Origin of the sequence: Synechococcus sp. 8F6, from assembly GCF_002252665.1 — a bacterium.
Lineage (GTDB): Bacteria > Cyanobacteriota > Cyanobacteriia > PCC-6307 > Cyanobiaceae > Cyanobium_A.
In genome coordinates, this window is the sequence record NZ_NQKZ01000009.1 from 54,635 (window position 1) to 112,305 (window position 57,671).

The following is a 57,671-nucleotide window of genomic DNA, read 5'->3' on the forward strand; positions in this document are numbered from 1 at the left end:
GGTGAAATCCACGATCAAAGAGCGCGGTACCCACAAGGTGATCGACAAGCTCACCGTGGAGCTCAACGAGAAGGGCGGCTTCTACGAGGTGGAGTTCACAAACCTCGGGCTCAAGAAAGTCCCAATCGACGTTGACTTCATCAAGCGCTACCCCAAGTTGCTGGTGGGGGGGATCTGGGCGATCACCGATGTGGAGTACGAACTCCCCACCGATCCCAAGGCCAGCCCCTGGCAAATCTCCAGCGTCAAACCGATCCAGGTGGCCGGTGTTGACCACGACGAGTTCCTCAAAGCCAGGGCGCAGTTCACCACCGATGAGTGGATGGACGTGCTCATGCAGAGCGTGGGCTTCAACCCTGAGCCCTTCACCCGCCGGGGCAAGCTGCTCACCCTGATCCGGCTGATTCCCTTCTGCGAGCGCAACTACAACCTGCTGGAGCTTGGCCCCAAGGGAACCGGCAAGTCGCACGTCTATGCCGAGTTCTCGCCCCACGGCATGTTGATCTCAGGCTCGGAGGTCACGGCTCCCAAGCTGTTTGTGAGCAACGCCAACGGCAAGATCGGCCTGGTGGGCTACTGGGATTGCATCTGCTTCGACGAGTTTGCCGGCAAGGACAAGAAAGTCGACAAGACGCTGGTCGACATCATGAAGAACTACATGGCCAACCGCACCTTCTCGCGGGGTATCGAGCAGCTCACAGCGGAAGCCTCGATGGTGTTCATGGGCAACACCCAGAAGTCGGTTGCCTACATGCTCAAGCACTCCCACTTCTACGAGCCCCTGCCCGATAAGTACATCGATTCGGCTTTCCTCGATCGCATCCACGCCTTCAATCCCGGCTGGGAAGTGCAGCCGGTGCGCCATGAGCTGTTCTGCACCGGATATGGCTTTGTGGTGGATTACATCGCGGAGGTGCTCAAGCATCTGCGCACTGAGGACTACACCGGCCTCTATAAAGCCCATTTCGAGATCAGCTCGGAAGTATCAACCCGAGACCAGACGGGCTTTGAGAAGACCTTCTCCGGCCTGATGAAGATCATTCACCCCAACGGCAAGGCCGCGCCTGAGGAGATCGCCGAGCTGCTGGAGTTCGCCATGGAATGCCGCCGTCGGGTGCGGGAGCAGATTCTGCGCATCGACGACACCTTCAAGGCCAACGACTTCGCCTATCGGCCTCTAGCCGGTGGGGATGCAGTCACGGTGCTGACGCCGGAAGAGCAGCAGTATCCGGCCTTTGCTGGGCTCAGGCCCCTTCACCCGGAAGCTGCTCCGGCAGCAGTCGATGGCGCTGCTGCCGGGCCCGCTGCCTCACCAGCACAAGCCACAGCGGCCGGCGCTGAGGCCAAACCAGCTGCATCCTCCGAACCAGCGGGACCTGCCACCGCAGAAAACAGGGATGCATCGCCTACCACCAGAGTTCTGCTGAAGGAACAGCATCTGGTGGTGCCGGAAAATGCCAAGGGCTGGAGCTACCGCCGCCTGTTTGCCGATTACCTGCAGGGCTGCAGCGGCATCATCATCCGCGACCCCTACATCCGCGCCTTCCACCAGGTCCGCAACCTGGTGGAGTTCCTGCGCATGGTCAACGAGATCACCCCCGTGGGCGATGAGGTCACCGTTCACCTGATCACAGGCTCTGATCAAGAGACAATGGAAAAGCAGGTAGAAAACCTAGGCCAGGTGCAGGATTCCTTTGCTGGTACCTGCACACCCTTTAGCTGGGAGATCGATGCAAGCCCCAACTTCCATGCCCGCAGTATCACCGCAGACAATGGCTGGAAAATAAGCCTCGACCGTGGACTTGACATCTTCCAGTGGTTCGAGTTTTCAGCCTTTAAGGCAGAAGCTGCCGTCCAGGAAGCACGGATGGTGAAGGGATGCGAGCTGAGTTTTATTCGGCAGTCGGGGACTGAGTAGCAAGATGAAGCGCTTTTTAAATAGGATTGCACGTTCTATCATTACTGCCGCAGATGCAATTGCAAGACTAACCGACGATCAGTCTTCTGATGCGCCTTCGCCAAGAGTTGGCAGCGTTGACGGGATTAGAGATGAACAGAGCTGTAAAGATAAGGAATCTCTTCCCACGGAAGCCGCAACTCAATCACAGCAAAACTTTGTCCGTTCGGAGCCACCTATATCCACATCTTTTCCAGATCCCCTCCGTGACGAGGGCTTTGCAGATCAGTCAAAACCGATTACTCTGCCTGATGACACTGCCGCTGAGCCTGAAGTATCACCTGAGGAGAATTTGATCTCCTTTGCAGATACAACTGATTTATATGAGTCGGATATTGACCTAGATACAAAGTGCACTACAGTCCTTTGCCTTAATGAAATCGATACTAAGGAGAGCCCTAATCAATCCACTGACGGATTGATTGTTGCCAACTCCTTACCAAATCCTGACCTACAGCTTCCAGCTCACGCCCCGGCCGCTTCACTCGTTGGAGAGAACCCCCAGGTTGCATCTGCGGGTGAAACAAGAGCAGGGAGTCAGTATTCGGGCTTTGACATATCTTTATCCGATCTGGAGGAGAAATTTGAGTCCACCTGGCAAGAGGATTCGCAACCTCCTTATGTCTCAACTGTTCAACCGGAATCTGAGCCTCCAGCTCCGGCGCTTTACGAGGAGGCTGTTGAGGGGATTGAGCGTGGTCAGGCATCGCATGAATTTGATTTAACACTCACTGACCTAGAAGTACGTCAGCAATCCACCTGGTACGACTCTCCAACCGATGCACCCGCAGAAAAGTCGACCACTTCGCCCACCAATGTCGAATCTGGTGTCAACGAAGATCACAAATCTAGACTTGATTCCCAGGTAACTTCGTTTTCTCAGCAGGCATCAACTCAAAGTCCGGGGATCCAGGGTGCGGCGAATCTTCACGAGGCCATTGATAATTACTGGGTATCTCGCAGGATTAAGCTCCGCCCTGACGGCTCAGAAGAACTTCAACTGAGGCAGTCAGGAGCTCTCGCCTGGGATCTTCGTTGGGACCCAGAAGATTACATTTGGGCGCTCGATGGTGTGGGCTACTTTGACAATATCTGGAATTTCGAAGGCTTCTTTGAGTCAATGGTCGGCGAAGCTGAAGATCGTTGCTATGAAGCTCTTCATTGGTCTGAATATCAGGATGAATAAGTCACGGCTTAGTCCAGCTCAAGATCGAATATGTATGCGTCACCAGCGCTTGGAGCCTGCATATAGTTCTCCTCTAGGCGAGTTGGAAGATTGTCTTGCATAGACTCACCATCTTCGCTGCAGGTGATTGCATCATTGCCAGCTGTCCGCCTGATCTCGCATGCTGTATTTCCAATGTTAGTCCATTCAATCTCACATATGTCGACTTTCTTCTTGTCGTCGTCAGAGAGAGCTGTGAACTCTTGTCTAAAGATTCTGAATAATTCTGAGATCTTACCTTCTAGGTTTTCCTGCTCTTCGGCTTTTAGCGCATCTGCCCATGATTTTGCGCATGATGGCCCCAGCTGAAACTTGACAAATCTTGCTGACAATCTGGCGACAAAAAATGCGGGAGACCGATCCGACACTCGGTCTAGCCTTCCCTCATACAGCGCTTTTGCATCTGGTAGGAACTTGAGGAGCTGGCCATAGTTCGCTTTCTGAAGAGACTGAGATGCGTGATCACCGGTAAATGATATAAATAGATCATCGATGGGTCGCGTAAGTGCGACGTAGATGATCCGTCTTTCTTCCTCTGACAGGCTGTCTGCATCATTCTCCATACCTAATGTACCTTGTTGGCTGGCTGTTGCGTTCAGGTTTGGAATGATTACTCTCGGAAATTCAAGACCCTTTGCCTTAAAGACAGTTAGAATCTTGACCCGAGATCTCGTATCGGTTGCTTCTTCTGCAGCGTCAAGTTCTCTTCGGGCAGCAATTGTCCTGAGGAACTGCTGCAGCTTGTCATTTCGTACGTAGTCGAGAAGGCCGTCGACAATGGCTGCTTTTGCTTCGCCAGCTTGCTCGTTGACAGAAGAGTCGATGAACCATCTCTTGATCGCGATCTGATCTGAGAGTGTTTCGATGGCTTGTTTAGCGCTTATGTCCTCTCCGTGTTCTAAGCACTTTTCAAAATAATTGGCTAAAGCCAACAAGCCCTTGCTGCTTCTTCCGTTGTCCTGAAGCATGTCCCCATGTATCTCCCTGAGATGGGTCTGTATCGGCTTCACTTCGCCCAGCGCTGTTTGCAGTTGACGCAGAAGATGAATCGCGGTTGCCTTCCGCAGGAAGGTAGTTGGTCGTATGTAGACCCGTAAAAAGTGATTGCTAAATGCTTCGCTCTCAGCCTTGGTAAGGCCGTGGCCGTTGGATCGCTTGATTTCTAGTTCGGCAAGACGTAAGTACGATTCGATTAGGCAGAACTCCGGTCGATAGTAGAAAGGCTTGCTCCCTGGAATGGTGTACGGGATCCCTTTTGAAATTAATTCCTCTTCGAGGATTGGTGTTTCAGCATATTGACGGATAAGTACCACTGCATTGTCATAATGGCGTTCTTCCGGTCTCGACGAAGATGAATGATATGACTCCTCTATAAGGTCTACAATCCATTGCGCTTGCTTGCCAATCGATTCAAACCTCTCAACACAAAGCTGACCTGTGAAGCCCTTCGCTGGCATCATTTTCTTTGCAGCTCGGTTCGTGTTTTGTTCGATAACCTCACGTGCCAGAAGGATTGACCCCGGGGAGCAACGAAAGTTTCTATCTAGAAAGAATGTCTGCCACTGTTTGTCCTCAAGCTTGTCTCGGATGAATGTCGGCCTTGCGCCTCTCCATTCGTATATTGTCTGGTCGTCGTCTCCGATCGCCATCATATTGTTTGACCGATCATCGAGCTTCATGAGCATGGTGTTCTGAGCTCTATTCACGTCTTGGTATTCGTCGACAAAAACGTAGTCGTAGCAGTTGGCAAAGTGCTGATAGGCAAACACTTCCGAAGTAAGGACAATGGTGGACAACTGCATGATGTCCGAGTAGCCGAAGAACTTGCGATTTATCCGCTCGTCGTCATAGGTATCAATCAGGACTTCAAGCCAAGGTGCATCCTTGAACTGCTTTATGTCAAATATCTGGTGGCATGATGGATCAAGTTGGTCGTACGACCATTTTGTCAGGAGCATGTCATTCTTGAGTTCGTCGATATATTTGCCAAAATCGTCCCAGCCCAAGTCTCGAGCCTTTGTGAAATCAATATATTCGGTGGGATATCCATTGTGGTTGACCATTTCGCCCTTCAGCATGCGTCTCCGGGCTTCTGAAAAGCATTTTTCGAGCATGCCGCTGTCGGCTTCAATGCGCGCTGGAAGGCGTTTTCTTTCGTCGCAAAAGCGTACAATTCTTGACGCCAATTGGCTTAGTGTTAGAGCATGGACTTCTTTGCAGTTTGGTTGCAAAGCGAGCTTGTCCTTCAGTTGACGCTTTGCTTCTCTTCCAAATGTTGTCGCAAGAATTCGGTCGGGACGATGACCATCCTTGTTGACCAGTTCTCCAATGCGTCTGACGATCGTCGAGGTCTTTCCAGAGCCAGCCACCGCAAAGACAACTGCTCTGCCTGCTCGGTGGTTGATAATCTCTCGCTGTTGGTCGGTGAGTTTCAGCATCTGTATTTTTCCTTTATGTGAGCTTGTTCAAATGACTGTTGAGTTTGGTTGTCTCTGATTCAGAATTCTCAAGCCAATCTGTCGACCAGATCCTATAGATCTGCCAGCCCAGCCCTTCAAGAACAGCTTGCCTGTACTTGTCACGATCTCTTGCTGAACGCGCTGAGTGGTAGGTGGCTCCATCGCACTCGATTCCTATTAGGTAGGTTTCAGGCTTGTCTGGATGACGGATTGCCAGATCTATGAAGTAGTTGGCAACGCCAACCTGACAATCGACCTGGTAGCCATGGCGTGTAAGTGCCTCAGCAACAACGATTTCAAATTCACTATCGGGTTCTCTGCCGCTTTGTCGCCCCGTTTCCAAACTTTGTGATTCCACAAACTTGAGGTATCCCTTCAGGGCATGAACCCCTTGGCTAGAGGATGCAGTGGGCTGGATCTGATGCGATTCCATCGAGGTGACCAGCTCGATGCCGTATTTCGCCCGGGTGAAAAGCACATTCAGGCGCCTATGGCCACCATTTTGGTTGATCGGTCCAAAGCGCATTGCCACGCCACCACCTGGTTCAGCTGGTCCATAGGTAGTTGAGATCACGATCGTGTCGCGCTCATCGCCCTGGACCTTCTCCAGCGATTTCACAAACAGCCCCTCGCTGCTATCGGTAAGTTCCAGACGCCGGCGCAGCTCATCGTGGTGGATAGAAAGCATTTCTAGTTGTTCAGCAATTTCCTCTGACTGTGCCTCGTTCGTCGCCACCACCCCAATGCTGCGTTCTGGATGCTCCTCAAGCTGCTGCAGCACCACATCACACACCTGCTTCACCTCAGGCAGATTCACACCTTTGGTGTAACGGGGTGCTTCTACAAGATGGCGGCTGATAGCAAAGTCCCGATCGCAAGATGGGAAAACCACCAGCTCATTATTGTAGAAATGCTTGTTTGAAAAGGCGATTAAACTGCCGTGCCTTGAGCGGTAGTGCCACTTCAGCCGTCTTACCGGATGGAAGCTCTTGGTACACAGATCCAGGATTGACTCCTCATCAAGCGCTTCTGTATCAACTTCTTCGTTCTGCTCAGTGTCTTCAGTAGAAGTGGTTCTCTGGAAGAAGGCCGTAGGAGGTAGCTGCTTTGGGTCACCCACAACAACACACTGTTTGGCGCGGCTGATTACTCCAAAGGCGCGTTCCGGAGCCATCTGCGACGCCTCATCCACGATCACAAGGTCGAACTGCTCGATCGCCTCCCTTGGGACCAGCGATGCCACTGTCGATGGGGACATCATCCAGCAGGGCTTCAGGCCCCGCAGGGCATTACCCGCGTCTTGAAAAAGGTGCCTGAGGGGTCTATGGCGCTTCTGCTTGACGGCCTCATTGCAGATCAGCCCCATCTCTGTGAATTCGCTGCGTGGCCCGCGGTTGATGCCGTCAGGAAGCTCTTCAGGAGTGCGATGGATGCGGGCAATCACCTCGGCCCTGTCTAGTTCTCTGACGTGATCCTCCACTCGGTGGAACCGCTCCCGTCGGGCCACCTGGTCTGAGGCCCTTAGCCCCTGGATCTCCGGCACGTCTTCTGAAATACGGCTCAACTGGCTGCGCACCAGGTTCCAGCGGTAAACCGGTACCCAGAGCTCAACAACTAAGACACTGCGCATCAACTGATCGACCAGCTGCTGCTCGGCCAGTGATGGCAGCCCTTCCTTGAGCTGATGGATCCGAACCCAGTCGGGAAACGACTCCCGCATGGCGACCAACTGCTGTAGCCAACCACCTAGTTGCAGATGGCCAAGGGCCTCTACAGCTGGCGCTGGGGCGGCTGGATGCAGTTCTGGGTTGAACTGTGCTGACCCCAAGAAACGATCTGCCGCTTCCTCTTCGGCGCTCAGCAGCCTGGTCAACTGCTCACCAATGGCTCGTTGCTGAGTGATGTAGTCGGTTGAGCCAGCAGAGAGGCACTGCTCTTCCATCGCCATGGGCAACAGCAGCTCCTTGAGGCTTGTGATCCAAGCCAGAACGCCGCGCAGCGCCTCTGGCGATGCGTCAGCAAGGTCTGGTCCTGCTTGCTGCCGGAATTCGGACAATGCCCGCAGCATCTCCTCCTGACGGCGGCGATAAAGCTCCAGTTCGATCGGTGCTTCCTGTAGCTGGGCAGTGCCCAAATCACGTTGCAGGCCAAAGGCTGAGAACTGGGCGATTAGTTGCCGGAACTGCTCAATCCCACTGTCCAGTGTCTCCAGCAGCGATCGCAGAGGTAGCCGCTCACTACCTGTTGCGACAAGCTCACTCTCGCCCAAAACACTCTCCATGGCAGGCAGAAGCTGCTGGCTGAGCAGAACGTGCCGCTGCTCCAGCTCCCCTTTGAGAAGGCTGGTGAGGCAAGCACTGTGGGCTTCTAGGCCCCCGGCATTGGTGAGCTCTTCATTGCGCGCTGCTGCTTCCAAAACCACCAGCGCCTTTAGGGGCTCACTGCTCAGCAACCCAAGCGCAGCCTCAAATTCTTCTGTGGGGAATTGGGCTTCTCGTTGCCGATAACCGATGACCTTTTGAAGCCATTGAGACATCCCCTCTGGCTGCTCCACTCCAGCATCTCTGGCCCATACGGCGTAGGGATTGACCCGCTCCAGTTGCTGCAAGTTGGCCTGGTTCACTGTCAACTCGCGACGGAGGTCGCTTGCGGTTCTGCTGGCAATCGCCAGACCTGACCAAAGCGGCAAGCAAACCAACTCATCGAGATCTGCTGACAGGCCACCCTCAAAAAGTCCGATCTGACTTGTTAGCTCATCCGCTGTCAGCGTTCTGGCTTGCTCCAAGAATCCCGCTGTGGTGGAGCTGCTGCCGACAAACCCCTTCAGCTCGGCAAACTCCTTGACCAGAGCAGTGGCCTGGACAAGATTCACGCCGTTACTGCACCAGCTCCTTACCAGTGCAGCCGGAAAGCTCGCCTGCATCTCCAGCACCTCAGCCACACGGCGGAGCGCCTCCGGCTTGCTCGCGGGCTCTACTGCACCCAGTTCAGCGGCCAGCTTGCTGGCTCTCGCGTAAGAGCGACTGACTAATTTGCGTAGGGGAGACATCGTCTCCAGCTTTGTAGCTGCAGCACGCAGCTCATCGGCTTCGAGATTTTCGCTGACACGTAAGCCCTCACGAGCAAGGGCCTGTTGCTTTGTCTGCAGTTGCTGTTCCTGCTCCAGTGCAGCCTTGATCACATCTGGGGGAGTTGTCCAGAGATCCGTTACACGCAACCGCAAGGCGTCCGGGCTGAGTGCCATCAATCGCCTGAGAACATCGGGCAAGCCTTGAAGTTGCTCGAGCCTCAGCCCCTGGAACTCCAGCGGCAGGGATGGGGAGGATAGAGCACCCTCCACTCTCAGCAGCAGTGCCTCAGCTCCCTCGAGCTTGGTCTCCCACTCCTTCGTGGCATCGAGTTGGCCGAGCAGCGACTGCATCCCGCCTTCACAGCAATGACGCAGCAGATCAACTGCTTCTTGCAGCTCTGCTAATCCGTTGGCTTGCGCTTCCTGGCCGCGATCCAAGCCCAGGTGCTGGCGTTCAGCTTTCAGCTGGAGATGGTTTTGGATCAATGTTCTGATGCGCACGCCGCGATTGCCCTGCCACAAAGGCAGCTGGCGCTGCTCAAGAACCCACGCCGGCAGAGCGCTCAGGTGGCCAAGCAAAGCATCAAGGGCCACAAGTTCTGCACGGTTTAGGCCCAGAAAGTCGAGGTCACCTGATCCGGTAGATGCAATGACCTGGATTCGCTCCAGCCGCTCCGATAACTCACCAAACCTGTCGTTGAGCTGGTCTCGCTCCGCTGCGGAGGCAGGCATCCTCACCTCGCCTAAAGACCATTGGTTCCACTGCCCTGAAAAGACTGTGAATGCATGCCCATCCGGCAGGGGATCTGGAATGCGGGTGAAAATCTCAGAGAGCTTGGCGGTGCTCCCCTGCTCTGCTTTCAAGGCAGTGAGCAACCCCTGTGCAACCCCAGCTCCTTCCTGAGAAGCCAACACGGGCAACAGGCCTTCTTGATCACTGGAAAGTGGCTCTGGTAGCAGGGCTGCGCTGGCAGAAATCTCAAGAGCCCATTGCCTCAGTTCCTGCAGCGTCAGTGCTGCAACCGCCTCGGCAATGCTCGGGTGTTGGCTCATGGCCACCAGCGCACTGTGCCAATGCTGCGCCTGATCCATTAACTGGTCCCGACTTAATGCATCAGATGGCTTGGCACCTAGGGGCACAAAGGTCGAGAGGAAGAGTTGCAAATCCGCACGGCTACATAGCCTGGCCAACTGCTCGATGGACTGGGTGATCTGATCAACCTGTTGCCTGGTGTATTGGGTTGCCTCGTTCAGGACGCAGCGCAGATCTCCCAAAGGCACGTTCGTACCTTGCAGTTGCTGTCGCAGCAGAAGCTCTCGCCAGAAAAGTTCTTGGGGACTCTCCTCTTCTGGACCATGTCCCGTATTCAGTAACTCACTAAAGGAGTTCAGTTGGCTACGCAGCTGCTGAAAGTCTTCCACCACTGCATCACGACGCGGTGACTGGGGTTTTGACAAGAGAAGACGCTGAGCAAGCTCGTCATAGACCTCGCGCTTATTGGTCTTGTCAGAAGCGATTCGCAAGCAATAGGGTCTTAAGCCTGCATCTGCCAGGCGGGTAAACACCACGTCCAATGCGACTTTCTTTTCAGCAACAAAAAGAACACGCTGGCCCGCGCATAGTGCGTTTGCAATGATATTGGTAATCGTCTGGCTTTTACCAGTTCCTGGCGGTCCTTCGATCACCATGGAGCGGCCGCTCATCACATCGGCAATCCCGGAAAATTGACTGGCATCAGCCTGGGTGATCAGAACAGGGACGCGCTCAGCAATGGCTGGGTGATCAACATGCTGATCCTCCGCTACCACATTTGCCTCAGCGGGCAGCTCCTCTTTTGAAATCTCAGCGGCCAAGAGCTGTCTAACCAGCACAGATTGCTTAACGACTTCTGGGTCAAGATCTTCATAGAGGCCTAAGCCGCTAAAGTTGAATAGAGCAAGGTTGAGAAAGTTGCTGACCGCCCAGCCCTCTCTTTCGGATATGGCATCAGCAACCTGAGAGATGTAGGCCTGCAAAGCAAAACCATTTTCATCGAGTACTGGCAATGGCAGATTGACAAGAAAATCGCGACGCAAGCGCTCCTTCAGAGTGACGTTGCTGATAGGCACGTCATCTGCAGCGCGGAGATAAAATGTATTTGCTCCTCCTCGCGTTGCCGCCTTGGACAGCTCAACGGGAAGCAGAATCAGCGGAGCAAAATACTTGCGATCTTTCTCGCTCCATTCCAGGCATCCAAAAGCCAAATAGAGAATATTGTTGCCCGTTTCTTCGATCGAACTACGAGCCTGCTTGCGAATCCCTTCTGCCAGGCGTTCGAGACTCGCCTCTAACTGCAGAACACGCATCCCATTTTTGACACTCCTTGCGCCGCCTTCTCCAATGGTCAGCTCGTAGGTAGAGGGAATTCCTTGAGCCTCAGCCCATTGAGCCAGGTTCTTTGAGCTTTTACCACTCTTGGACTTTGGCCCAAATTCCTCTCGAAGCATCGACCGGAGACGATCCTCTGCCTGGACCAGTGCTGGGCTCAATCCCTGATCATTTGCGCTATCAGCTAGGACCTGCTGGTAAAGAGGATCTTGCTTCCTCGCAATTACAAGTGCCTTTTCAAACTCTTCACCCGCTTCATCTTTCTCGTCATCATCGGGTGGATCAGACAAGGGAATGATCTGGATTGTCGTGCCATCGCAAAGTGCCGCAAGTACAGCTTGAGGATCGCAGTCGATGAAGCGCAGCAGCCTGGCCGTGCGTTTGCTGCTGAGGGAGAGATTTAGGAGGTTGTTGCGCGTCGTCAGATCGAGCAACTTATTGCGAAAACCCTCAAGCGTTGGGGCGAGGTATTGGTTGAGATCTTTAGAGCTGCTCATGTCAGTAAATGGTACCTTTGAATACAAATTTGGCGATCACGACTTCCTGTTAACAGATCTGGTGTGTGCATATCTGCAGTCGCGTGCTAGGCGGCAACTCTCGACCGGTGGTGCGGCCAACTCCAGCGATCGGATCATGATCAGCGGCAATATCCACTCAGTCTGCGTCCTCTTGCACCGAGTGCGCAGCCAAGTTGCAGCCACTGCAACCCCTTTCAGTACTTGTTTTCATGCGGATCCTGCATAGCTTTTGCCTTGCTGATCTGAACCAGCAGCTGCCGAAGGCACTGCCTGGCCGCCCTGGAGTTCACCGCCCCCTGCGGCAGCAGTAGCCACAGCTGTTCGATCAGCGGTGGCTGGTCGGCCAGGGGCACCAGGTCATGGACCTTGACCCACCCCGTCCCCAGTAGATCGACGCACACCGGCATAGCTAGCTTCCTGTCTCGTGCCCGCTTGATCCAGGCCGCTGGTTCCTGGCAGGCCATCGGTTGCTTTTCCACCGCAAAGCCATGCCGCTCCACCGCATGGCGCAGCAGTGGTATGGCTCCCTTGCTCGGCAGCAACACCCGCTTCGTGGTGGGTGTGGTGGCCACCAGCTGCAAGCCCAGCTGACCCAAGGGCAGTGCTGCGAGGCCATCCCATTGCGGGGATTGGCCCGAGAGCAGCAGTTTCTCCAAACAGAAGGAGCTCACGATGGCTCCATCGAGCAGGCCATGCTGCACCAGCTCCGCCCAGTGCTCGCCGCAACGAAACCGGGGCGGCACCAGCTGCACACCAGAGATACCCAGCAGCAGGCTCTGGTGGAGCACATCTGTGCCGATGCGCAGCAGCCCCTCCATCAACCTGTGCTCCCGGTATGCGAGCCGCAGGTAGTGCAAGCAGGTGTTGTAGCCGTGCCGGCACACCGGTGAACCGTGCCAGGGCTCCAACTTGAACTGCTGCTGCATCAACTGCAGGCTGCGGCAAACGGTTGTCTGATGCATGGCCAGGGCGGTGCCCGCCTTGGACTGGGAACCGGCCAGCTCGAGGAAGTCGAGGATGTGCAGGTCTTCCAGTGGTGTGGGTGGGGCATAGGTGCCGGAGGCCCGCTTGGGGGAGGAGCGGGCTTGGCTGCTGCAGGAGTGGGCCACGGGCTGCCTGGATGTTGCTGAATGCAGCGTCAGTGCACAGGACCCTGGCAAGAGTGTTTTTCGTGCGAAAGAGTGGAGGGTTCCCCTTGTTGTCGCGATGGCCCCGCTGCGCTGCCACCTGCTGATTGGCCAGCCCGCCAGCGGCAAAACCACCCTCGCCAAAGCCCTGGCGCCCCTGCTCACCGGCCCGGGTGAGCAGCCGGCCCAGGTGCTCTCCACCGATGTGATCCGCGCCGAGGTGTTTGGCGATGCGGCGGTGCAGGGGCCGTGGATGGACATCCAGCAGCGCTTGCACCAGCGCATCCAAGAAGCCGTGGCTGATGGCATCCCGGTGATCGTGGATGCCACCCATGCACGCCGCCCCTGGCGGTTGGCACTCACCCAGGCGCTGCCGCTACCCGCACCAGTGGAGTGGATCGGCTGGTGGCTGTACACACCCCTGCCCACCTCGCTGGAGTGGAACGGCCGCCGCGAGCGGGCCGTGCCGGTGCCGGTGATCCTGGAGATGGCGGCCGCTCTGGCGGATCCGCACTTCGGGCCAGTGCGGGCGGAGGGCTTTGCGGCGATCTGCGCTGTGGTGCCAACTCATCACGACGATCTGACGCCGGTGTTGCAGGCCGAGCTGGCCGGGCTGGAGCGGCGCATCCGCTCCGCCACCAACCGCGAACGCAACCTGCAGCGCCATGGTTATTCGCGCCTGCTGGACCTGGAGCGCCTGCTCTACCTGATCAAGCTGCTGAGCAGCTGGCCCGATCTGGCCGGCACCGATCCCGCCAGTGCAGAAGAGCTGGAGGCGATCCTCTCGCCCCTGCCAGAAGGAGACCTGGCGGATCGCGCTGCTGCCTTTCTGGGGCGTCTGCACGGGGAGTGTTTTGCTGATGCCGATGCCATCCGGGGGGATCTGGCCTGGCTAGAGACCAATGGCTTCTGCAGTGCGGTGCCCAGTGCGGCGCCGATTCAGCTGGCGCCGAGCCCTGCCGCTCAGAACGCGGGGGGCGCCATTCATGGCGGTCTGCCGCCAATGGGTGATGGGCCGGTGTTCCTGCGGGTGATGACGCTGCTGCGTCACCTGCTGCAGGTGCCGTTTGATCGGCCCGCGGAGCGCGGCGCCAACCTGCACCAGCACCTGATCGCTGCCACCGAATCCATCCCTGGCGCCTACCTGCCCGGTGAAACGGCAACGCTGCGCAAGGACCTGGAAAAGATCCTCACCCCCTACGGCTTCCGCAACCGCAACGACAACGTGCGCCACGGCTACTGCCTCGGCACCGCCGTGCTGTCGCCACCGCGCCTGCGGGAGCTGCACAACGTTGTCCGCCAGACCGCCGGCCGCCTGGCGGATCCCTCGGCCCAGGATCTGCTGGCCGAGCTGGATGAGCGGCTGGGCTGGGCCGGCATCAGTGCCGACGGCCTGCCGCCGGTGCGCAGCTACGCCCGCCATGCCGTGGTGGATACGGCCCTGGTGCGGCGCGAGTCCTTGGCTGCGCCCCGGCGCGCAGAAGCGATCGAGGCGGCGATCGTGGAACACTGCCGTGTACTGCTGCAGCGCTACCCCGGCGTGGGCAGCTTTGCCGATAGCCCCGAGGGTGAACTGCGGGTGTGGCCGCTGCAGCTGATCTTCCACAACGTGGGCTGGTATCTCCTCTTTGAAGAGGACCAGGTGGGCCGTGAGCAGGGGCTGATCCGCAGCGAGCGGCTCGATCGCCTGGCTCTACCCGCCAGCCACGGCGACCTGCGCCGCAGCAGCGACGAACACGCTGCCGCGGTGAACCGGCTGGAGCGGTTGCTGCACCACAGCGGCGGCATCTATTTCGGCAGCGATCTGGAGCAGCAGCTGGCCATCGCCAGCCCGTCGGCCCAACGCCGCAGCCAGGTACTCGTCACCCTGCGCTTCTGTTGCGCGCCCTGGGCCTTTGCCTTCATCCGTGAGGGTTTGCAGCGCTACCCGATTGAGCACACCCGCTTCTCCAAGCCGCTCCGCGGCGACAGTTGGTGGCACCATCCCAAGGCGCCGCACGTGCTTGTGCCAGGCGCCGCCGATGCCAGCCATCCCTATCCGGTGGAGCTGGATCTGCCGTCCTGGACAGTGGTGGCTGATGTTGACCTACGCAGCTGGCTGTTTGCCTTTGGCGGCGGCATCCGGATCGAAAGTCCCGACGTGCTGCGGCAGGAGCTGGTGCAGCGCAGCCGGGAGGCGATGGAGGCGAATGGGGGAGTTCACGCAGGCCAAACTTCAAAACCAGAAAAGCTCAGCAGCAACCGACGCTTCTTCTCGAGTCGCCTAAGCCGCGACTGAACAGCAGCTGTAACGACAGATCAAAACGTTCTGCTCGATACAGCCAGGTCATCCTGCTGCTGGCCATGGTGATGCTTCAAGAAGAACAGATATGCAGGCAACCGGATCCACAGCTCTTCATCGCAAGGCCTATCAGCCCATCGAGCGCAGCTACCGCCTGATTGACGGCAGCTGCCTCCCCCACTGTCAGCTCGACAGCCACTACAGCTCGATTGATGACGCCATCGCTGACGCCATCGCCTGGATCGGCGATGTCAGTGAGCCCGACCACCCCGCCAGCCTGATCGGGGTGGAGGTGAGCAGCAGCAATGGCGACTGGCGCACCTGTCGCGTTCCGGGGCCGTTGCTGTGTCCACTGCTCTGTCCACTGCCCTGTTGAAAGTCCAGCCTCCAGCAGCACTCCCCTGAGGGATGAAATAGAAAACCTCCGTGTAGAGCGGGGGGTTTCCGGAGAAGCCGGGCATGGGGGGCTGGCGTTCATGCCAGCACCTGCATCGCAGGCGCTTAGGTCTCAGTCTGAAAGCAACATCGGAGCAAGGCTTGCGTGCGGAACAAACGCTGACAGCCTGCTGATGCTGTCCTCAGATCACTCCTCCTCGTCGCTACCGCCCACCGGCACCAAGCGGATCTGCTTCTTGCCGAGTTTGATCTCGAACTCGTCGCCGGGCTTGAGGTCGAGCATGGCGGTGTATGCCTTGCCCACCAGCAGGTTCCCATTGCCCTGCACGGTGGCGGTGTAGCTGAGCGAACGACCGCCTTTGCCGCGGCCCTTGCCGCCACCATCAGTGCCAAGACTGACGCCTTTGGCGCCAAGGAGGGCCTCGTAGAACGCCGTGAAGTTCAGCCGCTCGCCACCATCTTTCTTGGTGCTCACATAGCCGCAGCTGCGCACTAGATCTGACTTGGAAACATCGCCGAGTTCTTTCACCTTGGCGAGCAGTTCTGTACCGGTAAGCATGACGATTAATCTATAGCCCAACGACTCTAGCCCTCTCGTCTTAAATGGCCACTGCCCTGTGCTCTTGATGAGGACTCAGAGCAGGATAGCTTCTGCATCCCAAGCCGCATCATCATCCCCACTCCAGTTGGCTTCGGCGTCATCGATCACCTCACGCAGGCTCAATGTCAGCCAGCCAAGGTTGCAAGCGAGCAGATCGATACGGCGGCCGCAGTGGGTCCAGATCGGCAGTGGCTGCAGGGTGGGGCCACAACCAAACACATCCCCATCGAAGGCATCATCGAAAGGGCTATCCACCGCAAGGATTTGGTCGATCAGGTTGCTGTCCATGGCTCGCTCGTTTGACGTGAGCCAAGCCTCGGCCAGCTCAGCCGCAATCACTAGCACCCTTGTGCGAACGACGATTGCGACAGCTGATTGCATTCCCGTTGGGCGAGCTCCTGCACGAGTGGATCGCTGCGGCACAACAGCCACAGGCTGCAGTCTTCTGTTGCCGGCAGTGGAATCAGATTGCAGGTCTGGAAGGCGGCGATCTGATCGCGATTCAGCACCACCCCATCCAGTAGATCGAGCTCCAAGAGAGTGTTGCTGTGGTTCAAGCTGGCCGCCGGCAATGACACCCACTCCGCCCACGGCCAACTACTCAGCAGCGGTTCGATGGCAGCAGAACCACCCAGCCGCAACACCCCGCAATCCAACCGGTGACGGTTCACGCCCTGCCGCAGCAGGCGCATCCAGTCGGCATCGCAGAAGCGTCGTCCAGGCTGGCGGCCGCGCTGCTGCTGCAAACCCATCTCCTTGGCCAGGCGCCGATAGCGCCGGCTCACGCTGGGTTGCGACAGGTTCAGTAGCTGAGCGGCAGCCACGGTGCTGCCGGTGAGCTCGAGCATGTCCACTAACACCAGATCCCGCAGCACGGCTGGGATTCGGTAAGGACGACGAGGAAGAACGGCGGACATCCAACAGCTGCAGCAGCCACACCAGTGTTCGGAGCTCGGGCCATGGCGTGCGGCTGACTCCTGCGAATGACCGCTGGTGATTCGCAGGAGCCCATGGCATGTGCCCCAGTCCCGCTGCAGGATGGACCGATGACCGGCACCCCCTTGCGCTGCCACCTGCTGATCGGCCCGCCCGGCAGTGGCAAAACCACCCTCGCGCACCAGTTGGCGCCCCTGCTGCAGGGGGCTGATGGCGGCCCGGGCTTGGTGCTCTCCACCGATGTGATCCGTGAGGAGCTGTTTGGTGATGCTGCCGTGCAGGGCCCCTGGGATGAGATCCGCACCGTGATGCTGCAACGCCTGCAGACCGCGGTGGCGGCCGGCCGGCCGGTGATCCTCGATGCCACCCACGCCCGCCGGCCCTGGCGGCTGCTCTACACCCAGCAGCTGCAATTGCCTCAGCCGGTCGAGTGGATCGGCTGGTGGCTCACCACACCCCTTGAGCAATGCAAGGCCTGGGCCTTGCGGCGTGATCGACCCGTGCCCGAGGCGGTGATCGAGGAGTTCCACGCCAGCCTCAACAACCGCTTCTTTCGGCCGGATCGGGCCGAGGGCTTTGCGGCGATCGTGACTCTCAACCCCGGCGGCGGAGAAGGCAGCGATGACGATCTGCGTGGGCGTTTAGCAGCCCTGGATGGCCGCATCCGCAATGCCCTCAACCGCCAGCGTGCTGTTACCCCCCAGCTGCACCGCTATTCACGCCTGCTGGATCTGGAGCGGCTGTTGTTTCTGCTCCGCCTGCTCACCAGTTTCAACGGCCTGGACGACAGCGATCCAGGCACGGCGGCCGAGCTGCTCAAGATCTGCAACCCACTGCCTCAGGGCGATGTGGCCGAACGCGCCGCTGCCTACCTCGGCAGCTGGAGCGAGGTGCACGGAGGCAACAGCGAGTGCTACGCCGATGCCACTGCCATCCGCGGCGACCTGGCCTGGCTGGAGGCCAATGGCTTCACGGGCCTCGACTGGCAGAGCGACCAGCCGATCGAGCTGGGCAGCGGCGGCCCCCCAGACGGGAGCAAAGTCAACGGCGGCCAGCCCGCCCTGGCGAGCCAGGAGGTGTTCCGGCGGGTGTTCACCCTGCTGCGCCACGTGCTCAAGTATCCATTCGATGCTCCAGAAGCCGCATCAGATCGGGAGCCATCGGAGCCGGAGACATCCGCCCCTGCTCCACCCAGGGCAAAGCGGGCCAAACGGGCCAACACGGAATTCGGCCCCTTCTACCGCCATCTGATCGACAACCTCCAGGAGATCGAGGGGAGCTACCGCCCCGACCAGGAAGCGGCTCTCCGCCATGACATCGAGCACGTTCTGACCCCCTACGGCTTCCTGCCCGCCGTGAAGGGCAAAGGTCGCCCCCACAGTCGCCGCCAGGGTTACGCGATCGGCACGGCGCTGCTGTCGGCCGATCAACTGCTGCAGGTGCACGCCCAGCTCAAGGCCTCTCAGGATCGCCTCAGTGATCAATCGCAGAAGCCTCTGCTGCTCACCCTTGAGGAGCGCCTCCAACGCGCTGGCATCCTCAGCGCTGATGGAACCCCCGACCGGCTGCGCCAGCCCCGGCGGGCCCTGGCGCACCGCTCATACACGGAAGAAAAGCCCGGCACTCTCTCCAGCCTGGAGCTGTCTCCCCGGGTGGAGCGGGCGATCCGCGACCGCCGCCGGGTGTGGTTGCGCCATACACCTGACGTGGTGGATGAAGAGCAGCGGAAACGAGGCGATGACGGCAGTTTCCGTGCCTGGCCCCTGCAGCTGATTTTTCACAACATCAGCTGGTATCTGGCCTTTGAAACCTCCCCGATCGGCGGCGACGGCCTCGGCCTGATCCGCGTGCTGCGCCTCGATCGGCTGGTGCTGACGAAAGAGGATGGCAACATCCGCCGCAACAGCGAGCAGGAGCACGCCCATGCCCTGGAGCGACTGGAGCGGCTGATGGACGTCTGCGGTGGCGTTTATTTCGGCGAGTCCATCGAGGACCAGCTGGCGGTGATGGCGCCTGCGCTGGGCCGCAGTGTCAAACCGCCATATCAGGTGCTGCGTTTTTCATGCACTGCCTGGGTGTTCAATCTGATCCGGGAAACACCACGGCGGTATCCGCTGGAGCACATCGCTTTCTCCAAGGCTATCCAGGGTGATGGCATCAAGGATCCGGGAACACGATGCATCCTCACCCCCAATCCTGCCGGTGACAGCCATCCCTATCCCGTGGAATTCCGCCTGCCCCATTGGACCGTTGCACACGACTGGGACCTGCACAACTGGCTGTTCCGCTGGGGCGCTGGCATCCGCATCGAGCAACCCATCGCCCTGCGAGAGAAACAGCTGCAGCAGGCACAAGAAGTGGTGGATCTGTATGGGCAGATGCCCTGATCCACCACCATCCACGCCTCAGCTCTAGAAGCAGTATTTGTTAAGCACGTAGAGCACCTCGTTTGGCTTGTCCTCCATCCAGAAGGCCTCTCGCTCGAGTGCTCTGAGGTTGCGACCGAATCGATCGACCTGCCTGAGATCACGCTCGCGAGATGCCGTTAGCACCATGGCGGAAGAGTTGATGCCAAAAGCGCTAATGGTTCGAAAGCCTCGCTTGCAGGCCTGAGCAACATGAACCGATTCATGCAGGATCGTTTCATTGATATGGCGCGCTGAATCCCCAAAACGAAGGATCCGGGATGTGCAGATTGTCAACTCACGCTTGTGGGTGTCGAAAAAACCATAGATATCCATTTTGTTGCAAACGGAGCCGTTCTCAACGATTCGCACCTTCTGCTGCACCAGCTGACGAACCTCCATCGCAACGGGGGTCAGATAGGCGACATAGTCCATAGTGTTGGCTGAACTCGACTGGATCAGGCCATCACAATCGAAACAGGCAGAATGCGTGAGGGGTGACGTGCGAACGACGCTCAATTGAGTCATTCAAACCTTCTCGCTCAGCAGCCCGAGATCGCCTCATCCAGCCCATCGATCACCGCCATCAGAAAGGGCAGATCCAGGGTGTCGATCGTGTCGCTGGGCTTGTGGTAATTCGGGTTCCGCATAAACGAGGTGTCGGTCACCATCATGGCGTTGTAGCCCGCATCCCAGAAGGGGCTGTGGTCGCTGAGGCGCACATCCGGCAGGGCACGGCCCTTGAAGGGCACAGGCAGCACCTTGGTTTTCACATGGGCTCCCATGCCAGCGCTGAGACCTGGCAGCAGGGCCGCAGCGCCGGTGTTGGCCACCAGGGCGATGAAGTCGCCGCGGTTGCCATACACGGCCTTCATGGCAGCCAGCGGGTAGCTCTGCTGCTCGGCGGTGTAGCCGAGCATCTCCAGGCTCAGCATCAGGTGCAGCCGCTGGCCCTGCTGACGCAGTTCAGCAGCCAGGGCCGAGCTGCCCACCATGCCCCACTCCTCCTGATCAAACGCCACCAACCAGATCGGCCGCCGTGGTGGCGTCATTGACCATCGGCGGGCCAGCTCCAGCAGCGCCGCCACGCCGGTGGCGTTGTCATCGGCGCCGGGAGAGCCCAATGGTCCGTCGTAGTGGGCGGCCACCAGCACCGGCGCCAGCTCGGTCCGCTGCCCAGGCAGTTTGAGGATCAGATTCACGCCCGCATCCGCTCCTTCCCCGAAGCGGTGCTGCTCCACCGAGCCATGCACCGCCAGCTGCTCGAGCAGATAGCTGCGCACCGTCATCAGGCCCAGTTCATCCCAGCGGGCATGGCGCGGACGCACCACCTGCTGGAGATCAGCGAGTAGCCGCTGCCGGAAGGTTTCCTGCTCTGACATCACGGGCACTGGCTGTTGCTGTGATCCTGAGGCGAGAAGAGTACTGATGGGGGAATTGACCTGCGATCGACGGCTGGTCGTTCGCAGCAGCACAGAAGCCATCCAGCTGCGTTGGATTGAGCCTGGAGGTCACAGCCATTGCCCCATGAAGTTGGCACGCGCCCCCGTCCCACTACTGATCGCCGCTTTGCTGGCCATGCCAGCTGGGGTCAATGGTCAGGTGGTCAGCGACTTCCCGGTCTGCACCAACTACCGCGAGCGCTATCAAGGCGGTGGCTACGACAACGATGGCAATTACGTGCCTGGCTTTGTCATGACCGAGCGCTTCAACATCGACTGCGGCACTGCAACCAATGGCGCTGGCTCCTACAGGCGCTACCAGGGCAATCCCCTCAACCCCAGCTGCAACCCAACACGCACGATCCTGGCGGGCACGCTGGGGGCGGGCATCGGTGCGGCCTTCAAGCGCTCCGCCAGGCGTTACACCGTGCCGATCGGCGCCGCTTTGTTCGGCTTGGCCTACAGCTGCTGAGCCTGGTGCGTGGCCTACGGCCCAAGGGCACCCACCGGCACCACCACGACCCCATCGGCACGGGGGTACCCGTACCCCTTTCCGCAGATCACGGCCAGAAATGCGGGTGAGCCAGAGCGCTGGCTATCGATCTGCTCTGAGAAGCGCTTGAGGTTGGCGGCGGCCTGCTCCACCTGGCCCTCGCCGAGCTTGATCTCGATCGCGCCCCAGCGCCCATCTCGCAGCTGCACGATCGCATCCACCTCCACGCCGTAGTCATCGCGGTAGTGCAACACCTCCCCGTCCAGGAACTGGCTGAGCACGCGCAAATCGCGGATCACCAGCGATTCGAACAACAGCCCGAACCACTCGAAATCCTGCAGCAATCGCTCCGGTGCAGCCCCGGTGGCGGCCAATGCCAGCGATGGGTCAACGAAATGACGCTTTGGGGCTTTGCGCAGTCGTGCTCTGGAGCGCAGATGGGGAGCCCAGGCGGCCTGATCTTCGATCACCATTAGCCGCTCCAACGCCTGCAGGTAGTCGGTCACGGTGCGCTCGTCCAGGGGGCCATCAGCACCACCTGCATCGGCGGCCAGCGTTGAGAGTTTCGCCTCAGTGGCGCAATGGCGGCCCAGGGAGCGCAACAGGGCCCCGACCCGCGCTGGATCACGGCGTCGATCATCCACCCGGCTGATGTCAACCTGCCGCACCTGCTCGAGATAATCGCGGGCGGCCCGGCTGGCGGCCTTCAGGGGCCGGCCCTGCTGCGCAGGCCAGCCGCCTCGGGCAATCAGCGCCGTGAGGTCCTGCACACTCATCCCTGGATCCGCAACGGCCTGCACCTCGCCAGCAAAGAGTTGCCGCAATGACACAGCGCCATTTGACACTCCGGATTCGAACAGGCTCATGGGCCGCATGCGCAGGAACCCGAAGCGGCCGGCGCCGGTGTGGCGGCTGGCATCGTCTGCCGGCACCGCTGAGCCGGTGAGCAGAAACTGGCCGGGCTGATCCGAGGCATCGACGGCCCTGCGCACCTGATTCCAGAGCTCGGGTGCCACCTGCCACTCATCCAGCAGTCGCGGCCTTGCTCCTTCCAGCACCAGCCTCGGCTCCACCGCGAGGACCTGCCGCGCGGCCTGGTCGATGTCGAGCAGCACGCTGGAGGCGGCTTGCTGCGAGGCCGTCATCGTCTTGCCGCAGGCCTTGGGCCCTTCGATCACCACCGCACCGGCAGATCCCAGGAGCTCCCGCAGCTCGCCATCCACGATCCGGGGGCTGTAGGCAGGCACTCAGGGTCATCGATGCGGGAAACACCGAAATCCTAATGCGGACTTTGCAGAGCTTCTGATGGTGCTTTTGCTGGCGCAGTGATGCGGCTTTTGCTGGCCTGGTGCTCGGTCTTGCTCTCTGGAAAAAAGCTCGTGATTCGCAGGAGCCCTGCCCCTCCCGCCCCATCCCACCACGAGGATCCGACCAACAGCGCGATCCGACCTTGCTCTTCTCCAACCCCGAGGCCCAAAGCCTGCTGGCCAACCGCCACCGCCGCACCCCCTGCGTGCTGCTGCTCGACAACTCCGGCTCGATGGCAGGCGAGAAGATCAGCCGCCTCAATGCCGGCGTTCGCGCCCTCAAGGACGACATCCTGCGCAACCCGATGGCCGCCCAGAGCGTGGAGCTGTGCGTGATCAGCTTCGGGCCGGTGCAGGTGCAGAGCGAATTCACCCTGCTGCGCGAGATGCCGGCGCTGCACCTCAGCGCCGATGGCGTCACCCCGCTCAAGGAGGCGCTGGAACTGGCGATGCTCAAGGTCACCCAGCGCAAGCAGAGCTACCGCGACCACGGCATCAGCTACTACCGCCCCTGGATCTTCCTGCTCACCGATGGCGAGCCCACCGACAACAACGGTGGTTTCTCCACCAACTACCGCCAGTTGATCCAGCCCCTGGAGCTGGCGGCCCAGGAGCGCAAGTTCACCCTGTTCACCGTGGGGGTGGGGGTGAACGAGGAGGGGCGAGAGGTGCTCAACGCGCTCAGCCGGCCCTTCGGGGGGCGCTGCCTCGATCTCGACAACCTCAAGTTTGAGGAGATGTTCCTGTGGCTCTCGGGCAGCCTCAGCCGCGTCTCCCAGTCCAGCCCCGGCGAGCGGGTGCAGCTGGTGGATCCCGCAATCGGCGATGAGGTCTACGACGGCTGGGTGCTGTGAATTCCCTGCCCCCAGCCGCCCCACCCCGAGTGGTGGGCGCTCGCAAGCGCGGCGAGGGCCACGCCGCCCGTCAGGAGCCCTGCTGCGATGCGCTTTGGCTCCCGCCATCCAACCCACGGCTGGGTGGATTCGTGATCTGCGATGGGGCCGGCGGCACCCCAGCGGTGGCGCGCTCTGCCCAGCTCTCGGCCCGCGCCGGCTGGCAGGCACTGCTGCTGCTGCGCCGCCAGCTGGCTCGCCCGGCCCGCAGAGCCCACCACCACAGCCAGCAGCATTTGCAGCACTGTTTTGTGCAGGCCTTCTGGCACGGCCGCCGGCCCGGACCGATCGCAGATCACACCCTGCTGGCCTGCCTGTGGGACCGGCAGCGGCTGCTGATCGCCCAGGTGGGCGACACCACCCTGCTGCTGCGCCAGCAGGGCCGCTGGCAGCTGCCGCTGCCGCTGGCCCGGGGCGAGTACGCCAACGAGACCACCTTCCTGCGGCCCACCACCCCGGCCAGCGCCGTAGGCCTGTGGTGGGCGCCAGCCCACCAGATTGAGGCGGTGATCGGCTTCTCCGATGGTCTGGAAGCCGCGTTCCTGCAGGAGCAGCAGCCCAATGGCCCGCTGGCAGACCTGGTGCTCCAGGCGCACCGGCAGCACCTGGGCTGGCGGGGTTATCCGGCCTGGCTGGCCGACTCCCTGGCGGATCCGGCCCTCGCTGCCCTCAGCGATGACGACCGCACCCTGGTGGTGGCGGCGCGATGAGCCAACGCGCGTTCATCACAAGCGATGGCCACAGCGTGGTGTTGCCGGCTGGCCACACCGGCCGCATCGGCGCCGGTGGCCAGGGCCAGGTGTATCGCACGCAGCTCGGCGGCCAGCCGATCGCCGTGAAGCTCTGCCGCCAGCTCGAGGAGGCGCGGCTGATCGCCCTGCAGCGCCTGGAGCCAACCTGCGGCACCATCGCCACCCTGCCCCGTCAACGGCTCTACCACTGCCGCGATGGTCAGCGCGGGGCACTGGCGGGCTACGCCATGCGCTACGTGGAGAGCAAGCGCAGCGTCTCAGCTGCGCGGCTCTTCAACTTCGAGGAGATCGCCGGCCTGCAGCGTTTCACCTGGAAGGACGCGGTGCTGGCGGCCCTGCGGCTGGCCGAATCGGTAGCACAGCTGCATCGCTATGGGCTGGTGATCGGCGACCTCAATCCTGAGAACGTGCTGTTTGAACAGCAGGGCCAGGCGGCCGGCACCAGCACCTGGCGAGCGGTGATTCTCGATAGCGACAGCTTTCAGATCGCCAGCAGCGCTGAGCGCTTCCACTGCCCGGTCAGCCGGCCGCCCTACACCGCCCCGGAGCTGATCGGTGCCGACTTTGCGACCACCTGGCGCGATGCCAGCAGCGATGCCTACGCCCTGGCGGTGATCGTCTACCTGCTGCTGCTGCACGACCACCCTTACGACAACGCGCTGCTGCAGGCGGAGCCCGAGCTGGAGGTGACGGCCCGGATCCGCCGCGGGCTTTATCCCCATGCCGCCATGCCGGCAGCGGGCCTGCGGCCTGGGCCCTACCGGCCGGCACCAGCGGCGATCAGCGAGGCGATGGATGCCGCCTTCCGGCGCAGCTTCTGCTGTGAACCGGCTCTGCGGCCCACTGCTGCGGAGTGGATGCTGCTGCTGCGGGATCTGCACAGTCAGGTGGTGGCCTGCAGTCGCAATCCGCGGCACCAGCACGTGGCGGGCCGCGACTGCCTGTGGTGCGCGGTGGAGCAGCGCATCGGCACCCCGATCAGCCGTTACAGCCCTGCCCCAACCAGCGCCAAGCCGCTGGCCACGCAGCAGACACCAGAGCAATCGAGTCAGCCAGCCCCGGCAGACCCCCAGGGCAATGGGCTGGAGGCCCTGCGCGATCAGCTGCGGCTGGCGCGCGACCTGGTGGAACGCCGGGCTGTGCTGGTTGAGCAGCTGCTGCAGCTTGAGCCGGTGCTGGTTGAAATTGCGGAGCGTTGCAGCAGCCCGGAGCAGCTAGTGGATGAGCAGGCCGTACTGGAGCGGCTGAGCGGGCTGCGCAATCGCATCAGTCGCTGGCTGGGGCACCGCCAGAAGGTGGAAGCCCGCCAGCGGCTCGCCGATCAACTGCTTGAACTGGCCACCAGCAGCGCCGCGAGCACCCTGCAGCAAAGTCGAGAGCTGGAGCAACAGCGCCACCAACTGCTGAGCCGGCTGGCTGGCAGTTGCACAGCGCAGCTGGCTGCACGCCTGCCCCTGCAGGATCCCGAGCGCACCGCCACGGCCCTCTGGCGGCAGGCTGCCAACCACCGACAGCAGCGCTGGTTGCAGCAGCAGTTGGCACAGCAGCCGCTGCGCTCCTGGCGCATGGAGGGCTTTGGCGATGGGCGCATGGCGCTGCTGGAGCGCCATGGATTGGAGCGGGGCGACCAGCTGCTCGAGCGGATTGACCAGCTCACCAGCCTGGCTGGTATCGGCCGGGGCCTCCAGCAGCGTCTCCGTCAGCAGTTGGAGAACGAAATCCAGACCCTGCAGGCACACATGCCTGAGCACGTCGCATCGCCTCAGATCGCGTCTTCTCTGCCTGACCTGCTGGGGCCGGAGACGCTCGCATTGATCGACACGCAGCAATCGCTGATCGATGCGTTGCAGGCCGATGCAGGCGCCCTGGCGATCCGTTGCCGGGATCTCAACGCGCAGATCACCAGCAGCTACCAGCAGCGCGATGCGCTGCAGCAGTCCTTCAACAAGCTCTTCTGAGATCCGTCGTTCGCGCGAGAGTGATCAACCTGCCGATGGATTGCGCCGATGCTGTTGCCATCGCGATCGGAGGTGACATGAGCATGCCCAGTGATTCCGCCGGCCGGGGCCGTTACCGCTACCAGGGCGGCAAGCCGGTTGATCCCAATGCCGGTGTTCATCCGGAGATGGCCGCTGATCAGGCCGATGCGCCGGTTGGCGCTGGCATCCCCAGCACCCCACAGGAGTTGATCGCCATGCAGGAGAACAAGCCCGAGCGGCCGGAGAAGCCCGAGCGCCAGCAGAGCGCCAAGGTGAAGGAGGTGCTGGATCTGCTCGAGAAGCTGGACACCAGCGCTGCAGAAGATCAACAGATCGCACTGGCCCTGGTGCGCAAGCTGGAGACCTTCCACGACGAGGTGGTGGACGAGATGAAGGGCGACGCTGACGCCAAGCACACCCAGATTGTCAGCTGGGCTGTCGATGCGGACAGGCTCTACAGGTCCCGGATGTTGCTCGAGAGTGTGGATCTGGAGTGATGGGTCAGCTCTACGCCACGGCCGGCCTGCGCCATCTGGCCCAGCGGCGACGGCTGGGCTGGCTGGCTCAGCAATTGCCCCAGCCGCACGCCGATGGTGCCGGGCTGTTGCGGCGGCTGGCCGCCAGTGGCGATGGTCTGCCGTTGGAGACGCTTGGGGCAGCGAACGCGCAGGCACTGCTTCTGCGGAACTGGGCCACCGACTCGGCGCCGTCAGGGGGGCGCTCGGCGCTGCCGTTTGCGTTTGTGGAAGCGATCAACCTGGAGCTGAGCTACAGCTGCAACTTGGCCTGCAGCCATTGCCTGCAGGAGCCACTGCGGCCCAAGGGCGCGTCCACCTGGTTGGATGTCGCCACCGTTCGCCCACTGCTGGAGCAGGCCCAGGCCCTGCAGTTGCTGCGCCGCGGACTGAATCTCACCGGTGGTGAAGTGATCGCAACAGCCAGCCCCGTGCTGGAACTGTTGGCACTGGCGCAGCAGCTGAACATCCCCACCCGGATGAACACCAACGCCTGGTGGGGGCTGCAACAGCAGATCCGAGTCGGCGATCACTCCTTTGCCGATGACGCCGCCTTGGTGGGAGCGCTGCAGCAACGTGGCCTTGGCAGGCTGGCCCTCAGCCTGGATGATCGCTACCAGCAATATCCGCAGCTGCTGGAGCGGGTGATCCGGGTAGGCACCCTCTGCCAGCTCGCGGGCCAGGCCATCGAAGTTGTGGCGACCGACGCCGAGCCAACCCTCCTGAAGCGTGTGCAGCGCCAGCTGCCTGCGGCCTTGATCACGCCCATGGAACAGGTGGACATTGGGGCTGCCCAACCGGTGCAGCAACGCCCCATGAGACGCGGCAATGTGGCACGACTGGCGGCGTTGTCGCACTGCGCAACGGCAGGTTTTTACCGGCCCAGGTATCTGCATGTGACACCGGATGGGGGAGTCCGCAGCTGCCTCTATGCGCCAGGCGGTGGCTGGCTGGGCAACCTCCACCATCAGAGTTTGATCGAGATCTTGAACGCCGCCGCCGCCAACACCGTGGTCCAGCTCTTTGACAGTGGCGAACTGGAAGCGTTTGTGGCTGAGCACCTGACCCCTTGGCGCCACATCTACCGCGGTCTTGACCATGGCTGCACAGCAGCAGCCTTGATTGCGCGACTGGCAGAACGGCTGAGCATGCAGCAACAAAATGCGGACCGGCCTCTCCATCCAGAGCAGCTCGAGCTGCTGCACCGGCGCCTGGCCAAAGAAATGGGCCTTGAGGCTGCGATGAAGGCTTGATCAATCTGGTCTGAGGTGGGGCTACAGGCCCCTGCAATTAGCTGCCCGGGAGGCATCAAGCAACCCTTGAACTGTTTGGGGCTGCTTGGTGATGTCCTTGTTGGCCCGTGCGTCCTTGATGAATGTCCGAGCAAAGCCCTTGCCGACCTCACCATTGCGCTCAAGCTCGCAAACCGTGATTGCGATGCCTGCTCCGATCCCATACCAATACATATTGCGATCTCGAGCTGACAAGGACTGAGCCTGTCCTGGCAAGACAGCAACAAGCGCGCACCCAGCCAGGCACAGCAAGGATGCGTAAAACTCTTTCATCTCGTCAAAACCCATATTCGCTCAGGAAGACCAGGAACTCGTCTCGCTCAGAAACGCCGATGGCATCAACATTCTTGGCAGTGGCTTCGTCGTCATCATCACCGCGGAATCGAGCTCTGATCAGACGCGGAAAACATCCATGCCCGGACAGGAGATCTTCTAATGAACTGATCCATTCGATCTGCAGCAGTGACTTCAGGTTGTCGTTGAAAGCACTGATCGCTGCGGCGGAATCAGCCTCGAAGCGAAGTGCAATCTGACGCAGCTGATCGCGCAGCTCGATCCATTCGGCTTCCTCGTCAAATGTGGCAAAGCCAGCAGGGCTGAGATCGGTGACGAAGGACAGCACCGCAGAGAGCTCGTCGAACCACTGAAAGGCTCCGACTCCACCTCCGCAGGCGGGTGGGGCATCGCCCCAGGCGAACAGCCCCCAATTGAATTCGAGCGGATCGCGGGAGCTGCTCGTGGACATCGCTTCGTTAGCGAGATCCGTCAAAGCCTCGGGGTCCCAGTTCATCTGCAAGTTCCTTGAGGTGCTCAGCATGCCAGCTTCACTAGTTCCCATAACTGCTCTCGCGCGAACAACCGCCTATCGAGGGATGCAGAAATTGCATAAACAGCCGAATGAAGTCGTCGTTCGCGCCAGAGAGGCTGCGCCGATCGCTCTGGTCGGCGATGCTGAAAAGGTCTTGCACTCCCAGGCACGCCACATTTCATGCCGAACCGCCTGATCACCCCGTCCCAGCTCGCTTTGTTCAGCCGCAGCCCGGTGATCGGCGCCTGGTGGGAGGAGCTACACGCCCAGGGTTTGTTCAGGCAGCAGCGGCCAGCCACCACGCCGCTGGATGAGCTGCTGTTCAAACAGGGGCACAAACATGAGGAAGTCCTGCTGAAGCGATTGGAAGATGAAGGGAAGGACGTCTACCGCCAACAGCCATTGGACCCAGACGGTCCACCTCAAGAGCAGGACTACGCCAATACGCGTGCAGCCATGCAACAGGGACGGCAATACATCCATCAGGCGGCGCTGAAAAACAACGAAATCCGCGGCTGGGCCGACTTGCTGGAGCGAATCGAGCGACCTTCAAAGCTGGGCGATTGGAGCTACATCCCGATCGAATGCAAGCTCTCCAGTCACCCCAAGCCGATCTACCTGGTGCAGGCCTGCGCCTACTGCGAGCTGTTGGAGCTCATCCTCGGCGAGCGGCCCGAGCACTTCAAGCTTTACCTCGGAGGGCGTCGCTTCGAGCAGGGGGAGCATGGCTATCCCACGGCTCGCTTCTGGAGCTGGTACGAGCAGCTGCGCCAGCGCTACCGCGACTTCCGTGCTGCCTTTGATCCCAGCCAGGAACCAGATGATGCCCGGGGTGACCATGGGCTGTGGGAACCATTCATTGAGCAACGGCTCCAACAGAAGCGGGATCTGATCCTGGTCGCAGGTCTACGCGGTAGTCAGCGGGACAAGCTTAGGAACGCCGGCATTCACACCATCGAGCAGCTGGCCGCTCTGCCAGAGCAAGGCAGCGTGCCGGGAATGAACCACGACGTACTCAAACGCCTACGCGAGCAGGCTTGCATTCAACTTGAAACCCGAGAGAACGATGAACGGCCTGCATTCCGGGTGCGGCCCATTGACGAACAAGCGGGTGGCCTGGCTCTGCTGCCCGCTCCCGATGACGGTGACATCTGGTTCGACATGGAGGGCTACCCCGATCCGATCAAGGGCGAGAAGCTTGAATACCTCTTCGGTGCCTGCTATCGCGATCAAGCGGGTGACCTGCAGTTCAAGCCCTGGTGGGCACACACTATGGCGGACGAGAAGCAGGCCTTCGACAGCTTCATCCAGTGGGTTGAGCAACGCCGCCTGCAGCATCCCAACCTGCACGTTTATCACTACGCCAGCTACGAGAAAACGGCCCTCGGAAATTTGGCGGCCTTGCATCAAATCCATGAACCTTTGATGGACCAGTGGCGAGCTACGGGCGTGCTGGTGGATCTATACCCGATCGTGCGACGTGGTCTGCTGCTTGGGGCCGACAGCTATTCGATCAAGAAGGTGGAGCGCCTGTATCAGCCTCCCCGCGACGGCGATGTCGAAACCGCAGCGGATTCAGTGGTGCAGTACGCCGAATGGCTGCGCTCCGGTGAGCCCTCCATTGCCGGTGATCTTCCTCACGGCAGCCCGCGGCTACTGGCGATTGAACGTTACAATCGCGATGACTGCATCTCCACAGCCCGGCTACATGCTTTCCTGATTGAGAATCATCTACAACTTGGACTTGAGTTTCCATCATTTGATCGAAGAGATGGTGTTGCCGATGAATCTCAGCTAGAGGATGTGGTTGAGGAATCACCGCGAGCCAAGGCCAACCGAGAGGCGATTGAGGCACTGATGCGTGCCTCACAGATCCTGTTAGAGGAGTTACCCGTACAGCACCGCGACAAAACCTCTTCTATCCGTCCAGCCGACGAGAACAACAGGTTGCTTGCCCTCAGCGAAGCGGACGAGTCTGCTGGTCCACGGGGCATGAGCCTGCGCATCCAGCGGCTGTTAAGCCAGCTGCTGCCATTCCATCTGCGGGAGCGCAAAGTGGAGTGGTGGGACTTCTATGCGCGCTTGGAGCAGTCACCAGAGGAGCGCCTGGATGATCCCGAGGTGATCGTCGCTGCAAGGCTCGAGAGCGATGAGACCAGACAACTGCCGCGCAGCCGGCAGCGACTTCTGACTTACAGCTTCGCCTGCGATCAGCCGCTCAAGCTGAATGATGGCGCGGGCCTGTCGCTGTATCTCACTGAAGCGGAGATCCCACTCGCGGCAAAGCTGGACGAAGAGACTGGCACCGTGGTGCTGACGCTGCCCGACTCCATCCAACAGACGCGCCTGCAAAGCGGTCGCCCGGTGACGATTCCTGAGCAGACCGATTTAATTCTGTTTCCGCCCGATATCAGCCAACACCTCAGGCCCCACTTGGCAGTTCAGGCTCAGCGCTGGGTTGAGGGTAAGGACCTACCTGCAGCGATGCTGCATCTGCTGGAGCGGCGGCGGATGCCGGAGCTGGAGCCGATCAACGAGCGCACCCGCCACAATCCCGCCGGCACCGCTGCCGATCTGGCCGCCTTCTTTGCAGACGCCGATGGGGTGGCGCTGTCGCTGCAGGGTCCTCCGGGCACTGGCAAAACGACGGTCACCGCTGAGCTGATTGCCCGGCTGAGTGCCCAGGGGCAGCGCATCGCGGTGAGCTCCAACAGTCATCCAGCCATCAATCACCTGCTGAAGCAGTGCCAAAAGGCGGTGGATCGCCGTGGCGGCACAGCAATGGTGGTGAAGTGCACAGGAAGTTCAGCCCGACCAGACGACGAGAGTAACTTTGGCGGCACAGCCGTGAGCTGCGCTCTGCAGAAGCAACTGCGACCGGATATGGCCGTGGTGGGGGGAACCGCATATGTCTTCGCCAAACACGACGCCGACCCCTTCGATCTCTTGGTGATCGATGAAGCAGGCCAGGTGTCGCTGGCCAACCTGTTAGCGATGGCTCGCTGTGCCCGCAACATCCTGGTGGTGGGTGATCAGCAGCAACTCAGCCAGCCCACGCGCGCCGCTCATCCCGAGGACAGTGGCCTCAGCTGCCTTGACTACATGATGGCCGATCACGCTGTGGTGCCGGCAGACCGGGGCGTGTTCTTGGCTACCAGCTGGCGCATGCCACCAGCGCTCACCGCCGTGGTGTCGGAGCTGTTCTACGAGGAGCAGTTGCAGGCAACCTTCGCCAACGAGGCGAATCGAATCCTATGGAACGCCCAGCCGCAGGGACTCATCTTCCAGCCAGTGGAACACAAGGGCAACAGCACAGGTAGCGACGAGGAAGTGGAGTACATCGCAAAGTTGGTGGACGAGCTACTCGGCAAGCCCTATCAGCGCTCTCAAATGCGCAACGGGAAGATGAGGACTGAAGACGACGACGTTCTTGGCCCCAGCGACATTCTAATTACCGCCCCCTACAACATTCAAGTGAATCGCCTCCAACGAATACTGGGAGATAGAGCCCGCGTCGGCACTGTCGATAAGTTTCAGGGGCAAGAGGCTCCGGTGGCGATCCATTCGCTGACGGCCAGCGATGCCGAATCCGCCCCCCGCGGCCTGGATTTCCTGCTGTCACCCAACCGTCTGAACGTGGCAATCAGCCGTGCCCAGTGTCTTTCGATCGTGGTGGGGTCACCAGAGCTCGCTACTGGCATCAGCACCAGCATTGCCAACGTGCAGCGACTCAATCGGCTATGTCGCCTGATGGCAGTAGGGCAGGGCGAGGAGCGTTGATCGATGACCAACACAATTGGACTGTTTGTGCACTATCGGCCTGTGGTGTTGGCTCTGCCGGCTGGGGGTTGCAAGGCCGTAGCCACCTACTTGGGCTATTCCACCCTGCAGGAGCTCCAGTCGGACTTGGCGGCGGCCAACCTGCTTTACCAACACCCTGAGCTTGGCAATGCCGTCACCAACTTACTGAGTGTTGAACCAGCCGAATCCACACTCGGCGGTGTTCTGCACCAGTCTCTGATGCGTATGGACACGATCACGCAACGGCCGCAGATCTTCCGCTGGAATCTCGATGCACAGATCGTGATAGAGCCGATCAGCCTCAAGTTGGAAGAGTCCGAAGGCGCTGAACTGCTGGTGCTGGACCTGCGAATGCGCTCTAAGGAAGCCCTACTGGCTGGGGCCCATTGCCCGACTGCCCTAATCAACAAGCTCAAGGAGCAGGGCAATCTCTGGTGGGCCTACGGCAAGGGCGAAGAAATGGATGGACGCGAGTACAACAGCATGGAGCCGGCGGAACAGGAAGCCTGGGCCCAGATCCTGAAGGAGATGGATCTGCCTGGCATCCAGCCCGTGGATCTAGTGAAGGCACTCGATGAGTTCGCAGATTGTGCCATTGACTTCCGCTACAGCGAGGCCTTCCTGCAGTCGATGGCAAGCAGCCTTTCTATGCCGCTGGAGTACCTCGAGGCCTGGCAGGCGGAAGGCGATGGGGTGATCGTGGACGTTGGCGACGACAAGGTTCAGGGGTTCTGTTGAGGCAAGAAACCAGAAGACAAAATGACACTGACAAATCAACTCATGCCACAACGTTTGCTTGAACTCCGCAAGCTTCTCAATGAAGCGGCCCATGCCTACTACGTGCTCGATGCTCCACAGATGGAGGACGCGGTCTATGACCGCCTCTATCGCGAACTGCTGGAGCTGGAGGAGCAATACCCGGAGCTGATCACAGCCGACAGCCCCAGCCAGCGGGTAGGCGGCGCCCCCAGTGATGGCTTCACCTCGGTGGAGCACCGCATCGCGATGCTCAGCCTCGACAACGCCTTCAACGACGAGGAGATCGAGCGCTGGCATCGCCGCCTGCTGCGAGAACTGGATCTGGAGGAAGGCACCGATCTCCCAATGGTGTGTGAGCTCAAGATCGACGGCAATGCCCTGGCGCTCAGCTACGAGAACGGCGTTCTCGTAAGGGCCGCAACTCGTGGCGATGGCGCCAGGGGAGAGGAGATCACCACCAATGTGCGCACGATTCAAACGGTGCCGCTGCGGCTGCAGTTCGAGAACCCACCCGAATGGGTGGAAGTGCGAGGGGAGGCCTTCATCCCCGACGACACCTTCGCGCGGATCAACAAGGAGCGAGAGGCCAACGAAGAGCCCCTGTTTGCCAATCCCCGCAATGCCTGCGCCGGCACCCTCAGGCAACTGGATTCCAAGGTGGTCGCCGCCCGGCGGCTGGATTTCTTCGCCTACACCCTGCACTTGCCTGATGGCACCGAGGCACCTGCCAGCCAGTGGCAGTCACTGCAATGGCTAAAGCAAGCTGGATTCCGGGTGAATCCCAATGCTCGGCTCTGCGCCGACCTGGCCGCCGTGCAGAGCTTTGCGAGCGAATGGGAGCAGCAACGCCATGGACTTCTCTATGCCACCGATGGCGTGGTGGTGAAGCTTGATGCGTTGGAGCTGCAGCAACGCGCCGGCTTCAATGCCAAGGCACCACGCTGGGCGGTGGCCTTCAAGTACGCCCCAGAAGAAGCACCCAGCCGCTTGCTGCGGGTGGTGGCCCAGGTGGGCCGCACGGGAGTGGTCACTCCCGTGGCGGAATTCGAAGCCGTGCCCCTGGCCGGCACCACCGTGAGCCGCGCCACGCTCCATAACGCCGACCGCATCGCCGAGCTCGACCTGCGCCAAGGCGACACAATCGTGGTGCGCAAAGCCGGCGAGATCATCCCTGAAGTGGTTCGGGTGCTGCCGGAGCTGCGTCCGGCGGGAGCCGTTGCCGTGCAGTTGCCGGATCACTGCCCTGCTTGCAACTCCGAACTGGTGCGGGCCGCTGAAGAAGCCGCCACCCGCTGCATCAATAACTCCTGCCCAGCCCAGCTGAAGGGGGCGATCCGCCAGTGGGTGAGCCGGGCCGCCATGGATGTGGACGGCCTGGGCACCCGCACCATTGCCCTGCTGGCGGAACGCGGCCTGGTCAACACGTTGAGCGATCTCTACCGCCTCGAAGAAGCCACCCTGGCCTCGCTGGATGGAATGGGCAAACGCTCCGCTGCCAAGCTGGTGCAGGCCCTGGAGGCATCGCGCCAACAACCCTGGCATCGATTGCTGTTTGCTCTTGGCATCCGCAATATCGGCCCGGTAAACGCCAAAGTCCTGGCAGCAGCGTTCCCTTCCGCTGCAGCCTTGAGCCATGCCGCCTTGAAAGATCCCGATGCCCTGCTGGCCACCTATGGAATTGGGCCTGAGATCGCCGATGCCCTCAGCGAATGGTTCGGCAATGGCACCAACCAAATTCTGCTGCAGCAGTTGGAAGAGATGGGCTTCTGTCTGCAGGCTCCGGAGGCAATTGCTGGCGACGCGTCGGGCGATGGGGACAGCCCAAAACCCTTAGCGGGCAAAACGTTTGTGCTGACAGGCACGCTTCCAACCATGAAGCGCGGTCAGGCCCAAGAGCTGATCGAAGCCGCAGGAGGCAAGGTCAGTGGTTCGGTGAGCAAAAAAACCAGCTACGTGGTGGCGGGTAGCGACGCCGGAAGCAAGCTCACCAAAGCAGAGCAACTGGGTGTCGCTGTCCTCGATGAAGCGGCACTGTTGGAGTTGTTGCCTTGAGGAAACCCTGAAAAATCCTTATCAATCTCCAACGTTATAGCTGAGTCCTCCATGGTTCGCGATCAACTCACCCGCTGGCGCAAGGCCATTGAAACTCTCGACCTAGTCGCCGAAGGCTCTCGGCGGCAGCTCAACCAGCTCTACACCGAGATCGTCACACAGCTTCGCCAGGAATTTCAGACTGCCACGTTCAGCGCTGCTGCCCCCTCGCTCGACTTGAAACGGGCCGTAGAGGCATCTGATCCCGACACGAAGACCAAACGCCTGTGGGAGCTCACCACCCATCACCCTTGTGAGGTGGCGAACAATCCAATCTGGACATTGCTCCTGCTGGGTGGAAAAAGCCTGATTGGAAAAAGGGAGCATATCGACGAAGGACACCTCTTTCCATTTGCGCAGGTGGAAGGATTCTGGCAGGAGGTGCATCAACGCCACGGCGAGGACAACTACAGCAAGTTATTGCTGAGCTATACAGCCCTACTACCTATCGAGAAGCACCCATTTCGGACACATTCGCTGATTCGGGCCCTTTATGAAGCAGGTGATGTCATCAGTGTCTCAGATCTGAAGTCGCTGCAGTGGCAGACGAATGATCTTGATGAGCTGCAGCCAATACAGGAATCACTTAATTCGCTTCAAGACCATGAGCTTCTTCTGCCAGAAGCCTTGAAGACGCCACTCATTGACGACTTGCTACTCGCCCTAGCACCAATATTCTCAGAGGGCGAGGAACTAATCAGCCTGGCGTTTAATGGCTGCCGGCTGCGCGGTGGACTCTTCTTTGATGCTTCGCCCCTTGCAGACCAATTGCTCTCGCTTTCGAAAACAAGGCTGGTAGAGCGTGGTATTCGAATCAATCATGACACTCTCATGCCAGCTGAGGTGTACAAACGACTCGCTAGACACCGTAACAGCGGGCCGCAGGCAGAAGTTGCAAGCTGCATTCATACACCAGCAGAGGTCTTGGAGGAGCTCTCTCACTTAACCAGCAAGGAGATCATTTACCCCCTGGCTAGCAATCCGATGACACCATTGCCGGTTTTACGCCAGTTGATGCATTGGTCTGGCTGGGGTGCCAAAACAGTAGAGCGCTACGTGCAAAACAACCCTGCCTATGTGGGTGGTGAAGTGTGGCAGTTGATGGAGATGGGCCGATTGCAGCTCCAGACTGACCAGCGAAAGAAAGATGTGCTGCTTGCCTGCCTCGACCTGCTGGCCATCGAGCCCGATCCTCTGGACAGCCTGCGCATCCTGCTCAATGCAGCGCTCTGGGCCAGCTGGCGGCTGAAACCTTCTACGTTGCGGCTCCGGATGATTCAGAAGGGTTGGGCCAGTGATGAGCTGATGCAGACGGCGGCCTGGAGCTGGCATTGGCAAGAACGCTTGGCGGTAGCCAGCTCTCCCCTCGCTCCTGCCGCAGCGCTGGCAAAATTGCAGGGCGATGGCTTGCCATTCATCCGCCACGCGGCCCTGCAACCACGTCGCTCTGCGGAGGTAGCCGCGGAGGCTGCCTCACCCAGCGGCTGGATGGGACAGTTGGCAGCCCTAGCCGCCGCCGATCCTGTTGCCTGCGTTCGTCACCCACGCTTTGCCGAGTGGCTTGAGCAGCAGCCCGAACTTGTGGACACGCTGTTATGCAAGCAACACCGCACGATCCAGGCTGCAGGAGACCTGCCCGGAGAGTATTTCTGCTGGTGCCTTAGCCAGCTCAGCGAGCGTGAGCAACTGCGCTTGCTTATGCATCGTCAGGTGCCCAAGCAGGCCCTCGATCAGCTGGTGCGCCATGACGCCGAGCACGACAAGCTGATCAGCCGGCTGCCAGAGCGGAAACAGGGGGAACTGGCTGACTTAGTGGCCACCAGTGCGGCGTCCCATCTCCAACAGAGCAATCCAGCGCTGCTGCGCTGCTCCTTAGCTGTACTGGAGAAGGCCGACCGGGAAGAACTTATGCCTCACGAGATCGCCTTCTTCGTGATGGGCTTCTACAACCCCGCCGATGTCAGTATGCTCCACACTATAGATTTGCTCACGCTACTTCTCCATCCCGGGGCCTCGCAGGACTGGCGGCGCAATCTCGGCCAGGAGCTCGACAACCGCAAGGATGAGTGGCATAAGGTTGTTGATTGGCACGCTCTTGCCTACGCTCTAGACAAAGCCATCCATATCTATAATTTTTTCATCGGTGGCCAGGATCACGCGCTTAATCGACTAAAGATCACCGGACATTTTTTGGGATTGGAGGATATCTCCGAAGCTCTTCGTGCCTGGCTCATCACGCAGATCGCTGACCTGGCGACGCAAGTCTTGATTGATGGCGGTCGACACGAATGGCTGAAGACACTCGTGGATTTCTGGCCTGCTGTCCTCTCACCGAAGGAGACTAAGAAACTGATCGCCAGTCGCAACGCCAGTAAACGTCTCTTGGCCGCCTGCTTCGGGGATCTCAATGAGTCGCAGATGGAGGCCTTGGCGAGCGATCCACGGGAGGAGATCCGCTTTGCATTGGCTCTGCTGCGCCCATGCCAGGCCTCCGTTCTAGAGAAGCTTTCGGCAGATGTGAATGCCCTTGTGAGCAGGGCCGCCCTGCAGAACCGCTGCTGTCCGTTAGCCAAGCTCAGCTCAGCCCAGGGTCGCTCGCCGCTTCGCAATCCGAACCTGCCGGAGGAAGCCGCCCGGAATCTCCTCAAGGGTCCTGCCGGGAAACAGATTCTGAAGCATGCGGCGGAGATCCTCTGCTGGACACCGTCCCTGATGCAGGAGGTGATTGATTCCATGAGATCAGACGAACTCAGCTCTTTTTGCCTTGAGATGGAATATGGATTAGGACTAGCACCATTCGGCGAGCGCCCCTATGCTCCCGAGCTGCTCAGTTGGATGGCACAGATCCCGGCCGACTCGATCAGCAATCGGAACGCTTTCCGGCAGCTTGCAGCGGCCCATCCCCGTACGCCGGTACCCGTGCTGGAGGGGCTGGCCAAGGATCCAAACATTCATGTTCGCGCATCGGTCGCTAGCAACCCTGCATGCCCCACTGCATTGCATCGATTCCTAAGGGAAGAGCAGATCTCAGGAAACACCCTTGCAGTTGTGGCGAGTCCCAACTATCCGGTGGATTGGCTTGCCGACCACGCCAGCGATCCGGATCCAGATCTGAGAGCCATGGTGTCACGTCATCCCCATTGCCCCCTGCCGCTGCTGATCCAGTTGCTCGCTGACACTGCAAAGACTTCCAACTACGGCCTCTTCAACAACCGCACCGTGGCGGAGGTGGCCGCCGCAAGCCCCGCACTGTCCGCTGAGATCGATCCCAACAGCTACGAGACGGCTGCCCTGACCCTGCTTCGCTCCACAAAACCCTCCTCCCGCGCCAGGCGATTGGCCCTGCGCAGCCCCTACTGCCCGCTGCCGTTGCTCCGCCGCTGTGCCACAAGCCTCGACTGGCGTGAACGCCACGCCGTGGCTTCACACCCTGCCACTCCGCCCCGTCAGCTCAAGGTCCTCTTACAAGATGCCAATCAGCATGTCGTGCAGGTAGCAATCAAGCGTTGTAGTGAGACAACGTCATGAATGGCTTTAACAGGGTCCGAGCAGGCTGTGCCAGGACATGTTTTTACCAGGTCCATGAGGAGCTGAGCATCACTGACACCTGCATTGTCATTGTCGCGTAACCCATGACTCTCAAACCCTCCCAGTTGATCCGTTACCTTGATCATCTTGTGAACAGCAACATCACGATCAGCACGATGATCTGGGGGCCGCCAGGCATCGGAAAATCCAGCATCGTGGCTCAGGTGGCACAAGCCGCAGGGCAGCAGTTCATCGATGTGCGCCTCAGCCAGCTGGCACCAACAGACCTAAGAGGCTTACCTGTGGCCGTGCCGCCGGTGGATGGCGAAAGCCTCGGCACCTCCACCTGGTTTCCGCCGGAGTTTTTGCCGCGCTCAGGGCAAGGAATCCTGTTTCTCGATGAGCTCAACATGGCCCCACCGGCAATGCAAGGGGTGGCCCAACAGCTGATCCTGGATCGTCAGGTAGGCAGTTACCGGGTGCCGGAGGGCTGGTTCATCTGGGCGGCGGGCAATCGCAAAGAGGATCGCGCCTCGGTGTTTGAGATGCCCTCCCCTCTGGCTAATCGCTTCCTGCACCTCAGCGTTGGTGTTGATTTCAACAGCTTCAAGGCCTATGCGCTGGAGCGACGCCTGCATGAACAGGTACTTGCCTTCCTGGCTTTCCGGCCCACCCTGCTTCACAAACTCAACCCCAAGGAACCGGCCTGGCCATCGCCGCGTAGCTGGGAGATGGCCAGCTGTCTGCATCAGGCCGGCTTGGCGGTGGACCCAGCCGTCGGTGAGGCGGCGGCCTCGGAGTTCAGGGCCTATCTCAAGGTGTACGGGAAATTACCCGATCTCGACAAGATCCTTGCGGGCAAGGGATCACGCCTCAGATTTCCTGATGAACCGTCCGGGCGCTGGGCCACAACAATTGGCCTGACGATGCGGGCGATGACTGCTGTGCAGGGCCTTGCGGCATTCCAGTGGCTCGTAGCCAATGCGACAGCTGAATGGGTTCAGCTGTTCGCCAGTGACTTGGTCGCACAGATGCGCCGTAGCAATCAGCTCGGTGTACTGGCCAAAATGGTGGCTCATGAGCCTGATCTGCAGGCCTTCCTGAAGGAATACCGCGAGCTTCTCAGCCTGTGACTGCCGCCGCCTACAGCTCGTCCGGCCCTGAGCTGGAGAGTCTGATCAGCGCCACGCGACTGCGACTGAGAATGCATGCACCTTTCTTCGCGGCCTTGGCAATGTTTGCTGAGGTGCGCTTCAGTGAGTTGGTGCCTCTAGCAGCTACTGATGGCCGCACGCTGTGGTTCCATCCTCAGACCTACGCGGCATTGCCTGCCAAGCAACGCGATGCGGTATTTCTGCATGAGCTTCTGCATGCGGCGTTGCTGCATCCTCTGCGGCGTGGCGTCCGTGAGCAGGAGCTCTTCAACATCGCTGCAGACCTAGTCGTCAATGGCATGGTTGCTGCGGAGAAATCGCTTCAGCTTCCTGCTCATGCCATCCGTGATCAAAGCCTGGAGCATCACAGTGTGGAGGAAATTTATGAGTTGCTCCAGAAGCGCCGCAAGCAGCTGCGGCCGCAGCTGCCGCTGGCTGATCTACTGACTGCTCCGCTTGATTCGACCCAGACTTCTGGAGGCACTACAACACCAAATACGCAGAGCGAGCGTGAGACGAATGGCAATACGGAGAAGGACGAATCAGCGGACACTCTCAACCGCAACCATGTCTCTACGCCCGAAATCCATTCATGGTTGGAACCGGCGGATCGGCAAGAACTGGAGGCTCACTGGAAGCAAGCGATCCAGCAGGCGAAGGTGCTGGCCCGTAATCAGAGCAAGGGTGATCTTCCCAGTGGCCTGAGCCGCCATCTCGATGAGATAGCCGATCCGCAGCTGGACTGGCGTAGTCAGTTATGGCGCTATCTGGTGCACACCCCCAACGACTACACGGGCTTTGACCGGCGCTTCATTCATCAGGGGCTTTATCTCGACCACCTTGAAGGCGAGAGCGTGGAGGTGTTCTGCTGTATAGACACCAGCGGATCGGTTGGCCAGGAGGAGCTCAGCCTTTTTCTGGCTGAATTAAGGGGCATCCTGTCGGCATACCCCATGTTGCGCTGTTGGTTGTGGTACGCGGATGCCTGCTGCTATGGCCCCTATGAGCTAATAGAGGATAGTGATCTGCCGGCTCCGGAAGGCGGGGGTGGCACTGATTTCAGGCCATTTTCTAAACAAGTTGAGAAAGCCTGGAGTCGCGAAAAGCAGGCGGTCTGCGTTTACCTCACGGATGGCTACGGTGATTTTCCTAGGCAGGAGTCGGAGCTACCGATGCTCTGGGTGGTAGTCCCTGGGGGCCTGGAGAGCAATAAGTTCCCCTGGGGCGAGGTTGTGCGGCTTAGGTGACTTGGTCGTTGACTATAGACATCCGAATTTTGACACTACCGCGAAGAGCTTTAATTTAGATTTAAACTGTCAATAAGTTGTTGCGCTTGGCCGAGCCTGTAATCATTTTAGATGACCATCTTAAAAGTGATTAGGGCAGGCGGGAAGGCGCTCCTCGATACTCTCATGCTCGATTAAGTTCATTAACCCGGGAAACCAGATTATCGATGCTCACCTCAGTCCAGCTGCTAGACAATGCAGCAAGTCGTTTGCCCGTAGCCATTGACGACGCTGCTTGAGTGACTGCTACGCGAATCATCAGGATCAATCCAATACTTGAACGAGCCTAGATCACCGACAAGTTAGCCTGGCATACCCAAATCATGATGTGTTCTCTTGCTTCTTGCTAGGAATTCAGCTCGGCATGGAATAATTTAAAGTAGGGCAGCAGTTGGCTCAGCCCCTTTGGGCATTCACTTGATCCTCGTCGAACCTCAAGCTTAAATAGCGGGGCCGCATCTTCAGGGTACTCAGGAAGTTCTAGACTTTCATCTAGCTCTTCCTGCTCATCCGGATTGCTTGATGGATCCCAGTCGCACCCACACCCAACAGCGATATAAGCGCATTCGGAATGGTCCACCTGCAACTTGCCTTCGCTATAGCTGCTATAGATCATATCTGTGCTAACCCATGTCACTGTTGCATTCTCCTCTAGGAGATTGCGAGAAGCCCATTCGGGATATCCACTGTCTGGCCCGATAGCCTCATCACCAGAGGCTGCTAATCCCAACTTCTCGGCTTGACTTTTGCTTAAGCAATTGAGCCAGGAGAAACCGCCAGGCTCGTCATCATCATCTTCATTGTATTGCTCGCCAAACTCATCGGAGAGGCCGTCCCATCTTTGCTCGTGATAGCTGTCATGAAACGTTGGCCCATTTACAGGTAGTCCACCAATGCTGACAAGTTTATAGGATGATGTGCCGATGAACTCACCACTATCCGTTGGGTATCCCTGAGGCCCGCCCTTGGCAGACTCTTGGTCCAGAAGAGAGAAAATGTCCTCAAGAAATTCTGGATAAGATCCCCCTTTCGCTGACTTCCATTCATCTGCAGATGCTGATCTCACATATTCTGACCAGAAGTCTGTGTAGTGGGTCATCTCAGTTGATGCGCTGAAGCCCAAGGTGATCACTTTGCCGTCGAGCTTGACCTCAATTTCGTGACGTACATTCTCCCGAACATGCGCCTGCGCACCAGTCCACGATGTATCACTCGCAAAGCTGTCGTCAATGCACCAAATCGTTGCCAATGCTTGTGCGCTAGAGGCTTTAGTAGGTCTTCCCGTTTCTGCAAAGTAGATGGCCCTTGCAAGTGGGCACAAAAACTTTAAATCTGGGTCTTCTAGCTCCAGCAACCCAACAAGCTCGTTCTTCGATGCCCCTGCGGGATCCTTGAGAATGGCTTTGTTGATCGAAGCAATGTCTGCCTTTCTGTTGGGCACAAGTCTTGAGTAGGAACACTTCTCTCAATAATGCCGTATTGCCTTGAGCAAGTAGCCAATCACCTTGTGGCAACCCTATGCAAAGTCCGCATAATTCAAGGATCGGGGCGTCGTTCGCATGAGCGCCTGTTCTGATGGTGGATTCTGATGTGACAGTGGTCGTAACAGTTCGCCGATCCCCATGCGCTTCCTCCACACCGCCGACTGGCAGCTGGGCAAGCCCTATGCCCGCGTCACAGACCCCGATAAACGTGCCCAGCTGCGCCGTGAACGGCTCAGTGCCATCGGCCGGCTTGGTGTGGTGGCGCAGCAACAGGGTGCCGCCTTTATTGCCGTCGCCGGGGATTTGTTTGATACCCATCAGCCAACCAAGGCAGACGTCTCCGCTGCCTGCAGCGCTATTGGTGCGGTGGGGCTGCCTGTGCTGGTCATCCCGGGCAACCACGACCACGGCGGGGCCGGCAGCTGTTGGCAGGAGAGCTACTTCCTTAAGGAAGTGCAGCAATTGGCCCCCAACCTCACAGTGTTCCTCGAGCGCCAGCCGTTCGAGCTCGCCCGCCTTGGCCTTCCTGGGGGCGTGGTGTTGCCCTGTCCGCTGCTGCGCAAAGCCGAGCCGGTGGATCCCACCGCCTGGCTGCGCCAGCTCGACTTCTCGCCCTGGAGCGACCAGCCCAGGATCGTTCTGGCCCATGGATCAGTGCATGGCTTTGGCGGTGAGGACACCGGCGACACGGACGACGAAAACCCACCGGTCCCTACCAACCGGATTGACCTCTCGGCGCTGCCGCCAGGCGAGATCGACTACGTCGCCCTTGGCGACTGGCATGGCCTCAAGCAGGTCAGCAGCCGGGCCTGGTACTCCGGCTGCCATGAGATGGACCGCTTCCCGCGGGCGACCGATTACCGCTCTGGCCAGGTGCTGGTGGTCGACGCAAACCGCGGTCTGCAGCCTGAAGTGTTCGACATCCGCACCGGTGCGATTGGCTGGCATCAGCTCCAGCACCGCTTCAACAGCGACGCTGACCTGGATCGCCTTGAGCAGATCCTCCGCGATCTGATCGGTCCCCGCAGTCAGGAGGATCTGCTGCTTCTTGAGCTGGACGGCAGCCTCAGCCTCGCCGCTGCGTCACGCCTGCAGGATCTGCTGCAGCGCTTCGAGGCCCGGCTGCTGCGCCTCAAGCTGCGCGATCGCACCAGCGTCGCCCCGGATGGTGCTGAACTGCGCCTCCTCACCGAGCGAGCCGGTGATCCGCTGGTAGCTCGTGTGGCCCAGCGGCTGCAGCAGCAGCTGGAGCTGGGAGAAGAGGAAGGCGAGCTGGCCCGGATGGCCCTGCGAGAACTGCACCGCGCCTGTGTCAGCAACTGAGCGAACCCCAAAACCAACGCACCTCCTGATTCCACGACCCCCCAGCTCTCCGCTATGCGCCTCCTCTCTGCTCGCGTTCGTGATTACCGCCGGCATCGCGACCTGCCCATCAGCTTCGATCCACGCTTCACGGTGATCGCCGGGCCCAATCAATCCGGCAAGAGCACCCTGGCTGAGGCGCTGCACCGGGCCCTGTTCCTGCCGGTGAAGACCGGCGGCGAACTGCTGAAGGGCATGCAGTCGGATCCGTTTCTGGCTGAACCGGAAGTGGAGATCAGCTTTGAGGCGGCCGGTGAACGCTGGGAGCTGCGCAAGCGGTTCGCGGGCGCGCGGGGTAGTGCCAGCTTGCGCGACAGCGCTGGCCGCAGCCTGCAGGGGGAAGACGCTGAGGAGCGGCTATCAGAACTGATCGGCACCGCTGCCGTGGCCCGCAACCGTGGTGCCGCTGATCAGCTCAAGGAGCGCTGGGGCCATCTGTGGGTGTGGCAGGGATCAGCCAGCAGCAATCCGCTTGGTCTTAACGCTGCTAGCTATGACCACGATCGCCTGGTGGAACGCCTCCAGGCTGGCGCAGATCTGGGCGTGCAGTCGCCATTGGATTTGGCCGTGCTGGACGACATCCAGACCCGTTGGGCCACCGTGTACACCCCCGGAGGTGCTAACCGGGCCCCGCAGGTGAAGACGGGCTCCCCTCTGTACAACGCGCGTAAGGCGGCGATCGACGCCCAGGACGATCTGGAGGCCATCGGTGATCAGATCGACCAACAAGCGGCAGCAGAGCAAGCCTTTCAGGAGGCGGTAGCCCAGCTGCAGCGCGTGTGCCAGGCGCTGCCGCCTCTCCAGGTGCAGCGCGGGGAACTGGACCAGAAGCTGAAACGCAGCCAGGAGCTGGAGGCGGCGATCGCCGCGGAGAAGCCTCAGTTGCAGGCGGCCCAGAAGGAACGCGACGACCTCGACAAAGACCGCACGCAGCTGGAGGAGCTCCAAAAGCAAGTGTCCACTCTGGAGGCCGCCAAGGCCCCGGATCAGGAGGCGCTTGAGGCGCTCAAGCATCGCCTGTCTGAGCTGGAGACTGCCCGCGTACATGCCCAGGAGCAGCTGGAAGTCCAGCAACAAACTGTGGCCAAGACCATCCGCGAGGCCACGGCGATCGAAACCCTGCAGAAAGGCCTGGGCCAACTGCAGGAACAACAGCGGCTGGAGCAGCAACTGGCTGCGCTGGCCACCAATCAAGCCCGTTGCGATGAACTCCAGGCAGAAATCGCCCTCCTGCCTGCGCTAACTGCAGCGGATGTGGAGACGCTGCGCCGGCTTGAGACGGCAAGGCGCGATGCCCGGGTTCGCGCGGAAGCACTCTCAGCCGGCATCGAGGTGATCCGTGCCGGACGCCCTGTGCGGGTGGATGGACTTGAGCTGGCCGCAGGAAGCCGTCAGCTGTTGTCGGAGCCGGCGACAGTGCAGGTGGGAGACGATGTGGAGCTGCGGCTCACACCTGGGGATGGCTCCAATGCTGCGGAAGCAGCAACCGTGCTCGCAGAAGCGGAGGGCAAGTTCCAGGCAGAACTCCATCGGTGGCAGCTGACGACGGTGGACGAAGCTGCCACGGCCGAGCGGCGGCGCAGTGATCTACTGGCGGAGCAGCAGCGCCTGATCGAACAACACGGCGGAGCCGATCCGGAAGCCCTGCGCCTCCGGCTGAATGCGTTGATTCAGGGAGCGGATGCTCAGGTTGCGCTCGACGCTGCCGATGCAGCTCTGCAAGGGGAAGCCCTTGAGAGCCGTCTGCGTGCCTTGGAGCAGCAGCTGAGCGAGGCTCGCCAGCAACGCGATGGGGCCACCAAGACGGAACAGCAGCACCAGGCGCTGGTGAAGCAATCCAGTGCTGACCTAGATGCCCAGACCAAGCTGATTGCAACGGCGGAAGCCGGCCTGCGTGAGCGTGAGAACCAGTCACTGGAAGCGAGCACGCGCATTCATGCCCTGCAGGAGCGACACGGCTCTCTTGAGGCTCTGACGGTCGCACTCGCTCAGGCCCGCGAACGCTGCAGGGAACTCCAGAGCAAGCTGGAGGGGCTGGAGAGCGAGCTGGCGGAGCTGGGCGCTGAAAGCCTCAAAGCCAGGGCTGCAGAGCTTGATAAAGAGATCAGCACGCTTGAGAGCCAAGAGCGGGAAGCGACAGAAGCACGCATCCGTGCCGAAAGCCGTCTGCACGGCGATGGAAAGGTTGATCTCCAAGCTGAGCTCGAGCAGAAGCAGGCCGAGCTGGAGTCACGCCTGGAGGAGCAGGAACGGCTGGAGAAGGAGGCGGGGATGCTGACGCTGCTGCGGCGTCTGTTGGAGGAGGAGCAGAACGCAATGGCCACGCAATACACCGCACCGCTCACTGAGCGGATCGGCCGTTATCTCGCCCAGGTGTTCCCCGAGGCCCCGCAGACCAGCCTCAGCTACGACGCTAGAAACGGCTTCCAGGAACTGCAGTGGCGCCGCGGCAACGAAGCGGCCTTTGGCTTTGATGTGCTCAGTACCGGCGCTCGCGAACAGTTCGCCGCTGCCCTGCGGGTCACCATGGCAGAAGTGCTGGCGGAGGCCTACGACGGCACCTTACCCGTGCTGTTTGACGACGCCTTCGCTAACTCTGACCCTGAGCGACAGGCGGGTATTTATCAGATGCTGCAACAAGCCGCTGACCAGGGACTGCAGGTGATCCTGCTTACCTGTGATCCGGAGAGGAGCCAGGGAATTGAGAGGGCAAGCCATATCAACCTTGCCCTGTAACCGATGGGATTGCCTGCAAAAAAAGGCTAAGTAGCTACCTAAGCTGTAGGGAAAGTCGACTGTGCAATGGCGCCCAAAGACAGCCTCTTTCGGCGCCTGCAGCACCTGGATCAAGCAGGCACTTCCGAGCGCCAAGCGGCACGTCGCAAGCGCTCGCAACAGAGCAGCGGCGAAATTCTTCAGACCTTTCTGGCGTACTTGCTGGACGATGCTGCCCAAAAGATGGGGCTCGGCATCGCCATTGGCGATCCCCTCACCCTGATTCACGAGCCCACCAATGAGTGGGATCCCAATGCCGTGAAGGTGTTTTGGAAAGGAGAGTGGATCGGCTACATCCCCAAGGACATGGCACCCCTGATCGTTGCCGAAGTGCCGGAGGTGGCCCAGGGGCTTGACGCAGTGGTGACCGGTCTCAGCACCACATCACAACGGGATGCCTTCCGGCTGCAGATCTCGATCCCGATCCCCAAAGCCAGCCGGCGCCTCCGGGAACTGGGCGTGAGCAGCGCCTTTGCATGGGATTTCGACCGCACCACCGGAGCCGACAAACTACGGCTGGTGATCAGTTGCACCGAAACGGCCTTTCGCGAACTGCAAGAGCTGTTAGGCGCCAGCTACGACGTGAGCAAGTGCGGCTACAGCTACTACCCCGCCCAGGACGGCCGCCACTATCCCTGGTATCTCAGCCTCACCGACAGCACCGGCAAGGCGCCCGACAACCCGGAGCAGGTGGAGCAGCTGATCCGTTCACTTTTCGGGGCGCCCAGTGAGACCACCCGCATCCGGGAACGACAAGAACGCCTCAAGGAGCTTGAGGAGAAGCAGGAGGACATCAACACGCGACTGGAGACCAGCCGGGCAGAGGAGCGACGCCTCAGAAGGGAGTTTGATTTTAACAAAAGGGCCTGGGAACAGCGAGCCGAGAAAGCCCAGGAACAAGGTGAGCAAGCCATCGAACTGGCCCAGTCTGTTGAGGGCGAGCTCAGTCAGCAGCTGGACCTCAAAGAGCAGGAGCTGCAGCTAGCCCTCGCCGAAAACAAAGCCCTGGCGGACCAATTGGAGCAGGGCAGCAACGAGCTGGCCACGCTGCGGCTGGACCTCGAGTTTCTCGAGCAGGCAGGCCCTGCAGGGGTGGTCACTGAATTGAGCTACACCCCGTGGAGCAGCACGGATGAGGAAGTCACCGAACAGGAGGTCACCAACCGCCTGCTCAACAGCCTGCGCGGTGTTGCCGGCAGTGCGCGTCTCAAGCCGCGTCAATGCCTCGAGCTGGTGAGTGAGGAGCTCTGCCCTGGCAACTTGCTGGTGCTCGACAGTGCCTGGGCTGCAGCCGATCAGGTGAAGGGCTTTGAACACAGCGACCAACTGTTTGAGCTTCTCTGGCTGCTGGCCACTGGCTATCGCGAGCAGAAGCTGACTGGGGCTCCCGACCGAATTGCGGGGCAGGTGTTTGGCGGCAGCAGCTATGCCCCCAGGGAATCCCAGACGATTGAGAGCAATCCGCAAGCTAAGCGTGCTCGCACCTTCTCCTATGGGAGCAAGGCCGTCGAGATGTGGCAGCACCTCAAGATCGGGGCCAAGGATTCAGAAAATCGAACTCTGCGGATCCACTTCTGCTGGGATGAGGAGCTGGGGCAGGTGGTGATTGGCCACTGCGGCAAGCACCTTTACAACCCAAATCACTGAATCTTCAGGGCTCAAGGACATCCAATAGCCGGCCATCCTCATCCACCAAGCGATGCCGCTTGCCGGTGCTGCGAGCCCGGCTCTGCGCAGTGCGAAATGCGTCGGCCTCGTTGTGTTTGGTCTGGAAGTGCTGCCAGCGACCGAATTGGTCCTGCCATTCGATCTCTACGCGGGTCATCACGATTGGAGCGGATGAACTCACCATCCCATGGCCCATTGATCGCTGTTGGTGAGGTTGTGCGAATCACCAGCCGCCGGACGTCATGGTCGTGCTTCGCAGGAGAGAGCGGCCATGCCGCAGACAGTCAGGCGAGGCTGTTGCCAGCCAGCACACACGCCATGACCACCGCCACTCAGGACGCCGCCTCTGACCGGCGCAAACAGCTCGCCGCCCAGTTGCTGCGCGGCGAGAGCGTGATGGTCACCCAGCAGGGCGAGATCCGCTCCCTCAGTGAGCGCGGGGACAGCGAGGTGGCGATCACCGTGCCCGAGGGCAAGCTCGCCGCACCCTCCCTCTACTGGTACGAGCGCGACCCGGAGCTGTTTCAGGCCGAGCTGGCGGCGATGAACCACTTCTTCCCCCAATTCCGGCCCGATCGTCTGCCCGATGGGCGCATGTCCTGGCTGGGGTCACTGGCCAGCGGCATCCCCGACAGCCAGCGGATCTGGCACCTGCAGCTCGTCTACGACCATGACCATCCCCATGGCGATGACTACGGCGGATCGATCAGCGTCTTCCCGATCGAGCCCGATCTCAATGCCCTCGCCGAGCAGCTGGATGAGCCGATCCCCCACACCCTGCGCCATGAAGCCAGCGGCGAGTTGAGCCTCTGCACGGTGGCAGCTGAATCGTTCCGCCATGGCCGCGATCACTGCAGCACCGCCGCCAGCGCCCTGGCCTGGGCGGCCAAATGGATCGCTGCCTTTGAGCTCTGGATGCTCGGGGAGCTGAGCACGGCCCAGTTCGCCGGTCACCGGATCTGAGGGCGCTCCCATGACTTCACCCGCCATTGCCGTGCCCGTGGAGGTGCTGTTCTCCCGCCGGGCCCATGCGGCCATCTGCGCCGAAACCCTGGAGCACCACCCCAACGAAACGGGCGGCATCCTGCTGGGGCGCTTCCACCAGAACCGCTGGCAGGTGCTCGAGGCGATCGATCCGGGCCCTGCGGCCGAGAGCACCGCCACCAGCTTCAGCTACGACCGGGGCTACGTGAATCACCTGGCCGCCAAGCTGGCGCGCCAGTACCGCCTGCCCCTGCAGCTCGTCGGCCTGTGGCACCGCCACCCCGGCAGCTTCGATCGGTTTTCGGCTGATGACGACAGCACCAACCGGCGCTTTGCCAGGCAGAGCAGCCATGGCGCGCTGTCGTGCCTGGTGAATCTCGATCCCCAGTTCCGCCTCACCGCGTATCACGTCCCAAGGGATCTCCGTTACCAGCGGCTGCCGGTCTGGATCGGCGATGCTCTGCTTGATGGCGAGCTGCGCCAACAGCTCGATACCTCAGACCTTGATCCCGAGCAGTTGGGCGCATCGGTCCTGGCCTGTGAGCTTCAGGATCTGTTTGCCTGCCGAGCACGGACGGCACTGCCGCTTCGAGGGCCGCTGGTGGCTGAGGTGGATCGGGTGCTGGCGCAACTCGATCAACTGCAGCAATGGCGCTACGGCCTGCGGGCATGCGGGGATGTGCTGCAGGTGGCCCTGCTGGAGCGCGCAGGACCTCGCAGGCAGCTCTGGGAAGTGCGCGGCACGCACGACGGCTTGATCACGACATGCGTTCTGGAGCGCTGCGGCCATGACCAGTAAGCGCTCCGAAACCCCGGCCATCGCCTGGTTTCCGGCCGATCTCTCTGCCGACGGTGTCGATCCGGATCTGCACGGCTACTTCCAGGCAGAGACGGGTCACTATGTAGTGCTGGGAACCGATCCCACCGATCTGCGGGAATGCCGGAACCTGAGCGCGGGTTCAGGGATCCCGCCCCTGCACGCGATCCACACCGAGCAGGGTTGGCAGTTCACCGCCGGCGGGCAGCCGTGCATCGCCAAGCCCTATGGACTGGAGAACGATCTGTTCTCCCGCCATGCCGGCCTGCTGGAGACCGCCGCGATGGCGCAATGCGGCGTGATCGTCTGTGGTTGCGGCTCGGTGGGGAGCCTGGCGGCGCTGGATCTGGCCCGCAGCGGTGTGGGGCGTTTTCTGCTGATCGATGACGACCTCCTCTCGATCGAGAACCTCTGCCGCCACCAGTGCGGCTTGGCTGATCTAGGCCGCAGCAAGGCCCGCGCGGTGGCGGACCGGATCCGGCTGATCAACCCGCGTGCCGATGTGCAGGTGCACACCACCACCCTGGAGCGATTGGATCCTGCTGTGGTGGCAGCATTCGCCACCGCCCAGGACACGCATGGCCAACGGCTGCCATCCCTGCTGTTAGCGGCCGCCGACAGCCGCCGGGCCGATCGCTATGCAGCCCAGCTGGCAGCCCAGCTGCAACTTGCTTTTCTCTCGATCGGCCTATGGGAGCGGGCTTTCGCGGGCGAGCTGTTCTATTGGCATCCCGATGCACCGATGCCCTGTTACGGCTGTGCGTTTGAGGGGCTGATCGGATCACTCTCCCGGCGTCCTGAACCGCAGCGCCGCTTCTACAGCAATGAAAGCGAGCTGCAGCAGCTCGACTTTCAACCCGGCCTCGCCATCGACATCGCCTACGTGGTGCAGGTGGGCCTGAAGCTGGCGATCGACCTTCTGAACCGCCATAACCCCCGCCATGTGCCGCGGCTGCTGGGCAAGCTCAGTCAGTACACGCTGGTGTGCAACAGCAACGACGATCGCCTGGGCGGCGAAGCGGCCGGGATCTTCTCGCACCCGCTGCAGGTGACCACCTCGATCCAGGTGGGCTACGGGCAGAACTGCCCGACCTGCCGACGGGCCTGCTGAGGAGCTGCCATGCCGTTCAACGAGAAAGGGGAATTCATCCGCACCCGCCGCTCAGCGGCCCAGTCCTGCGACTCCACTGAACTGAGCCGAGACGACCTGCTCACCGTTGCCAAGGGACTCGGAGCACTGGTGGTGCTGGCGGGGCTGATCTGGTTTGTGGTGGTTTTCCGTGAGTGGATCGCCATCACCCTTGGGTTCTGGGTGGTGAGCAGCCTGCGGGCCTGGCTCAGCAGATAAGCAAACCTGAGCCCGGACCAATCACCGGCGACGTGCAATGCGACGCCGCTCGGTGCCGTCCACCCCGATCACGAGCACGTCGGCTTCGGTGAGCTCAAAGATGGCTCGCTGCTCAAAGCGCTGTGCGATCACCAGCGCCTCTGCGAGTTGCAAGCCGCTGATGGCCCAACTGGCTTCCGCCCAGGGGCCACTGCAGGATCGGCCAAGCACCTCGATCGATTGGGCATCCGGAGCGCGCATTTGCAGGTAGCGATGCAGCAGGCGATGGCGCTCCCTGTTGACGTCGGCCTCCAGAACACGCTCATGGGGGTTCTGGGCTGTGATCACATGCACGGGTGCCGGCAGAGGCAGTGCCGCCGCCCCTGTTCCAGCCCAGGCCTGCCCGGGATCGTCCAGGCCAACGATCTCTGTGGCAGAGAAGGCGTCCCAGACATGCTCACGGTCGTCGAGCAAGCGGCGGACTCTGCCCATGAGCTGCTCCAATCCGTCGATGCGCTCCACCGCTTCGGCGGGATGACTGGAGAGCGTGAGGATGCTGCGGCCATGGGCTAGGTGGTTGCGCAAGGTCACCAGGCCGCCCGTCGCTCGATCAAAGGATTTCCGGCTCTCGAAACCGAGGGCCTCGCGCAGAGTTGTGAGTGGGGCCACATGGTTCAACAACGTGGCCAGCGACCAGCCGCCGGGCTCACCGGGCAGGCCCGGTGCATCAGACAGCGGCTGATGACTGAAGGATCCGTACAGGCGCCGCAGGCCCTGCTCGAGGCCCAGCAATCGCGCCAGAAGATAGGCACTCACCACGGGGCTGGCGAGGTCATGGCGCGTGAGGATTCCGACCAGGGTTGAGCCGGAGTGGACCAGCAACCACTGCCGCTGTGCCAGCGCAGCCAGGGCCTGGTGCATCGGCGCTGTCCCCTCCAACCAATGCCATTCAGGTGTGGCCATGGCCACCTCTGCAACACAGCGATCGGGAGACACCCCCTGCAGAGCGCTGCGCAGCACAACCTGAGTCCCGGCCGTGTGGGCAAGGGGGGCCTGGTCAAAGTCGTTGAGCTCCATCCAGATGCGCACCTCCCCAACAGGTTCACCGGGCTCCGGTGCCTGGATGGTGCGACTGCAGAAGTGCTCCGCCAGGAAGATCCGTCCGGCGAGGTCGTCGATCTCAGCGCTGCGCTCCAGCATTCCGGTCAGAGTCAGCCAAGCTGATCATGCCTTGGTTGAGGGTTTGTACTGAGGATTGGCCGCTGGCGGCAGCTCCTGCTGGCCCTGATCGTGCCAGCCGCCTTTGTGGCGGCACCGCAGACCGTCAGGGCGGCAGATGGCTATTGGCTCGATCAATACAACGCGCTGTTGTTTCTGAGCTCGTTCAGGCTGGACCCCGAGCTGCAGGCGATGCGCCAGCAGTGGGCCGGTGTGGTGATGGTGCATGCCGATTCCCTGCCGGATCCGTTGCTGCGTCGTTCCAGGCTGTCGCGGCTCCGCTCCAGTTGAGCTTCAGGGGTGATCCAGCCCATGGCTGCGGGTGATCACTTCGCCATTGCTGCCGAGCAGAAACCTCTGCTGGCTGCCGCTCACCTGCATCCAGGCACCTGTCATTCGTCCCTCAAAGGTGACCTGGCGTCGACCGGGATTGACGCCGTACTGATCAAACCAGGTGCGCTCGCGACGGCTCCAGCTCAAAAAACCTTTGGCACGGAGGCGCTTGAGCTCAGCGGCCGCCCAGCCTTCTGCTCGATCCCTGGCCCACTCTTGGTCTTCTGCACTCTCACGGGGGGTGCAGAACGCTTTGGGGATCTCCCTCACGCCGTACACCGCCGGCATGTAGCGGATGGTGAGGAAGGGGTCGATCGGTTCATCCGCCCAGGCCTCCCAGGCAACGCGCTCACGCTCGAGCTGCTCCAGTGCCTCGGCCTGATCCAGCGCGAGGCAGAGGCGCAGCTCCGCTGGATCAGGCTGCAGCTCAGCAATCAGCTTCTCGAGCCAGTGATCGCTGATCGGCTCTCCCAGCTCAAAGGCACGGATCAGGCTGCCGACCTTGGAGAGGTTGCTGGCGCCAAGACGAGCAGCCAGCTGGCCGGGCTTGAGGTCACGCTGCTGCCGCAGGGCGGCGAGATGACGCGAGAGGTGGCTGCTGCAGCGAACACCGGAGGAAGACATGATTCATCGGGATAGCGTTCCTGCTCATCAACCCCTCGGGGTTCCAGGATTGACCACCTTGCCCAGCAGGAACGGACGGCAGGTTGGTGACCGGCAATCCACTGGAGGATTGGCGCCGGTGCTCGGGATGAACGGAGCGAACTCCTGCACTGAAGGTAAGAGCCGTGGACGCAGAACTCTTCAACAGCCGTGCGAACAACGACGCGTTGAGGAGTTCTGTGTAGGATTAAGAGGCCTTCTGAGCGCTTGGCCACCAACACGCCGCGCTCAAAGGTTAGGAACAGGCGGTTGTCGCATAGCGGGCATGGCGCCCAGCTGCAGGTGTCGGTGCCATGGCGGCAGAACCTGGCCTGATCGTCGCCATCAAAGGAAGGCGGGGCTGGATCGCCAACGATGGCCACGACCTGGTCGTAGGTCATGCCCGGTTTGAGGCGCGCCGCATTGGCCGCGTTCACGGGACTGTTGGGATCAGGAATCGCCGAGGCCAGAAACAGCCCGATCGCCAAGGCGCTGATTCCGGCTGGAATTGCCAGCAGCGGCAACATGCAGCCCATCAGGGTTCAGGCCGCCGGGCTGCCATGGCGATGCCACTGATCGCGATCAGGTTGGCCAGCAGGAACCAGGTGCCCTCAGCGAAGACGTTGATGCGGTGGCGCAGTTCGGCCTGCTGATCGCGCTGCTCGACAGCATCAATCAGTGCGGCGTAATCCGGGATGAGCGCCACGCCAAACATCACTGACAGCGAGGCTCCATAGACCACAAGCAGCAGGGGGGATCAGGCGTTTCATCGGGAGACACCGGGATGGGAGCAATCGGAGCGCACCTCCTCCTTCAGCTGCGCCAGCAGAGCCTTGGCATCGGGGCTGCTCGTGCGGACATAAGCCAGATGGGATCGGCTGAGGTTGCAGGTGGTGGTGCCCGCATCCGCTGCGAGCTGTTCTGTGAAGAAGTCGAGATGGGCCTGGGCGTACTCGCTGCACTGCTGCGTACCAGCGATGCTGCCGTCGCGAATGTCGCGCCAGCAGGAGGTCACCGCCCACTGCTCCTGATGGTCCTGCCCGAAGCCTTCCGGCTCAGACGGGGAGGTGAGAAGCAGCCAGATGAACCAGACCCCCCCGGCCAGGATGGAGAAGCCGGCCGAGGCGACCAAGGTAAGGAGCAGCTTCTGCCAGGTCTTCATCAGCTGCTCTGGTGTTTGACGACGCAGTTGCCGACCAACAGTCCAGCAGCTTCGGCGTGGAGCATGGTCTTGAGGTTCATGGGAGCAGGCCGGTTGGCCATAGAAGTGAGACCAGCCCACACTGACTGTTGAAACCGCAAACCAGATCCCATCTCCTGCGAAGGACAGATGGTGGAGTCGGGGGGAATGCTGTCGACAGCACGTCAACCTCTATGGAGACACAACCCCGTTCCCGTATCACGGTTTATCGGGAAGCCCTGGCATCGCGTCACTACGCCCGGCGGACCATCGAAACCTACGAACGCTGGCTGCGGCGCTTCCTGCGGTTTCACCAGCTGCGGCACCCGAGGGAGATGGGCAGCCTGGAGATCAATGCCTTCCTCACGCACCTCGCAGTAAACGAACAGGTGAGAGCATCGACGCAGAACCAGGCCTTAGCAGCACTCCTATTTCTCTACAAGCGTGTTCTGGAGATCGACCCCGACGAACTTGATGAGGTCGTAAGAGCGCGACGGCCCAAGCGGCTACCGGTTGTGCTGAGTGTGATGGAGGTGCGCGCGGTGCTGCAGCAGCTGGAGGGGCCAGCCGCACTGGTCTGTGGCTTGATGTATGGGATGGCCTACGGCTGATGGAAGCCCTACGCCTGCGAGTGCAGGATCTGGACTTTGCGGGACATCAGCTGACCATCCGCGGGGGCAAGGGAAACAAGGACCGGGTCACGGTGTTCCCCCAGAAGCTCATGCAGCCGCTCCAGATTCATCTACAGGAAGTGCGGCGGCTGCATCGGGTTGATCTGGCCGCCGGTTGGGGACAGGTGCCGCTGCCTGGCGCACTGGAGCGGAAATACACATCAGCCTCACGTGAGTGGATCTGGCAGTGGGTGTTCCCACAGGTCACGCGCTGGCAGAATCGCAACACCGATGAACAGGGGCGTCACCACCTGGATCCATCGGTGATCCAGCGAGCGGTGCATGCCGCTGTACGCGCTGCTGGGATCAGCAAGCCAGCAAGTTGCCATACCTTCCGCCATTGCTTTGCCACACATCTCTTGGAGCGGGGATCTGACATCCGTACGATCCAGGAGCTGCTCGGCCACAGTGACGTGAAGACCACGATGATCTACACGCATGTGCTCAACCGGGGACCAGCTGGCGTGACCAGCCCTGCGGATCTGCTCTGAGGCATGTTCTGCACGTCCGCAGAACATCCAGCCTGCAAGGGAAAGCCCTCCGCTGAATGAGTCAGCGGAGGGCACAGGAAGCGATATCGGTCCCCAGAGGAGGTTTCAGGCGCCTTACGAGGACTTTCTAATTGGCGTTAAGCAAGATACAAATACAGTCTGGTAGGCCAAACTGCAAGCGTGTGTTCAATCAGGCGTAACCAGAGAACCATTTACATAGACAGCTTGAACACCGTCGCATTCATCCCCTGATCCTGTCCAGTCCTGGGTGATATCTACTCCTTCGTAGGTCATGTAGCCATTATACCAAGACTGGTTATCTTCGATATGGTACGCTAAGCGCTTGGGGTCGAATGGCTCGGATGTTTCAAGAAGAAACTCATAAGAGCATCTATTGTTATATGTGCAGAAGAGTATGCATATCTTACCTTTTACCTCTTCGGCAAACAGCTCTTTTTCGTCTACTTCATAGGTAATTCCGTATTCGTGTTCTCTAGATTTGAACGGGAACCCAATGCCTGTAAATGCAATCTCGTGCAGGGATTTCTCGAATTGATCCTCGGGCAAAGGCTGGACATTTATATCTGCATACTCAATCTCCCAATGAGTGAGTTTTGAGTCCACAGAATCCCTTATTTCTTCAACCTCAAGTATCGATTCTGATGCCTCTAGTATCTTATCTTGGTCTCCATTGGAAATTGCATTCTCTAGATCGCTAATCATCTCGGGTATTTCATCTCTCCACTTATTGAGAGAATCCCATGTAAGAGCGTACCAGCTGGTAATTGACTTGCGGCAGCCGTTGCGGAGTCTTAAGTGTGTTTGCATTTGCAGTGTAGAATCAAGAGCAGATTAGCACAACTGCCTAACGACGCAATGCACCTGCACCGCACCCTAAGGAATATGCACGTGACGAATAGATTGAGCCACAGCCCCTACGGGCAGGTTATCGCTGGCGTTAGGCAAACGAAGCAAGAGGCTCCTCGTCATGAGAGAAGCAATTCCCGCTTAACGAGGGCCAGTCTTGGCCTCGCGTGAGAGGTGTTTGACCAAGTCAACGAGTTCTCGTCCCTTCTTTGCTGTCTCCCACATCTTCTCGCTGAATATCTCTGCTGAGTTATCCGCATAAGCGTGGTCGTCCAACTTGCAGAAGGCGTGTACGCACTCATTCCGAGCATCTCGCCATTGATCTAGTTCGTGGAAGAGATCACCATCTACTATCGACCCACTTCCAGTCATTAACTTCTTGGCCTGAGCGATAAGATTGCCAAGACTC

The 57,671-nt window shown here is 60.4% G+C and carries 44 protein-coding genes and 1 pseudogene (2 of these 45 running past the window's edge); 26 read left to right on the plus strand and 19 right to left on the minus strand.

From position 1 onward, the window contains the following. Together brxL and CJZ78_RS13730 are read left to right on the plus strand one after the other, a co-directional pair. On the plus strand, window positions 1-1,918 hold the 3' portion of the coding sequence (gene brxL / locus CJZ78_RS08345; RefSeq protein WP_094560570.1) for a BREX system Lon protease-like protein BrxL. The gene continues 239 nt to the left of window position 1, outside the view; only the last 1,918 of its 2,157 coding nucleotides appear in the window; its start codon lies off the left edge, out of view; it ends in the stop codon at window positions 1,916-1,918. A 4-nt stretch (window positions 1,919-1,922) separates the two neighbouring features. Then, window positions 1,923-3,143, plus strand: coding sequence for a hypothetical protein (locus CJZ78_RS13730; RefSeq protein WP_143592873.1), 1,221 nt, complete (start codon window positions 1,923-1,925; stop codon window positions 3,141-3,143). Between the two features lie 8 nt (window positions 3,144-3,151). Here CJZ78_RS13730 and CJZ78_RS08350 read toward each other — a convergent pair whose 3' ends face one another. The 3 genes from CJZ78_RS08350 to CJZ78_RS08360 form a co-directional block, all read right to left on the minus strand. Beyond that, window positions 3,152-5,620, minus strand: a complete 2,469-nt coding sequence (locus CJZ78_RS08350) for an ATP-dependent helicase (RefSeq protein WP_094560572.1) — start codon at window positions 5,618-5,620, stop codon at window positions 3,152-3,154. 13 nt (window positions 5,621-5,633) lie between these two features. Next, window positions 5,634-11,576, minus strand: a complete 5,943-nt coding sequence (locus CJZ78_RS08355; RefSeq protein WP_094560574.1) for a DUF4011 domain-containing protein — start codon at window positions 11,574-11,576, stop codon at window positions 5,634-5,636. Between the two features lie 215 nt (window positions 11,577-11,791). Continuing rightward, on the minus strand, window positions 11,792-12,706 hold the full coding sequence (locus tag CJZ78_RS08360; protein ID WP_094560576.1) for a hypothetical protein: 915 nt from the start codon (window positions 12,704-12,706) through the stop codon (window positions 11,792-11,794). Between the two features lie 97 nt (window positions 12,707-12,803). Between CJZ78_RS08360 and CJZ78_RS08365 the strand changes: the two genes are divergently transcribed. Beyond that, window positions 12,804-15,002, plus strand: a complete 2,199-nt coding sequence (locus tag CJZ78_RS08365) for an AAA family ATPase (RefSeq protein ID WP_094560578.1) — start codon at window positions 12,804-12,806, stop codon at window positions 15,000-15,002. Window positions 15,003-15,093: 91 nt separating this feature from the next. Then, on the plus strand, window positions 15,094-15,381 hold the full coding sequence (locus tag CJZ78_RS08370; RefSeq protein WP_094560580.1) for a hypothetical protein: 288 nt from the start codon (window positions 15,094-15,096) through the stop codon (window positions 15,379-15,381). Between the two features lie 207 nt (window positions 15,382-15,588). Here CJZ78_RS08370 and CJZ78_RS08375 read toward each other — a convergent pair whose 3' ends face one another. The 3 genes from CJZ78_RS08375 to CJZ78_RS08385 form a co-directional block, all read right to left on the minus strand. Further along, on the minus strand, window positions 15,589-15,960 hold the full coding sequence (locus tag CJZ78_RS08375; RefSeq protein ID WP_094560582.1) for an AbrB family transcriptional regulator: 372 nt from the start codon (window positions 15,958-15,960) through the stop codon (window positions 15,589-15,591). 75 nt (window positions 15,961-16,035) lie between these two features. Then, the gene (locus CJZ78_RS08380; RefSeq protein ID WP_143592874.1) at window positions 16,036-16,290 is read right to left on the minus strand and encodes a hypothetical protein; all 255 of its coding nucleotides are present in this window, start codon (window positions 16,288-16,290) and stop codon (window positions 16,036-16,038) included. 50 nt (window positions 16,291-16,340) lie between these two features. Next, window positions 16,341-16,919: a LysR family transcriptional regulator gene (locus tag CJZ78_RS08385; protein ID WP_143592875.1), complete on the minus strand. Its 579-nt coding sequence runs from the start codon at window positions 16,917-16,919 to the stop codon at window positions 16,341-16,343. 129 nt (window positions 16,920-17,048) lie between these two features. On the opposite strand from CJZ78_RS08385, the gene CJZ78_RS08390 reads away from it, so the two are divergent. Further along, a complete protein-coding gene (locus tag CJZ78_RS08390) occupies window positions 17,049-19,325 on the plus strand; it encodes an AAA family ATPase (protein ID WP_158217059.1) in 2,277 nt (758 codons plus the stop codon). 24 nt (window positions 19,326-19,349) lie between these two features. On the opposite strand, the gene CJZ78_RS08395 is transcribed toward CJZ78_RS08390, so the two are convergent. Both CJZ78_RS08395 and CJZ78_RS08400 read right to left on the minus strand, forming a co-directional pair. Then, window positions 19,350-19,862, minus strand: coding sequence for a hypothetical protein (locus CJZ78_RS08395; protein ID WP_143592876.1), 513 nt, complete (start codon window positions 19,860-19,862; stop codon window positions 19,350-19,352). A gap of 23 nt (window positions 19,863-19,885) precedes the next feature. After that, window positions 19,886-20,725, minus strand: coding sequence for a M20/M25/M40 family metallo-hydrolase (locus tag CJZ78_RS08400; RefSeq protein ID WP_094560592.1), 840 nt, complete (start codon window positions 20,723-20,725; stop codon window positions 19,886-19,888). A 187-nt stretch (window positions 20,726-20,912) separates the two neighbouring features. Between CJZ78_RS08400 and CJZ78_RS08405 the strand changes: the two genes are divergently transcribed. Then, a complete protein-coding gene (locus CJZ78_RS08405; protein ID WP_158217060.1) occupies window positions 20,913-21,257 on the plus strand; it encodes a hypothetical protein in 345 nt (114 codons plus the stop codon). Window positions 21,258-21,271: 14 nt separating this feature from the next. Here the strand turns inward: CJZ78_RS08405 and CJZ78_RS08410 are convergent, their stop codons facing one another. Next, window positions 21,272-22,525 (minus strand): ATP-binding protein, encoded by a 1,254-nt coding sequence (locus tag CJZ78_RS08410; RefSeq protein WP_094560596.1) that lies wholly within the window; start codon window positions 22,523-22,525, stop codon window positions 21,272-21,274. Window positions 22,526-22,728: 203 nt separating this feature from the next. On the opposite strand from CJZ78_RS08410, the gene CJZ78_RS08415 reads away from it, so the two are divergent. The 5 genes from CJZ78_RS08415 to CJZ78_RS08435 all read left to right on the plus strand — a co-directional run bounded on the left by CJZ78_RS08415 (window position 22,729) and on the right by CJZ78_RS08435 (window position 27,977). After that, complete coding sequence (locus CJZ78_RS08415; RefSeq protein WP_094560598.1) at window positions 22,729-23,439, plus strand: VWA domain-containing protein; 711 nt, start codon at window positions 22,729-22,731, stop codon at window positions 23,437-23,439. Next, complete coding sequence (locus CJZ78_RS08420) at window positions 23,436-24,188, plus strand: protein phosphatase 2C domain-containing protein (protein WP_158217061.1); 753 nt, start codon at window positions 23,436-23,438, stop codon at window positions 24,186-24,188. Before CJZ78_RS08415 ends, CJZ78_RS08420 begins: the two co-directional genes overlap by 4 nt. Next, window positions 24,185-26,188: a hypothetical protein gene (locus CJZ78_RS08425; protein WP_094560602.1), complete on the plus strand. Its 2,004-nt coding sequence runs from the start codon at window positions 24,185-24,187 to the stop codon at window positions 26,186-26,188. Before CJZ78_RS08420 ends, CJZ78_RS08425 begins: the two co-directional genes overlap by 4 nt. Window positions 26,189-26,265: 77 nt before the next feature. Then, a complete protein-coding gene (locus CJZ78_RS08430; protein WP_158217062.1) occupies window positions 26,266-26,706 on the plus strand; it encodes a hypothetical protein in 441 nt (146 codons plus the stop codon). Further along, window positions 26,706-27,977 carry a hypothetical protein gene (locus CJZ78_RS08435; RefSeq protein ID WP_094560606.1) on the plus strand — a complete coding sequence of 424 codons (1,272 nt, stop codon included), beginning with the start codon at window positions 26,706-26,708 and terminating at the stop codon, window positions 27,975-27,977. Before CJZ78_RS08430 ends, CJZ78_RS08435 begins: the two co-directional genes overlap by 1 nt. Before the next feature lie 21 nt (window positions 27,978-27,998). On the opposite strand, the gene CJZ78_RS08440 is transcribed toward CJZ78_RS08435, so the two are convergent. Both CJZ78_RS08440 and CJZ78_RS08445 read right to left on the minus strand, forming a co-directional pair. Beyond that, on the minus strand, window positions 27,999-28,304 hold the full coding sequence (locus tag CJZ78_RS08440) for a hypothetical protein (RefSeq protein ID WP_094560608.1): 306 nt from the start codon (window positions 28,302-28,304) through the stop codon (window positions 27,999-28,001). Next, the gene (locus tag CJZ78_RS08445; RefSeq protein ID WP_143592879.1) at window positions 28,294-28,833 is read right to left on the minus strand and encodes a hypothetical protein; all 540 of its coding nucleotides are present in this window, start codon (window positions 28,831-28,833) and stop codon (window positions 28,294-28,296) included. Before CJZ78_RS08445 ends, CJZ78_RS08440 begins: the two co-directional genes overlap by 11 nt. A gap of 171 nt (window positions 28,834-29,004) precedes the next feature. Here CJZ78_RS08445 and CJZ78_RS08450 point away from each other — a divergent pair, with 171 nt between their 5' ends. From CJZ78_RS08450 to CJZ78_RS08475, 6 genes are all read left to right on the plus strand, one after another. Next, window positions 29,005-32,604, plus strand: a complete 3,600-nt coding sequence (locus CJZ78_RS08450) for a TM0106 family RecB-like putative nuclease (protein ID WP_094560612.1) — start codon at window positions 29,005-29,007, stop codon at window positions 32,602-32,604. A 3-nt stretch (window positions 32,605-32,607) separates the two neighbouring features. Further along, on the plus strand, window positions 32,608-33,363 hold the full coding sequence (locus tag CJZ78_RS08455) for a hypothetical protein (RefSeq protein WP_094560614.1): 756 nt from the start codon (window positions 32,608-32,610) through the stop codon (window positions 33,361-33,363). Window positions 33,364-33,405: 42 nt separating this feature from the next. Then, the gene (gene ligA, locus CJZ78_RS08460) at window positions 33,406-35,436 is read left to right on the plus strand and encodes an NAD-dependent DNA ligase LigA (RefSeq protein ID WP_094560616.1); all 2,031 of its coding nucleotides are present in this window, start codon (window positions 33,406-33,408) and stop codon (window positions 35,434-35,436) included. A gap of 51 nt (window positions 35,437-35,487) precedes the next feature. Then, window positions 35,488-39,003: a hypothetical protein gene (locus CJZ78_RS08465; protein ID WP_094560618.1), complete on the plus strand. Its 3,516-nt coding sequence runs from the start codon at window positions 35,488-35,490 to the stop codon at window positions 39,001-39,003. 176 nt (window positions 39,004-39,179) lie between these two features. After that, a complete protein-coding gene (locus tag CJZ78_RS08470; protein ID WP_255373968.1) occupies window positions 39,180-40,136 on the plus strand; it encodes an AAA family ATPase in 957 nt (318 codons plus the stop codon). Then, window positions 40,133-41,404 (plus strand): VWA-like domain-containing protein, encoded by a 1,272-nt coding sequence (locus CJZ78_RS08475; protein WP_233128609.1) that lies wholly within the window; start codon window positions 40,133-40,135, stop codon window positions 41,402-41,404. The genes CJZ78_RS08470 and CJZ78_RS08475 overlap by 4 nt, the downstream gene beginning before the upstream one ends. 385 nt (window positions 41,405-41,789) lie before the next feature. Here CJZ78_RS08475 and CJZ78_RS13735 read toward each other — a convergent pair whose 3' ends face one another. Then, a complete protein-coding gene (locus CJZ78_RS13735; RefSeq protein ID WP_143592880.1) occupies window positions 41,790-42,884 on the minus strand; it encodes a hypothetical protein in 1,095 nt (364 codons plus the stop codon). Between the two features lie 181 nt (window positions 42,885-43,065). Here CJZ78_RS13735 and CJZ78_RS08480 point away from each other — a divergent pair, with 181 nt between their 5' ends. The 3 genes from CJZ78_RS08480 (at window position 43,066) to CJZ78_RS08490 (ending at window position 48,711) form a co-directional block, all read left to right on the plus strand. Next, window positions 43,066-44,250, plus strand: coding sequence for a DNA repair exonuclease (locus tag CJZ78_RS08480; protein ID WP_094560622.1), 1,185 nt, complete (start codon window positions 43,066-43,068; stop codon window positions 44,248-44,250). Between the two features lie 54 nt (window positions 44,251-44,304). Continuing rightward, window positions 44,305-47,025: an AAA family ATPase gene (locus CJZ78_RS08485; protein ID WP_094560624.1), complete on the plus strand. Its 2,721-nt coding sequence runs from the start codon at window positions 44,305-44,307 to the stop codon at window positions 47,023-47,025. 198 nt (window positions 47,026-47,223) lie between these two features. Beyond that, window positions 47,224-48,711: an HIRAN domain-containing protein gene (locus tag CJZ78_RS08490; RefSeq protein ID WP_143592881.1), complete on the plus strand. Its 1,488-nt coding sequence runs from the start codon at window positions 47,224-47,226 to the stop codon at window positions 48,709-48,711. 4 nt (window positions 48,712-48,715) lie between these two features. On the opposite strand, the gene CJZ78_RS14195 is transcribed toward CJZ78_RS08490, so the two are convergent. Next, window positions 48,716-48,889: a hypothetical protein gene (locus CJZ78_RS14195; protein WP_198953869.1), complete on the minus strand. Its 174-nt coding sequence runs from the start codon at window positions 48,887-48,889 to the stop codon at window positions 48,716-48,718. A gap of 161 nt (window positions 48,890-49,050) precedes the next feature. On the opposite strand from CJZ78_RS14195, the gene CJZ78_RS08495 reads away from it, so the two are divergent. The 4 genes from CJZ78_RS08495 to CJZ78_RS08510 are packed head-to-tail and all read left to right on the plus strand — an operon-like array spanning window position 49,051 to window position 51,881. After that, window positions 49,051-49,695: a hypothetical protein gene (locus CJZ78_RS08495; RefSeq protein WP_094560628.1), complete on the plus strand. Its 645-nt coding sequence runs from the start codon at window positions 49,051-49,053 to the stop codon at window positions 49,693-49,695. A 10-nt stretch (window positions 49,696-49,705) separates the two neighbouring features. After that, window positions 49,706-50,515, plus strand: coding sequence for a Mov34/MPN/PAD-1 family protein (locus CJZ78_RS08500; protein ID WP_094560630.1), 810 nt, complete (start codon window positions 49,706-49,708; stop codon window positions 50,513-50,515). Next, a complete protein-coding gene (locus tag CJZ78_RS08505) occupies window positions 50,505-51,644 on the plus strand; it encodes a ThiF family adenylyltransferase (RefSeq protein ID WP_094560632.1) in 1,140 nt (379 codons plus the stop codon). The genes CJZ78_RS08500 and CJZ78_RS08505 overlap by 11 nt, the downstream gene beginning before the upstream one ends. A gap of 9 nt (window positions 51,645-51,653) precedes the next feature. Next, window positions 51,654-51,881 (plus strand): hypothetical protein, encoded by a 228-nt coding sequence (locus CJZ78_RS08510; RefSeq protein ID WP_094560634.1) that lies wholly within the window; start codon window positions 51,654-51,656, stop codon window positions 51,879-51,881. A gap of 21 nt (window positions 51,882-51,902) precedes the next feature. Here CJZ78_RS08510 and CJZ78_RS08515 read toward each other — a convergent pair whose 3' ends face one another. Continuing rightward, window positions 51,903-53,060 (minus strand): DUF3293 domain-containing protein, encoded by a 1,158-nt coding sequence (locus tag CJZ78_RS08515; protein WP_094560636.1) that lies wholly within the window; start codon window positions 53,058-53,060, stop codon window positions 51,903-51,905. Between the two features lie 90 nt (window positions 53,061-53,150). Between CJZ78_RS08515 and CJZ78_RS08520 the strand changes: the two genes are divergently transcribed. Further along, entirely contained in the window at window positions 53,151-53,369 is a 219-nt protein-coding gene (locus CJZ78_RS08520; RefSeq protein ID WP_094560638.1) for a hypothetical protein, read from the plus strand. A gap of 3 nt (window positions 53,370-53,372) precedes the next feature. Here CJZ78_RS08520 and CJZ78_RS08525 read toward each other — a convergent pair whose 3' ends face one another. The 3 genes from CJZ78_RS08525 to CJZ78_RS08535 all read right to left on the minus strand — a co-directional run bounded on the left by CJZ78_RS08525 (window position 53,373) and on the right by CJZ78_RS08535 (window position 55,215). Further along, window positions 53,373-54,035 (minus strand): hypothetical protein, encoded by a 663-nt coding sequence (locus CJZ78_RS08525; RefSeq protein WP_094560640.1) that lies wholly within the window; start codon window positions 54,033-54,035, stop codon window positions 53,373-53,375. Between the two features lie 553 nt (window positions 54,036-54,588). Continuing rightward, window positions 54,589-54,759: a hypothetical protein gene (locus CJZ78_RS14060; RefSeq protein WP_158217063.1), complete on the minus strand. Its 171-nt coding sequence runs from the start codon at window positions 54,757-54,759 to the stop codon at window positions 54,589-54,591. 60 nt (window positions 54,760-54,819) lie between these two features. After that, window positions 54,820-55,215 (minus strand): hypothetical protein, encoded by a 396-nt coding sequence (locus CJZ78_RS08535; protein WP_094560644.1) that lies wholly within the window; start codon window positions 55,213-55,215, stop codon window positions 54,820-54,822. A gap of 212 nt (window positions 55,216-55,427) precedes the next feature. Between CJZ78_RS08535 and CJZ78_RS14815 the strand changes: the two are divergent. Next, window positions 55,428-56,395 (plus strand): annotated as a pseudogene (locus CJZ78_RS14815) (integron integrase). A gap of 186 nt (window positions 56,396-56,581) precedes the next feature. On the opposite strand, the gene CJZ78_RS13750 reads toward CJZ78_RS14815, so the two are convergent. Together CJZ78_RS13750 and CJZ78_RS08545 are read right to left on the minus strand one after the other, a co-directional pair. Next, window positions 56,582-57,118: a hypothetical protein gene (locus tag CJZ78_RS13750; protein WP_143592884.1), complete on the minus strand. Its 537-nt coding sequence runs from the start codon at window positions 57,116-57,118 to the stop codon at window positions 56,582-56,584. A gap of 285 nt (window positions 57,119-57,403) precedes the next feature. Next, window positions 57,404-57,671, minus strand: partial view of a hypothetical protein gene (locus CJZ78_RS08545; protein ID WP_143592885.1) — the 3' portion only. Its footprint extends 146 nt past the window's final position; only the last 268 of its 414 coding nucleotides appear in the window; its start codon lies off the right edge, out of view; it ends in the stop codon at window positions 57,404-57,406.

Bases quoted from the DNA above. Each gene is read 5' to 3' on its own strand.
- CJZ78_RS08470 (WP_255373968.1), top strand. From the start codon at position 39,180: ATGATCTGGGGGCCGCCAGGCATCGGAAAATCCAGCATCGTGGCTCAG.
- CJZ78_RS13730 (WP_143592873.1), top strand. From the start codon at position 1,923: ATGAAGCGCTTTTTAAATAGGATTGCACGTTCTATCATTACTGCCGCA.
- CJZ78_RS14195 (WP_198953869.1), bottom strand. From the start codon at position 48,889: ATGACCCGCGTAGAGATCGAATGGCAGGACCAATTCGGTCGCTGGCAG.
- CJZ78_RS08465 (WP_094560618.1), top strand. From the start codon at position 35,488: ATGGTTCGCGATCAACTCACCCGCTGGCGCAAGGCCATTGAAACTCTC.
- CJZ78_RS08485 (WP_094560624.1), top strand. From the start codon at position 44,305: ATGCGCCTCCTCTCTGCTCGCGTTCGTGATTACCGCCGGCATCGCGAC.
- CJZ78_RS08350 (WP_094560572.1), bottom strand. From the start codon at position 5,620: ATGCTGAAACTCACCGACCAACAGCGAGAGATTATCAACCACCGAGCA.
- CJZ78_RS08510 (WP_094560634.1), top strand. From the start codon at position 51,654: ATGCCGTTCAACGAGAAAGGGGAATTCATCCGCACCCGCCGCTCAGCG.
- CJZ78_RS08435 (WP_094560606.1), top strand. From the start codon at position 26,706: ATGGGTCAGCTCTACGCCACGGCCGGCCTGCGCCATCTGGCCCAGCGG.
- CJZ78_RS08365 (WP_094560578.1), top strand. From the start codon at position 12,804: ATGGCCCCGCTGCGCTGCCACCTGCTGATTGGCCAGCCCGCCAGCGGC.
- CJZ78_RS08400 (WP_094560592.1), bottom strand. From the start codon at position 20,725: ATGTCAGAGCAGGAAACCTTCCGGCAGCGGCTACTCGCTGATCTCCAG.
- CJZ78_RS08525 (WP_094560640.1), bottom strand. From the start codon at position 54,035: ATGTCTTCCTCCGGTGTTCGCTGCAGCAGCCACCTCTCGCGTCATCTC.
- CJZ78_RS08495 (WP_094560628.1), top strand. From the start codon at position 49,051: ATGACCACCGCCACTCAGGACGCCGCCTCTGACCGGCGCAAACAGCTC.
- CJZ78_RS08515 (WP_094560636.1), bottom strand. From the start codon at position 53,060: ATGCTGGAGCGCAGCGCTGAGATCGACGACCTCGCCGGACGGATCTTC.
- CJZ78_RS08355 (WP_094560574.1), bottom strand. From the start codon at position 11,576: ATGAGCAGCTCTAAAGATCTCAACCAATACCTCGCCCCAACGCTTGAG.
- CJZ78_RS08430 (WP_158217062.1), top strand. From the start codon at position 26,266: ATGAGCATGCCCAGTGATTCCGCCGGCCGGGGCCGTTACCGCTACCAG.
- CJZ78_RS08500 (WP_094560630.1), top strand. From the start codon at position 49,706: ATGACTTCACCCGCCATTGCCGTGCCCGTGGAGGTGCTGTTCTCCCGC.
- CJZ78_RS08370 (WP_094560580.1), top strand. From the start codon at position 15,094: ATGCAGGCAACCGGATCCACAGCTCTTCATCGCAAGGCCTATCAGCCC.
- CJZ78_RS08440 (WP_094560608.1), bottom strand. From the start codon at position 28,304: ATGGGTTTTGACGAGATGAAAGAGTTTTACGCATCCTTGCTGTGCCTG.
- CJZ78_RS08390 (WP_158217059.1), top strand. From the start codon at position 17,049: ATGACCGGCACCCCCTTGCGCTGCCACCTGCTGATCGGCCCGCCCGGC.
- CJZ78_RS08385 (WP_143592875.1), bottom strand. From the start codon at position 16,919: ATGTCCGCCGTTCTTCCTCGTCGTCCTTACCGAATCCCAGCCGTGCTG.
- CJZ78_RS08380 (WP_143592874.1), bottom strand. From the start codon at position 16,290: ATGGACAGCAACCTGATCGACCAAATCCTTGCGGTGGATAGCCCTTTC.
- CJZ78_RS13750 (WP_143592884.1), bottom strand. From the start codon at position 57,118: ATGATTAGCGATCTAGAGAATGCAATTTCCAATGGAGACCAAGATAAG.
- CJZ78_RS08425 (WP_094560602.1), top strand. From the start codon at position 24,185: ATGAGCCAACGCGCGTTCATCACAAGCGATGGCCACAGCGTGGTGTTG.
- CJZ78_RS08445 (WP_143592879.1), bottom strand. From the start codon at position 28,833: ATGCTGAGCACCTCAAGGAACTTGCAGATGAACTGGGACCCCGAGGCT.
- CJZ78_RS08505 (WP_094560632.1), top strand. From the start codon at position 50,505: ATGACCAGTAAGCGCTCCGAAACCCCGGCCATCGCCTGGTTTCCGGCC.
- CJZ78_RS08450 (WP_094560612.1), top strand. From the start codon at position 29,005: ATGCCGAACCGCCTGATCACCCCGTCCCAGCTCGCTTTGTTCAGCCGC.
- CJZ78_RS08455 (WP_094560614.1), top strand. From the start codon at position 32,608: ATGACCAACACAATTGGACTGTTTGTGCACTATCGGCCTGTGGTGTTG.
- CJZ78_RS08480 (WP_094560622.1), top strand. From the start codon at position 43,066: ATGCGCTTCCTCCACACCGCCGACTGGCAGCTGGGCAAGCCCTATGCC.
- CJZ78_RS08535 (WP_094560644.1), bottom strand. From the start codon at position 55,215: ATGAAGACCTGGCAGAAGCTGCTCCTTACCTTGGTCGCCTCGGCCGGC.
- ligA (WP_094560616.1), top strand. From the start codon at position 33,406: ATGCCACAACGTTTGCTTGAACTCCGCAAGCTTCTCAATGAAGCGGCC.
- CJZ78_RS08375 (WP_094560582.1), bottom strand. From the start codon at position 15,960: ATGCTTACCGGTACAGAACTGCTCGCCAAGGTGAAAGAACTCGGCGAT.